General features: G+C 70.2%; 56 protein-coding genes (1 of these 56 running past the window's edge). 44 read left to right on the forward strand and 12 right to left on the reverse strand.

Annotated elements, in window-relative coordinates; all coding sequences use genetic code 11:
* On the reverse strand, positions 1 to 568 hold a 568-nt coding region (locus RR49_RS15965), incomplete at its 3' end, for a PhzF family phenazine biosynthesis protein (RefSeq protein ID WP_157013167.1).
* 71 nt (positions 569 to 639) lie between these two features.
* Positions 640 to 1320 (reverse strand): GntR family transcriptional regulator, encoded by a 681-nt coding sequence (locus tag RR49_RS06160; protein WP_045247199.1) that lies wholly within the window; start codon positions 1318 to 1320, stop codon positions 640 to 642.
* 69 nt (positions 1321 to 1389) lie between these two features.
* Between RR49_RS06160 and RR49_RS06165 the strand changes: the two genes are divergently transcribed.
* On the forward strand, positions 1390 to 2568 hold the full coding sequence (locus tag RR49_RS06165; RefSeq protein ID WP_045247200.1) for an MFS transporter: 1179 nt from the start codon (positions 1390 to 1392) through the stop codon (positions 2566 to 2568).
* A 24-nt stretch (positions 2569 to 2592) separates the two neighbouring features.
* Here RR49_RS06165 and RR49_RS06170 read toward each other — a convergent pair whose 3' ends face one another.
* On the reverse strand, positions 2593 to 2853 hold the full coding sequence (locus RR49_RS06170; RefSeq protein ID WP_045247201.1) for a DUF4287 domain-containing protein: 261 nt from the start codon (positions 2851 to 2853) through the stop codon (positions 2593 to 2595).
* A 17-nt stretch (positions 2854 to 2870) separates the two neighbouring features.
* A complete protein-coding gene (locus tag RR49_RS06175) occupies positions 2871 to 3686 on the reverse strand; it encodes a shikimate 5-dehydrogenase (protein WP_045247202.1) in 816 nt (271 codons plus the stop codon).
* Between the two features lie 39 nt (positions 3687 to 3725).
* Between RR49_RS06175 and RR49_RS06180 the strand changes: the two genes are divergently transcribed.
* The 6 genes from RR49_RS06180 (at position 3726) to RR49_RS06205 (ending at position 8486) form a co-directional block, all read left to right on the forward strand.
* On the forward strand, positions 3726 to 4451 hold the full coding sequence (locus tag RR49_RS06180) for a glycosyltransferase family A protein (RefSeq protein ID WP_045247203.1): 726 nt from the start codon (positions 3726 to 3728) through the stop codon (positions 4449 to 4451).
* An 84-nt stretch (positions 4452 to 4535) separates the two neighbouring features.
* Positions 4536 to 4832, forward strand: coding sequence for a DUF1905 domain-containing protein (locus RR49_RS06185; protein WP_045247204.1), 297 nt, complete (start codon positions 4536 to 4538; stop codon positions 4830 to 4832).
* A gap of 73 nt (positions 4833 to 4905) precedes the next feature.
* Positions 4906 to 6567 (forward strand): cellulase family glycosylhydrolase, encoded by a 1662-nt coding sequence (locus RR49_RS06190; protein ID WP_045247205.1) that lies wholly within the window; start codon positions 4906 to 4908, stop codon positions 6565 to 6567.
* Between the two features lie 33 nt (positions 6568 to 6600).
* The gene (locus RR49_RS06195; RefSeq protein ID WP_045247206.1) at positions 6601 to 7644 is read left to right on the forward strand and encodes a YihY/virulence factor BrkB family protein; all 1044 of its coding nucleotides are present in this window, start codon (positions 6601 to 6603) and stop codon (positions 7642 to 7644) included.
* 9 nt (positions 7645 to 7653) lie between these two features.
* Entirely contained in the window at positions 7654 to 7878 is a 225-nt protein-coding gene (locus RR49_RS06200) for a hypothetical protein (protein WP_045247207.1), read from the forward strand.
* Positions 7875 to 8486, forward strand: coding sequence for a CYTH domain-containing protein (locus RR49_RS06205; RefSeq protein ID WP_045247208.1), 612 nt, complete (start codon positions 7875 to 7877; stop codon positions 8484 to 8486). Before RR49_RS06200 ends, RR49_RS06205 begins: the two co-directional genes overlap by 4 nt.
* A 62-nt stretch (positions 8487 to 8548) precedes the next feature.
* On the opposite strand, the gene lpdA is transcribed toward RR49_RS06205, so the two are convergent.
* A complete protein-coding gene (gene lpdA / locus RR49_RS06210) occupies positions 8549 to 9949 on the reverse strand; it encodes a dihydrolipoyl dehydrogenase (RefSeq protein ID WP_045247209.1) in 1401 nt (466 codons plus the stop codon).
* A gap of 170 nt (positions 9950 to 10119) precedes the next feature.
* On the opposite strand from lpdA, the gene RR49_RS06215 reads away from it, so the two are divergent.
* The 3 genes from RR49_RS06215 to RR49_RS06225 all read left to right on the forward strand — a co-directional run bounded on the left by RR49_RS06215 (position 10120) and on the right by RR49_RS06225 (position 11940).
* Positions 10120 to 10611 (forward strand): FHA domain-containing protein, encoded by a 492-nt coding sequence (locus tag RR49_RS06215; RefSeq protein WP_045247210.1) that lies wholly within the window; start codon positions 10120 to 10122, stop codon positions 10609 to 10611.
* A complete protein-coding gene (gene ftsR, locus RR49_RS06220) occupies positions 10611 to 11300 on the forward strand; it encodes a transcriptional regulator FtsR (protein ID WP_045247211.1) in 690 nt (229 codons plus the stop codon). Before RR49_RS06215 ends, ftsR begins: the two co-directional genes overlap by 1 nt.
* Positions 11301 to 11397: 97 nt before the next feature.
* Entirely contained in the window at positions 11398 to 11940 is a 543-nt protein-coding gene (locus RR49_RS06225) for a MerR family transcriptional regulator (protein ID WP_045247212.1), read from the forward strand.
* Positions 11941 to 12047: 107 nt separating this feature from the next.
* Here the strand turns inward: RR49_RS06225 and RR49_RS06230 are convergent, their stop codons facing one another.
* Positions 12048 to 12857, reverse strand: coding sequence for a ParA family protein (locus RR49_RS06230; protein ID WP_045247213.1), 810 nt, complete (start codon positions 12855 to 12857; stop codon positions 12048 to 12050).
* A gap of 92 nt (positions 12858 to 12949) precedes the next feature.
* Between RR49_RS06230 and RR49_RS06235 the strand changes: the two genes are divergently transcribed.
* Genes RR49_RS06235 through RR49_RS06245 form a run of 3 tightly spaced genes read left to right on the forward strand, consistent with a single transcriptional unit; the run spans position 12950 to position 18363 of the window.
* On the forward strand, positions 12950 to 16357 hold the full coding sequence (locus RR49_RS06235) for a pyruvate carboxylase (protein ID WP_045247214.1): 3408 nt from the start codon (positions 12950 to 12952) through the stop codon (positions 16355 to 16357).
* A gap of 50 nt (positions 16358 to 16407) precedes the next feature.
* Positions 16408 to 17868, forward strand: a complete 1461-nt coding sequence (locus RR49_RS06240) for a MinD/ParA family ATP-binding protein (protein WP_045247215.1) — start codon at positions 16408 to 16410, stop codon at positions 17866 to 17868.
* Between the two features lie 3 nt (positions 17869 to 17871).
* Positions 17872 to 18363, forward strand: a complete 492-nt coding sequence (locus tag RR49_RS06245) for a peptide deformylase (RefSeq protein ID WP_045247216.1) — start codon at positions 17872 to 17874, stop codon at positions 18361 to 18363.
* A gap of 51 nt (positions 18364 to 18414) precedes the next feature.
* Here RR49_RS06245 and RR49_RS06250 read toward each other — a convergent pair whose 3' ends face one another.
* Entirely contained in the window at positions 18415 to 20262 is a 1848-nt protein-coding gene (locus tag RR49_RS06250; protein WP_045247217.1) for an AMP-dependent synthetase/ligase, read from the reverse strand.
* 147 nt (positions 20263 to 20409) lie between these two features.
* Here RR49_RS06250 and RR49_RS06255 point away from each other — a divergent pair, with 147 nt between their 5' ends.
* Entirely contained in the window at positions 20410 to 21132 is a 723-nt protein-coding gene (locus tag RR49_RS06255) for a lysophospholipid acyltransferase family protein (RefSeq protein ID WP_045247218.1), read from the forward strand.
* Between the two features lie 4 nt (positions 21133 to 21136).
* Positions 21137 to 22474, forward strand: coding sequence for a class II 3-deoxy-7-phosphoheptulonate synthase (locus RR49_RS06260; protein ID WP_045247219.1), 1338 nt, complete (start codon positions 21137 to 21139; stop codon positions 22472 to 22474).
* Between the two features lie 74 nt (positions 22475 to 22548).
* On the opposite strand, the gene pknB is transcribed toward RR49_RS06260, so the two are convergent.
* A complete protein-coding gene (pknB, locus tag RR49_RS06265) occupies positions 22549 to 24495 on the reverse strand; it encodes a Stk1 family PASTA domain-containing Ser/Thr kinase (RefSeq protein ID WP_045247220.1) in 1947 nt (648 codons plus the stop codon).
* A 70-nt stretch (positions 24496 to 24565) separates the two neighbouring features.
* Positions 24566 to 25546 carry a LysM peptidoglycan-binding domain-containing protein gene (locus RR49_RS06270; protein ID WP_045247221.1) on the reverse strand — a complete coding sequence of 327 codons (981 nt, stop codon included), beginning with the start codon at positions 25544 to 25546 and terminating at the stop codon, positions 24566 to 24568.
* Between the two features lie 175 nt (positions 25547 to 25721).
* Here RR49_RS06270 and RR49_RS06275 point away from each other — a divergent pair, with 175 nt between their 5' ends.
* On the forward strand, positions 25722 to 26072 hold the full coding sequence (locus RR49_RS06275) for an Rv2175c family DNA-binding protein (protein ID WP_048809147.1): 351 nt from the start codon (positions 25722 to 25724) through the stop codon (positions 26070 to 26072).
* A gap of 29 nt (positions 26073 to 26101) precedes the next feature.
* Here the strand turns inward: RR49_RS06275 and RR49_RS06280 are convergent, their stop codons facing one another.
* Positions 26102 to 27184 carry a polyprenyl synthetase family protein gene (locus RR49_RS06280; RefSeq protein ID WP_045247222.1) on the reverse strand — a complete coding sequence of 361 codons (1083 nt, stop codon included), beginning with the start codon at positions 27182 to 27184 and terminating at the stop codon, positions 26102 to 26104.
* 65 nt (positions 27185 to 27249) lie between these two features.
* On the opposite strand from RR49_RS06280, the gene RR49_RS06285 reads away from it, so the two are divergent.
* The 20 genes from RR49_RS06285 (at position 27250) to RR49_RS06380 (ending at position 46524) form a co-directional block, all read left to right on the forward strand.
* Positions 27250 to 27615 carry an SCO2097 family morphological protein gene (locus RR49_RS06285; RefSeq protein WP_045247223.1) on the forward strand — a complete coding sequence of 122 codons (366 nt, stop codon included), beginning with the start codon at positions 27250 to 27252 and terminating at the stop codon, positions 27613 to 27615.
* Between the two features lie 205 nt (positions 27616 to 27820).
* Complete coding sequence (gene mraZ, locus RR49_RS06290) at positions 27821 to 28252, forward strand: division/cell wall cluster transcriptional repressor MraZ (protein WP_045247224.1); 432 nt, start codon at positions 27821 to 27823, stop codon at positions 28250 to 28252.
* A gap of 99 nt (positions 28253 to 28351) precedes the next feature.
* Complete coding sequence (gene rsmH, locus RR49_RS06295) at positions 28352 to 29305, forward strand: 16S rRNA (cytosine(1402)-N(4))-methyltransferase RsmH (RefSeq protein ID WP_045247225.1); 954 nt, start codon at positions 28352 to 28354, stop codon at positions 29303 to 29305.
* The gene (ftsL, locus tag RR49_RS06300) at positions 29302 to 29904 is read left to right on the forward strand and encodes a cell division protein FtsL (protein ID WP_048809148.1); all 603 of its coding nucleotides are present in this window, start codon (positions 29302 to 29304) and stop codon (positions 29902 to 29904) included. The genes rsmH and ftsL overlap by 4 nt, the downstream gene beginning before the upstream one ends.
* A gap of 4 nt (positions 29905 to 29908) precedes the next feature.
* Complete coding sequence (locus RR49_RS06305) at positions 29909 to 31699, forward strand: peptidoglycan D,D-transpeptidase FtsI family protein (protein WP_045247226.1); 1791 nt, start codon at positions 29909 to 29911, stop codon at positions 31697 to 31699.
* Positions 31700 to 31703: 4 nt separating this feature from the next.
* The gene (locus RR49_RS06310) at positions 31704 to 33116 is read left to right on the forward strand and encodes a UDP-N-acetylmuramoyl-tripeptide--D-alanyl-D-alanine ligase (RefSeq protein ID WP_045247227.1); all 1413 of its coding nucleotides are present in this window, start codon (positions 31704 to 31706) and stop codon (positions 33114 to 33116) included.
* Positions 33113 to 34222: a phospho-N-acetylmuramoyl-pentapeptide-transferase gene (mraY, locus tag RR49_RS06315; protein WP_045247228.1), complete on the forward strand. Its 1110-nt coding sequence runs from the start codon at positions 33113 to 33115 to the stop codon at positions 34220 to 34222. Before RR49_RS06310 ends, mraY begins: the two co-directional genes overlap by 4 nt.
* On the forward strand, positions 34219 to 35769 hold the full coding sequence (murD, locus tag RR49_RS06320; RefSeq protein WP_045247229.1) for a UDP-N-acetylmuramoyl-L-alanine--D-glutamate ligase: 1551 nt from the start codon (positions 34219 to 34221) through the stop codon (positions 35767 to 35769). Before mraY ends, murD begins: the two co-directional genes overlap by 4 nt.
* A complete protein-coding gene (ftsW, locus tag RR49_RS06325) occupies positions 35723 to 37003 on the forward strand; it encodes a putative lipid II flippase FtsW (protein ID WP_045247230.1) in 1281 nt (426 codons plus the stop codon). Before murD ends, ftsW begins: the two co-directional genes overlap by 47 nt.
* Positions 37000 to 38073, forward strand: a complete 1074-nt coding sequence (locus tag RR49_RS06330; protein WP_045247231.1) for a UDP-N-acetylglucosamine--N-acetylmuramyl-(pentapeptide) pyrophosphoryl-undecaprenol N-acetylglucosamine transferase — start codon at positions 37000 to 37002, stop codon at positions 38071 to 38073. The genes ftsW and RR49_RS06330 overlap by 4 nt, the downstream gene beginning before the upstream one ends.
* 67 nt (positions 38074 to 38140) lie before the next feature.
* Complete coding sequence (gene murC, locus RR49_RS06335) at positions 38141 to 39544, forward strand: UDP-N-acetylmuramate--L-alanine ligase (protein WP_045247232.1); 1404 nt, start codon at positions 38141 to 38143, stop codon at positions 39542 to 39544.
* 182 nt (positions 39545 to 39726) lie between these two features.
* Complete coding sequence (locus RR49_RS06340) at positions 39727 to 40620, forward strand: FtsQ-type POTRA domain-containing protein (RefSeq protein ID WP_245610959.1); 894 nt, start codon at positions 39727 to 39729, stop codon at positions 40618 to 40620.
* A gap of 235 nt (positions 40621 to 40855) precedes the next feature.
* On the forward strand, positions 40856 to 42007 hold the full coding sequence (gene ftsZ, locus RR49_RS06345; RefSeq protein WP_045247234.1) for a cell division protein FtsZ: 1152 nt from the start codon (positions 40856 to 40858) through the stop codon (positions 42005 to 42007).
* Positions 42008 to 42078: 71 nt separating this feature from the next.
* On the forward strand, positions 42079 to 42768 hold the full coding sequence (locus RR49_RS06350) for a YggS family pyridoxal phosphate-dependent enzyme (protein WP_045247235.1): 690 nt from the start codon (positions 42079 to 42081) through the stop codon (positions 42766 to 42768).
* Positions 42769 to 42798: 30 nt separating this feature from the next.
* Entirely contained in the window at positions 42799 to 43260 is a 462-nt protein-coding gene (locus RR49_RS06355; protein ID WP_045247236.1) for a cell division protein SepF, read from the forward strand.
* Positions 43261 to 43265: 5 nt separating this feature from the next.
* Positions 43266 to 43568: a YggT family protein gene (locus RR49_RS06360; protein ID WP_045247237.1), complete on the forward strand. Its 303-nt coding sequence runs from the start codon at positions 43266 to 43268 to the stop codon at positions 43566 to 43568.
* Positions 43569 to 43673: 105 nt separating this feature from the next.
* On the forward strand, positions 43674 to 44267 hold the full coding sequence (locus RR49_RS06365; RefSeq protein WP_045247238.1) for a DivIVA domain-containing protein: 594 nt from the start codon (positions 43674 to 43676) through the stop codon (positions 44265 to 44267).
* A gap of 39 nt (positions 44268 to 44306) precedes the next feature.
* Positions 44307 to 44981 carry a signal peptidase II gene (locus tag RR49_RS06370; protein ID WP_045247239.1) on the forward strand — a complete coding sequence of 225 codons (675 nt, stop codon included), beginning with the start codon at positions 44307 to 44309 and terminating at the stop codon, positions 44979 to 44981.
* Between the two features lies 1 nt (position 44982).
* Positions 44983 to 45903, forward strand: coding sequence for an RluA family pseudouridine synthase (locus tag RR49_RS06375; protein ID WP_045247240.1), 921 nt, complete (start codon positions 44983 to 44985; stop codon positions 45901 to 45903).
* A gap of 48 nt (positions 45904 to 45951) precedes the next feature.
* Entirely contained in the window at positions 45952 to 46524 is a 573-nt protein-coding gene (locus RR49_RS06380; RefSeq protein ID WP_045247241.1) for a GNAT family N-acetyltransferase, read from the forward strand.
* Between the two features lie 9 nt (positions 46525 to 46533).
* Here RR49_RS06380 and RR49_RS06385 read toward each other — a convergent pair whose 3' ends face one another.
* The gene (locus RR49_RS06385) at positions 46534 to 47010 is read right to left on the reverse strand and encodes an NUDIX hydrolase (protein WP_045247242.1); all 477 of its coding nucleotides are present in this window, start codon (positions 47008 to 47010) and stop codon (positions 46534 to 46536) included.
* 69 nt (positions 47011 to 47079) lie between these two features.
* On the opposite strand from RR49_RS06385, the gene dnaE reads away from it, so the two are divergent.
* The 5 genes from dnaE to RR49_RS06410 all read left to right on the forward strand — a co-directional run bounded on the left by dnaE (position 47080) and on the right by RR49_RS06410 (position 54542).
* A complete protein-coding gene (gene dnaE, locus RR49_RS06390) occupies positions 47080 to 50598 on the forward strand; it encodes a DNA polymerase III subunit alpha (protein ID WP_084603823.1) in 3519 nt (1172 codons plus the stop codon).
* Between the two features lie 66 nt (positions 50599 to 50664).
* On the forward strand, positions 50665 to 51630 hold the full coding sequence (locus RR49_RS06395) for a hypothetical protein (protein WP_048809151.1): 966 nt from the start codon (positions 50665 to 50667) through the stop codon (positions 51628 to 51630).
* A 37-nt stretch (positions 51631 to 51667) separates the two neighbouring features.
* Entirely contained in the window at positions 51668 to 52969 is a 1302-nt protein-coding gene (gene hisD, locus RR49_RS06400) for a histidinol dehydrogenase (RefSeq protein ID WP_045247243.1), read from the forward strand.
* Between the two features lie 12 nt (positions 52970 to 52981).
* A complete protein-coding gene (gene nrdR / locus RR49_RS06405) occupies positions 52982 to 53455 on the forward strand; it encodes a transcriptional regulator NrdR (RefSeq protein ID WP_045247244.1) in 474 nt (157 codons plus the stop codon).
* Positions 53456 to 53507: 52 nt separating this feature from the next.
* On the forward strand, positions 53508 to 54542 hold the full coding sequence (locus tag RR49_RS06410; protein ID WP_045247245.1) for a quinone-dependent dihydroorotate dehydrogenase: 1035 nt from the start codon (positions 53508 to 53510) through the stop codon (positions 54540 to 54542).
* A 42-nt stretch (positions 54543 to 54584) separates the two neighbouring features.
* On the opposite strand, the gene RR49_RS06415 is transcribed toward RR49_RS06410, so the two are convergent.
* Complete coding sequence (locus tag RR49_RS06415; protein WP_045247246.1) at positions 54585 to 55160, reverse strand: DUF3043 domain-containing protein; 576 nt, start codon at positions 55158 to 55160, stop codon at positions 54585 to 54587.
* A gap of 45 nt (positions 55161 to 55205) precedes the next feature.
* On the opposite strand from RR49_RS06415, the gene RR49_RS06420 reads away from it, so the two are divergent.
* From RR49_RS06420 to ctaC, 3 genes are all read left to right on the forward strand, one after another.
* Positions 55206 to 56600 carry a dipeptidase gene (locus RR49_RS06420; protein WP_045247247.1) on the forward strand — a complete coding sequence of 465 codons (1395 nt, stop codon included), beginning with the start codon at positions 55206 to 55208 and terminating at the stop codon, positions 56598 to 56600.
* Positions 56601 to 56676: 76 nt separating this feature from the next.
* Entirely contained in the window at positions 56677 to 57042 is a 366-nt protein-coding gene (gene erpA / locus RR49_RS06425; RefSeq protein WP_045247248.1) for an iron-sulfur cluster insertion protein ErpA, read from the forward strand.
* A 144-nt stretch (positions 57043 to 57186) separates the two neighbouring features.
* A protein-coding gene (gene ctaC, locus RR49_RS06430; protein WP_045247249.1) for an aa3-type cytochrome oxidase subunit II crosses the window boundary here: on the forward strand, positions 57187 to 57671 show its 5' portion. The gene runs 409 nt beyond the window's last position; the window shows 485 of its 894 coding nt (coding positions 1-485); it begins with the start codon at positions 57187 to 57189; its stop codon lies off the right edge, out of view.

Genomic DNA, 57671 nt, shown 5'->3' on the forward strand with positions numbered 1-57671 from the left:
CAACGAAACCCGCCCCCACGAAGCACTCGCCTGGAACCGCCCCCTCGAGGTCCACCTCGGCCTCGCCGACCCGACAACCCCGACCTTTCAACGCGAAGAAATCCTGCCAACTACTTGACGCGGGACAGTGGTGGCCCTCGGTGAACGTGGCCGGGTCGAGGGCGTCGATCTCGGCCGGCGAGCCGAGCTGCCGGAACGCGAAGTCGGGGGTCCATCCGGGGCGGGCGCGCACGGCGACATCCTCGCCGTCGATGTCGATCACGACGCGACCCGCCGGCACCTCGAGGGCGGCGACCGGGGTTCCCCGGCGGGCGAGCCACCAGGCGGTGCCGACGCTCGGGTGCCCGGCGAAGGGCAGTTCGCGGGCGGGCGTGAAGATGCGCACCTGCGCGGCGTCGGGGGTGATCTCACCGATGAAGACGGTCTCGGAGTAGCCGAGCGCTTCGGCGATGGACTGCTCCCGTCCCTGCGAGGCAGCGCTGCTCATGACGATGCCGAGCGGGTTGCCCGAGCCTCCGCGCGCGTCCGTGAAGACCCGCACGACGTCGACCTGCACTCCGAAGCTCATCCCGCCACGCTACCCGGCGCCGGGGTAGGGGGTCGGCGTCGCTGTCGTCGTCGGTCATACACCGGGCGCTGTCACCCCGCCGCGCTGTCGACGATCGCGAGCGAGTGGATGCCGCGCCGCCCGCGTTCCTCGTCGAGCACCGCGAGCAGCCGATCGCGGGTGCCGCGACCGTGGGCGAGGGTGAGCGCGACGGCGCGGTCGGCGTCGCGGTGCGCGACGGCGTCGATGATCGCGGCGTGCTCGTCGCGGGCGTGGGCACGGGATGCCGCCGAGCGCACCTCGAGCCAGCGCACCCGGGTGAGGCGGGTGATGGTGTCGGCGACGGCGGCGGCGAGGAACGCATTTCCTGATGTCGCCGCCAGGGCGTGGTGGAAGTCGCCGCCGTCGCGCAGGCCCGTCTCGGGGTCGTCGTGGGAGCGGTGGGTGTCGACGAGCTCCTGCAGGGCGGCGAGGTCGGGGTCGGATGCGCGGTCGACGGCGAGGCGCACAGCGGCCACCTCGACGATCTCGCGGTACTCCATCGCGGCGCGCACCTCGGCGATATCGAGGGACGCGACTGCCCATCCGCGCTCGGTGCGCACGGTGAGGCCTTCGCCGCCGAGGCGAAGGAGTGCGGCGCGGATGGGCGTGCGCGAGAGGCCGAGGCGGCTCTCGAGCGCGCGTTCCGACAGCCGCTCGCCGGGGGAGAGGTCGAGGGTCAGGATCGCGATGCGCAGCTGGCGGTAGGCGCGGGCCTCGCCGGGTTCGTCCACCGGTGCTCCCTTCTGGTATACCAAAGCGGTATACCGATCGTCTCACGAGCCCCGAACCGAGGTCAACGCATGACGCGCATCCCTCCCCGCGCTTGGATCATGCTCGCGCTCGGCATCGCCGCGCAGGCCGCCGGCACCCTGCTCGTCTCCGCGCCCGTGTTCCTCATCCCGCTGCTGCACCTCGACCGGGGCCTCCCGCTCGCGCAGGCGGGACTCCTCTCCGCCGCCCCCACCGTCGGCATGGTGCTCACGCTCATCGCCTGGGGTCACCTGGCCGATCGACGAGGGGAGCGGGGCGTCATCGCGGGAGGACTCCTCCTCACCGCACTGCTCGCGCTCGCCGCCGCGTTGACCAGCGACCTCATCGGCCTCGGCGTCGCACTCCTCGCCGGCGGTGCGGCCGCCGCCAGCACGAACGCGGCGAGCGGCCGCGTCGTCGTCGGATGGTTCCCGCGCGACCGGCGCGGACTCGCGATGGGCATCCGGCAGATGGCCCAGCCCCTCGGCGTCGCGGCCGCCGCGGCCCTCGTGCCCGCGCTCGCGGGCTCCGCGGGCATCCCGGCGACATTCCTCGTGATCGCCGCGGCCCTCGCGATCATCGCGGCCGCCTGCGCGGCGGGCATCCGCAATCCGCCGCGGGCCGCGGCATCCGGCCCCGAGAGACCCGCCGTGAACCCCTATCGGGCGAGCGGGTTCCTCGCGCGCATCCACGCGGTGTCGCTGCTGCTCGTCGTGCCGCAGTTCGCCGTGTCGACCTTCGGCATGGTGTTCCTCATCTCGGCCCTGGGATGGGGCCAGGATGCCGCGGCCGCCCTCGTCGCGATCTCGCAGTTCGTCGGGGCGCTCGGCCGCATCGTCGTCGGCGTCCTGAGCGACCGGGTCGGCAGCCGCGTGCGCGTGCTGCGAGGCGTGGCCGTCTCGGCCGTCGTCGTCATGCTCGCCCTCGCCATGAGCGGTGCATTCGCGTGGGCGGCCGTCGGCGGCGTCATCATCGTGATCGCCGCGGTGGTGACCGTAGCCGACAACGGCCTCGCCTACACCTCGGTCGCGGAAGCGGCGGGCAGCTCATGGGTCGGCAAGGCGCTCGGCGTGCAGAACACCGGCCAGTTCATCGCGGCGTCCCTCGTCGGGCCGGGCATCGGCGCGCTCATCACGGCAACGGGCTTCGCGGGAGCGTTCGCGCTCGTCGCGCTGGTGCCCCTCATCGCCGTGCCGTTGGTGCCCCGGCGCGACGTGCACCGCGAGTGAGTCGACGCGTGAGCCGCGCTCGCGTCACTGTGATGCGGAGCCGGCGAGCTCGCGCTTCACGTAGCCGACGATCGCGTTCGCATGTCCGTGGCCGAGTCCGTGCTCGGTCTTGAGCCACTCCACCACCTCCATGTGACGGTGGTCGTCGAGGCGATCGGCGACGAGGTCGAGCCAGTGCTGCACGGGCTGCCCGTACGTCTTCTCGATGCTCGGGAAGTACGAGACCGGACTCTGCAGCTTGACCCCGACCGGCAGCTCCGGCGCGGGAACACGGTGTGCGCTCATCGCCCCATCATCGCGCGTCACTCGGCGCGCGAGAACTCCGACGCGCGCGCCACCTGGTCGGCGGTGAGGGCGACGCCGGTGTACCGCTCGAACTGGCGCGCGGCCTGCAGCGCGATGACCTCGGCTCCCGTGATCACCGGCACCCCCGCCTCCCGCGCGGCGCGCACGAGCGGTGTCTCCGACGGGAACGCGACGACATCGAAGACGACCGATGCCGCGGCCACCTGCTCGTGCGAGAACGCGAGGGCCGCGGCATCCGGCCCGTTCATGCCGAGCGGCGTGACGTTCACGAGCACACCGGCGAACGGCTCGGGCTCGGCGTCCGTGAAGCGGTAGTCGTAGGCATCGGCGATCGCGCGTCCCGCGTCGAGGTTGCGGGCGAGCACGGTGACGTCGTCGAACCCGGCACCGCGGAACGCCGCGATCACCGCCTTCCCCATGCCCCCGGAGCCGCGCACGACGACCGGCAGCGCCGGATCGACCGCGTGGCTCGCGAGCAACGACGCGACCGCCTCGTAGTCGGTGTTCGACGCCGTCAGCACGCCGTCGTCGTTGACGATCGTGTTCACCGACGCGATCGCCGCTGCGGACTCCTCGACCACGTCGACGAGGGGGATCACCGCCTCCTTATAGGGCATCGACACCGAGCACCCGCGAATGCCGAGCCCTCGCACGCCCTGGATGGCGGCCGTGATGTCGGTGGGGGCGAACGCCTTGTAGACGAAGTTCAGTCCGAGCTCGTCGTAGAGGAAGTTGTGGAACCGCGTGCCGATGTTCGACGGGCGGGCGGAGAGGGAGATGCACAGCGACATGTCTTTGTTGAGGATCGGCACCTGGCCATTCTGCTCTCCGCACGGGACTAGCCTGAACTCGTGCCCCCGCGCATCGTCGTCGTCATCCCGTGCCGCGACGATGCCGACTACCTGGATGCCTGCCTCTCGGCCCTCGACCGTCAGTCCCGGCGCGCCGACGAGGTGATCGTCGTCGACAATGCCTCCACCGATGCGACCGCGGACGTCGCTCGCGCGCACGGCGCGACGCTGTTGCGCGAGGAGCGTGTCGGCATCTGGCCTGCCGCCGCCCGCGGGTACGACGACGCGGCGGCATCCGCCGACATCATCGCCCGGGTCGATGCCGACTCCCGTCCTCATCCCGACTGGGTCGCCCGTCTCGAACGGGCGTTCGCGGAGGACGAGGCCCTCGGCGTGCTCACCGGGGGCGCCGAGTTCTACGACTGCTCGCGGCTGGTCGCCTACCTCGGATCGCACTGGTACATCGGGGGCGGACGCGTATGGATCGGGCTGTGGCTCGGCATCCCGCTCGTCTTCGGCTCGAACTTCGCCATGCGCGTCGCGGTGTGGGAGCGCGTGCGCGACCGGGTGCGCCGCGCCGACCCCCACGTGCACGATGATCTCGACCTCACGATCCACCTGCACGCCGACGACGGGGTGCGATGGGACCGCACCCTCACGATGCCCGTGTCGGCGAGGCCGCTCGTACACGTCGGCGGACTCCTCCGCCGGGTGTGGCGGGTCGTCGAGACGTTCGCGGCGAGCTGGCCCGACGGGCGCTTCCGGGCGGCACGGCGCCAGGTGTAGAGCCTCGTAGACCCGCTCTCGTCGCCGTACGCGGACCCGCCCGGCGAGCCCGCGGCCGGCTCCCACCCCGCCTAGGCTGGCCGCATGCAGGTCGAGTTCGCCGCCGACATCTGGCGTTGGGAGGCCCGCGCCGAGCTGTGGTGCTTCGTCGCCGTGCCCGATGAGATCAGCGAGGCCCTGCACGAGCTGCCCGGGCCTCGTGCGGGCTTCGGTTCGGTGCCGGTCGAGGTCCGGCTCGCGGCATCCGTCTGGCGCACCTCGATCTTCCCGGAGACCGCGCGGGGCCGCTTCGTCCTGCCGCTGAAGAAGGCCGTGCGGCAGCGCTACGGACTCGGAGTCGGAGACCGGGTGACGGTGAGCATCGAGACGGTCGGGATCTGAACCCGCGCACCGTACACTGATGCCATCGCGCCGTGGGCGCGATTCACCGCCGCCGTATCGTCGAGGGGTCACGATGGCCGTCGCCAGCTCAGAGCGCCGCTTCCGCGCGCGCGTGATCGGCATGCTGGCCGCCGCGGTGGTCGCGCTCACCGTGGGTCTTGTCGCCCCGCTGAGCGCCCAGGCGGCAGCGCCCTCCGGCTGGCTCCACACCTCGGGGTCCAAGATCCTGGCATCGGACAACTCGGTGTACACGATCAAGGCGGTCAACTGGTTCGGGATGGAGACCTCGAACTGCGCTCCGCACGGGTTGTGGTCGATCTCCCTCGACCAGGGCATGCGCGAGATCGCGAGCATGGGCTTCAACACGATCAGACTGCCGTTCTCCAACGAATGCCTCGCGGCATCCTCGACGACGTCCATCAACCAGAATCTCAACCCGACTCTGGTCTCGCTCACCCCGCTCCAACTGATGGATGTCGTGATCGCGCGCGCCAAGGCCTATGGGCTCCACGTGATCCTCGATCGCCATCGTCCCGACTCCGGTTCCCAGTCGGCGCTCTGGTACACGTCGCAGTACAGCGAGCAGAAGTGGATCGCGGACTGGACGATGCTCGCGACCCGATACCGGAACGACCCCACCGTGATCGGCGCCGACCTTCACAACGAGCCGCACGACCCGTCGTGCTGGGGCTGCGGGAACGCCGCCACTGACTGGCAGGCCGCGGCGACCCGCGCAGGCAACGCGGTGCTCGCCGCGAACCCCAACCTGCTGATCATCGTCGAAGGCGTCAGCACGCAGGCCGACGGGTCCACCACGTGGTGGGGCGGGGGTCTCAAGGATGTCGCGAAGAAGCCCGTCGTTCTGACGGTGGCGAACCGCGTCGTCTACTCGTCCCACGACTACCCCGCGTCGGTCTACAACCAGTCCTGGTTCAGTGCGGGGAACTATCCCGCCAACCTGCCCGGCGTCTGGGACGCGAACTGGGGCTACCTCCAGAAGCAGAACATCGCGCCGGTGTTCGTCGGCGAGTTCGGCACTCTGCTGCAGACGACGAGCGACAAGCAGTGGCTCGCGTCGATCGTGTCCTACATCCGTGCGAACGGACTCAGCTACGGGTATTGGTCGTTCAACCCGAACTCCGGTGACACCGGGGGTCTCGTTGCGGATGACTGGACGACCCCGCAGGCCGCCAAGCTCGCGGCGCTCGCGCCCATCCTGAGCCCCGTCACACCGCCGTCCCCGGCACCGCTCTCGCCGTCGGCCTCACCCTCGACGTCGACGTCGCCGGTCCCGACGCCCACCGCGACGCCAGCGCCCTCCCCGAGTGCGACGACGGCCCCGTCATCGCCGCCCGCGGCGAGCCCCGCTCCGTCGCCGACCGTGTCCGCCCCGCCCGTGGCGACGCCGTCGCCATCGGCACCGAAGCCGGTGACATCCGGAACCGTGACGACCGCCTGGCAGCTGCAGAGCGCCTGGCAGGCCGGCTATGTCGCGAACTTCGTCGTGACCGCCTCCAGCGCCGTGCACGGCTGGTCGATCTCGTGGTCCTCGCCGAGTGCCACCCAGATCGTGAGCGCCTGGGGGATGGGGTGCACCCTCGCCGGAACCACGATCACCTGCACCGGTAAGGACTGGGCCGGCCCCCTCAGCGCCGGCCAGAGCGTCTGGGTGGGGCTGCAGGTGGCCGCGACATCCGCGCCGGCCAACCCGGCGCTGACAGTGACCGCGAACTGACCTCGCCGCAGCGGTCATCGCTAGCCTGAGGGCATGCCCGAGACCCCGACCGATGCCTCGCTCATCGGGCGTGTGACGTCCTGGATGCTGCGCCGCACGCTGGTGCGGGCGTTCCTGCTCTACAGCCAGAAGCGCGGGCCGATGCTCGCCGACAGCATCACGTACCGCGCGCTGTTCAGTCTCTTCGCGGCCGTGCTTCTGGGGTTCTCCGTCGCCCTGCTGTGGTTGCGGGGAAACCCTGACGCGCTCGCCGCGCTCGTGCGTGCCGTCGACGCGGCCGTCCCCGGCCTCGTCGGCGACGGCGGCATCGTCTCACTCGATGCGATCCCAGCGCCGACCGGCCTGACGATCGCCAGCATCATCTCGATCGTCGGTCTGATCGGTGCGTCGACCGGCGCCATCGGATCGATGCGCGCCGCCTTCCGTGAGCTCGCCGATGCCGGGCATGACGACACGTTCTTCCTCTGGGTGCAGCTGCGCAACCTCGGCGTCGCCGTGGGGATCGGAGTGCTGCTGATCGTGTCGGCGGCCGCCACGTTCTTCGGCACCGCCGCCGTGGGCCTGGTTCTCGGACTCCTGTCCCTGCAGGACGACGGCGTGGAGGCGGGCGTGATGACTCGGGTCGTCTCGGTCGTGGTCGTCCTGGTCCTCGATGCCGCGATCGTCCTGCTGCTCTTCACCGCGCTGATCGGCGTGCCGACCTCGTGGCGCGCCCGCCTGGCGGGCGCAGCCGTCGGCGGTGTCGGTCTCACCGTGCTGCAAGAGCTCTCCGGTCTGTTCGTCGGCGGTGCGGCCGCCAACCCGCTGCTGGCCACCTTCGCGGCGCTCATCGCGCTGCTGCTCTGGATCAACCTGTCTGCGCAGGTCATCCTGATCGCCGCAGCGGTCTGTGTGACCATCGCCGGGCAGCAGCACGACCGGGTGCACGCCCGCCACGGCGCGCGCACGATGGGGCAGTGGCGTCTGCGCATGGCGGAGGCCGCGGCATCCCGTGCAGAGGTCGAGGTGCGTGCCGCCCAGGCGGCGGAGGCCGCGGAACGGGAGCCGAAACCACCCCGCCGCGCCCGCCGAGACTAGGCTGAGAGCATGTCCATCGCACGACTCACCGGCGGTCCCCTCGACGGCCAGCTGCTTCCCTTCGACGGCGACGACGACGAGATCATCGCCCCCTACGGCGAAGGCCAGATCGTCTACCGGCGCTCGGGTGATGCCGTCCAGACCGGCGCCGCCGACGGCCCCACCGAGGTGCCTTTCGCGTACGTCGAGGCCACCGAGCCGATCAACCCGGATCCCGACGGCCGCGACGAGTGAGCGCGGAACCCACGCGGTCCCTCGAGGTCGAGCGCAGCTACGACGTCGACGCCGACACCCCGCTTCCCGACCTCACCACGCTCGGCCTCACGGTCGGTGATGCCGAGCCGCGCGACCTCGACGCGCGCTACTTCGACAGCGCCGACGCCGCCCTCGGCCGCGCCGGCGTCGCCGTGCGCCGCCGGACCGGCGGGCCCGACGAAGGCTGGCATGTCAAGATCGCCACGCCCGAGGGAAAGCTCGAGTGGCACTGGCCGCTCGACATCGACAGCGACCCCGATCAGGTGCCCCCCGCGGTCGCCGAATCGGTCGAGCGCTGGTCGGCGGGCCCGTTCGCTCCGCTCGCACGCATCCGCAACGCCCGCACCGCGTATGCGGTCTCGGATGCCTCGGGCACCCCGGTCGCCGAGCTCGTCGACGACCGCGTGCAGACGGTCGACGAGCGCACCGGACGCGAGCTCGCCTGGCGTGAGTGGGAGGTGGAGCTCACCCCCGACAGCCCCGTCGCCCCGGCAGAGTTCTTCGCCCGCATCGACGCCGCAGTGGCGGCGGCCGGCGGGCGGGTGGCGGCATCCGATTCGAAACTGGCCCGCGCCCTCGGATTCTGACCCACCCGTACGACGAAGGGGCCGCCGCGGAACTCCGCGGCGGCCCCTTCGTCGTACGGCGATCAGAAGTTGATCATGTGTCCTGCGAGACCGTGGAAGCCCTCCTGCAGCGCCTCCGACAGCGTCGGGTGCGTGTGCACGTTGCGGGCCAGTTCGAGCGCGGTCAGGTCCCACTTCTGGGCGAGCGTCAGCTCGGGTAGCAGCTCCGAGACATCCGGCCCGATCATGTGGGCGCCGAGCAGCTCGAGGTGCTCGCTGTCGGCGATGAGCTTCACGAAGCCGACCGGCTCGCCGAGGCCGTGCGCCTTGCCGTTCGCCATGAACGGGAAGGTCGCGACCTTGATGTCGTGACCGGCGTCCTTGGCCTGCTGCTCGGTGAGGCCGAACGAGGCGACCTGCGGCGAGCAGAACGTCGCGCGCGGCATGAAGCGGTAGTCGCCCAGCGTCTGGGTCTCGGCGCCGCCGATGGTCTCGGCCGCCACGACCGCCTGCGCCTCGGCCACGTGGGCCAGCTGCAGCTTGGCGGTGACATCACCGATCGCGTAGATGTGCGGCACGTTGGTGCGCATGTAGTCGTCGATGCCGATCGCCCCGCGGTCGGTGAGCGCGACACCCGTGGTCTCGAGTCCGAAGCCGGTCACGTTCGGCGCGAAGCCGATCGACATGAGCACCTTGTCGGCCTCGACCGACCCCTGCGCGCCGCTCTTGTTGTCGGTGTAGGTGACGGTCACCTTGTCGCCCGAGTCGACGACCGACTCGACCTTGGTGGAGGTGAGCAGGGTGATGCCGTAGTTCTTGTACTGCTTCGCGATCTCCTTGGAGACGTCCGCGTCCTCGTTCGGGAGCGCACGGTCGAGGAACTCGATGATCGTGACCTCGACGCCGTAGTTGGAGAGCACGTACGCGAACTCCATGCCGATGGCGCCGGCGCCAACGATGACGATCGAGCGCGGCAGGTCGCGCGCGAGGATCTGCTCCTCGTACGTCACCACGTTCTGGCTCAGGGTGACCCCGGGGAGCAGACGCACGGTCGAGCCGGTCGCGATGATCGCGTTCGAGAACGTGACGCGCTCGGTCTGGCCGTCGGCCTTGGCGACATCGATCGTGTTCGCGTCGACGAAGGTTCCGCGGCCGTCGTACTCGGTGACCTTGTTCTTCTTCATCAGGTAGTGGATGCCCTTGACGCGGCCATCGGCCACCTCGCGGCTGCGGTCCCACGCGACCCCGTAGTCGAAGGTGACGGAGCCTTCGATGCCGAAGAGCTTCGCCTTGTGGGTGAAGGTGTGGGCGAGCTCCGCGTTCTTCAGGAGCGCCTTCGAGGGGATGCACCCCACATTCAGGCACACACCGCCCCAGTACTTCTCCTCGATGATCGCGGTGGACAGACCGAGCTGGGCGCTCCGAACGGCCGCGACGTAACCGCCGGGACCCGCGCCGAGAATGACGACGTCGTAATGAGGCATGGTTCCCAGCCTAGTCCGCCCGGGACCATCGGATGCCGCGTCGGCCGCCGTGCGAAACCGCTCCGTCATGGCGTCGGACAGCGCGACTATCGAGCGGGAATGAACCGGCGAAGCGGGCGCGGTCGACCGGATCGCATCGGATAGTCTGGACGGGAAGGAGGAGCAGAACCGTGGACGAGAACCAGCCCGGCGCCGGCGACATCCGGCGCGGCGCCAGCGACGCGCAGCGACCCGCGCACGACACGACGCAGACGTTCGGTCACGATTCCGACCTGTCCTTCGTTCCCTTCGGCAGCGAGCTGACCGAACCGGAGATGGCGGCGATCGAGGCCCTTCCGACCGGCTCGGCACTGCTCATCGTGCGCTCCGGTCCCACGGCGGGCGCCCGCTACCTCCTCGACGCCGATGTGATGACCGTGGGTCGTCACCCCGATGCCGACATCTTCTTCGACGACGTGACCGTCTCCCGCCGGCACGCCGAGATCACCCGGGTGGGCGCGGCGTTCGAGATCGTCGACCAGCGCTCTCTGAACGGCACCTACGTCGACGGCGAGCGGGTGGACCGCGCGACACTCGCGAACGGCGACGAGGTGCGCATCGGAAAGTTCCGACTCAACTTCTTCGGCTCGCCCGCCGATCTGGCCGCCGCGCCGGAGGCGTGATGCCGGTCGGCGCCTCCCGCTCGAGCAGTGCGCCGAGCGGGCTTCTGAGCATCGGCCAGGTGCTCGCGCGACTCGCTCCTGATTTCCCGTCGCTGTCGTCGAGCAAGCTCCGCTTCCTCGAGATGCAGGGAATCGTCGCGCCGCGCCGCACCGACAGCGGATACCGCAAGTTCGCGGCATCCGATGTCGAACGCGTGCGTCTCGCGTTGACGCTGCAGCGGGATCACTACCTGCCTCTGAGCGTCATCCGCGACTACCTCGACGATCTCGACGCCGGTCGCACCCCTGAGATCCCGGTGAGCGTCCCGTCCGCGATCGTGACCCCGGCCCGCCGCTACCGGCGCGACGAACTGCTGCGCGAAGCCGGGGCTCCGGCGCAGCTGCTCAACGACGCCGTGACCACGGGCCTGATCCCGCCTGCGGACCCCTTCGACGACCGCGCGCTGACCATGCTGCGATCGCTCGTCGGCCTCGACCGACACGGCATCGGCCCGCGTCACCTGCGCGCGCTCATGCAGGGAGCCAAGCGGGACATCGCGCTCATCGAATCGGCGCTCGCGCCGCTGCTGCACCGCACCGATGCGAGCGCACGCGGACGCGCAGGCGAGGCGGCGCCGGAGCTGGCCCGTCGACTCGACGAAGTGCGCTCGGCGCTCGTTCGACGCGGACTCGACGAACTCGGGATCTGAGTGCGACACGCCGGGGACTCAACTCCGGATGTCGTTGCTCGAGCCGGGTCGCTCCTCTAGCGTGGAATCACCCGAACAGCAGAAGGAGGACGCGAGCATGAACGCTGGCGAACCCATCGGTGGCACCTTCTCGGAGGGCCTGCTGTTCACCGACGGCCTCCCCGCGATGGATGACGAGGTCGGCTACCGCGGCGCCGTGGCTGCGCGCGCGGCCGGCATCACCTATCGTCAGCTCGACTACTGGGCCCGCACCGAGCTCGTCGAGCCCACTGTGCGCAGCGCCACCGGATCGGGGTCGCAGCGCCTCTACGGCTTCCGCGACATCCTGGTTCTCAAGCTCGTCAAGCGCCTGCTCGACACCGGCATCTCGCTGCAGCAGATCCGCACCGCCGTCGAGCAGCTGCGAGCTGCCGGCATCCGCGATCTCGCCGGTACCACGCTCATGAGCGACGGCGCCTCGGTCTACCTCTGCACGTCGAACGACGAGGTCATCGACCTCGTCAGCCGCGGCCAGGGTGTGTTCGGCATCGCCGTCGGCAAGGTGCTGCACGAGGTCGAGTCGACTCTGCTCGACTTCGACCCGCAGGCGCCGGACCCGGCGGACGAGCTCGCCGCACGTCGCGCGCAGCGCTCGGCCTGAGCGCGGGGTCGTCGCCGCATCCGTGAGAGCGGATGCCGCATCCGCGCGCCCGCGCAGAAATCGCCGGCCGTCCGTTCACGATGCGACGGGCGGTGTCGTCGGCGGACTCAGACGGTCGCGTCACCCGGCGTCGGGATGCGACCGGCACGCATGACGCGGTCGAGCAGGGAGTCGAAGTCGGCTGCGAGCTCCTGTGCGGAATCTCCGGGCCAGATGTGCAGCGGCTTCGCCGCGCCCTGCGCCTGCTGCAGAGAGGTGCGCTCGGGCAGCTGCGGGGTGAGCACGAGCGGACCGAACATGTCGCGCAGCTCCTTGATGCGGAACTGGTGCTCGATCGACTGCGGGCGCACCCGGTTGACCACGATGCCGAGCGGCTGGAGGCGGGGGGAGAGGCCCCGGCGGATCTCCTCGATGGCGCGTAGCGCGCGGTCGGCGGCAGCAACGGAGAACAGGCCCGGCTCGGTGACGACGATGACGCGGTCGCTCGCCGCCCACGCGGTGCGCGTGAGGGCGTTCAGCGACGGGGCGCAGTCGACGAGCACGAGGTCGTAGTCGGCCTCGACGGCGGCGAGGGCCTCTTCGAGCTTCCAGACGTCGCGCACGCTGGGGTGCGGGCCGTCGAAGTTGATGGCCGACGGGCTTCCGATGAGCACGTCGATCGTGCCGGGGTGCACCTTCGCCCACCCGCTCGAGGTGATCGCCTGACGGACGACCTTCTCTTTGGGGTTGGCCAGGACATCGGCGATGTTGAGACGACCCGCGACCTGGATGTCCATACCTGTGGACACGTCGGATTGTGGGTCGAGATCGACGACGAGGGTTCGCACACCCCGCGCGAAGGCGGCTGACGCGAGACCGAGCGTCACGGTGGTCTTACCCACGCCGCCCTTGAGGGAGCTGACGGAGAGCACGTGCACGGAGGTCTACGTTACCGTCCCCTAGGCTGTGAGCACACTCAGGCAGAGAGTCCCCGCGATGCGCTCGATGCCGCGACACACGAAGAGGTCTGATGTTCCAGAAGATCCTTGTCGCCAACCGGGGCGAGATCGCGATCCGAGCTTTCCGTGCCGCCTACGAGGTCGGCGCCCGCACCGTGGCGGTCTTCCCCTATGAGGATCGCAACTCCCTGCATCGCCTGAAGGCCGACGAGGCCTACCAGATCGGGGAGATCGGGCACCCCGTGCGCGCCTACCTCGACGTCGACGAGATCATCCGGGTCGCCCTGGAGTGCGGCGCCGACGCGATCTACCCCGGCTACGGATTCCTCTCCGAGAACCCCGAGCTCGCCGAGAAGGCGGCTGCCCACGGCATCGCCTTCATCGGCCCGCCCGCATCCGTCCTCGAGATGGCCGGCAACAAGGTCACCGCGAAGGAGCACGCGATCGCGGCCGGCGTGCCGGTGCTGCGCTCGACCGAGGCATCCGACGACGTCGACGCCCTCGTCGCTCAGGCCGCCGACATCGGATTCCCCATCTTCGCGAAGGCCGTGGCCGGAGGCGGTGGGCGTGGCATGCGTCGCGTCGAGAAGCCCGAAGAGCTCGCCCCCGCCCTCGCCGAGGCGATGCGCGAGGCGCAGAGCGCGTTCGGCGACCCGCGCATGTTCCTCGAGCAGGCGGTGCAGCGCCCCCGTCACGTCGAGGTGCAGGTGCTCGCCGACAAGACGGGCGAGACCGTTCACCTGTTCGAGCGCGACTGCTCGGTGCAGCGCCGCCACCAGAAGGTCATCGAGATCGCTCCTGCCCCGAACCTCGACGACGAGATTCGGCAGCAGCTGCACGCCCACGCGATCGCGTTCGCCCGGTCGATCGGGTACGAGAACGCGGGCACTGTCGAGTTCCTGCTCGAGACCGCCGGCCCCCGCACGGGCGAGGTCGTCTTCATCGAGATGAACCCGCGCATCCAGGTGGAGCACACGGTGACCGAGGAGGTCACCGACGTCGACCTCGTGCAGACGCAGATCCGCGTCGCGGCGGGCCAGTCGCTCGCCGAGCTCGGGCTCGAGCAGAGCGACATCCGCCTGCGCGGCGCGGCGCTGCAGTGCCGCATCACGACCGAGGACCCCACGCAGGGCTTCCGGCCCGACACGGGCACGATCACGACCTACCGCTCGCCGGGCGGTGCCGGCATCCGTCTCGACGGCGGCACGACCGCCGCCGGCTCGCAGGTGAGTCCTCACTTCGACTCGATGCTGGCGAAGCTCACGTGCCGCGGCCGGGATTTCGGTGCCGCCGTGAGCCGCGCCCGGCGCGCGCTGGCGGAGTTCCGTATCCGCGGCGTCGCCACCAACATCCCGTTCCTGCAGGCGGTGCTCGACGACGCGTCGTTCGTCGCCGGGGATGTCAGCACCTCCTTCATCGATGAGCGCCCGCAGCTGCTGCGCGGGCGCGAATCGAAGGACCGCGGCACGAAGATCCTCAACTGGCTCGTCGATGTCACGGTGAACAAGCCCAACGGCGAGAACCCCCTCACGATCGAGCCGCGGTTCAAGCTCCCGACGATCGATCTGACGACGGATGCCGCGCCCGGATCCCGTCAGCGCCTGCAGGAGCTCGGTCCCGCCGGGTTCGCCGCGGCGCTGCGTGCCCAGACCACCCTCGCCGTGACGGACACGACCTTCCGCGACGCCCACCAGTCGCTGCTCGCGACGCGGGTGCGCACGAAGGACTTAGTCGCGGTGGCGCCCTACGTCGCGCGTCTCACTCCGCAGCTGCTCTCGGTCGAGGCCTGGGGCGGTGCCACCTATGACGTCGCGCTGCGCTTCCTCGGCGAGGACCCGTGGGAGCGCCTCGACAAGCTGCGCACCGCACTGCCCAACGTGGCCATCCAGATGCTCCTGCGCGGCCGCAACACGGTCGGCTACACGCCGTACCCCACCGAGGTGACCTCCGCGTTCGTCGCCGAGGCGGCGCGCAGCGGGGTGGACATCTTCCGCATCTTCGACGCGCTCAACGACGTCGCGCAGATGCGCCCCGCGATCGAGGCCGTGCTCGAGACCGGCACTGCGGTCGCCGAAGTGGCCGTGTGCTACACCGGCGACCTGCTCGACCCCGCCGAGGACCTCTACACGCTCGACTACTACCTGTCCCTCGCCGACGAGATCGTCGCCGCGGGCGCTCACGTGCTCGCGATCAAGGACATGGCGGGGCTGCTGCGGCCCGCGGCCGCAGCGAAGCTCGTCTCCGCGCTGCGCGACCGGTTCGATCTGCCCGTGCACGTGCACACCCACGACACCGCCGGCGGGCAGCTCGCGACCCTCCTCGCCGCCAGCGCCGCCGGAGCCGACGCCGTCGACGCGGCCGCCGCGCCCATGTCCGGCACCACCAGCCAGCCGTCGTTGTCGTCGCTGGTCGCGGCGCTCGCCCACACCGAGCGCGACACGGGACTCGACCTCGACGCGGTGGGGAGCCTCGAGCCCTACTGGGAGGCCGTCCGGCACCTCTACAAGCCGTTCGAGTCGGGCCTTCCCTCGCCGACCGGCCGCGTCTACCACCACGAGATCCCGGGTGGCCAGCTCTCCAACCTCCGTCAGCAGGCGATCGCCCTGGGGCTCGCCGACGACTTCGAACTCATCGAGGACATGTACGCGGCCGCCAACCGCATCCTCGGGCGCGTGCCGAAGGTCACCCCCTCCTCGAAGGTCGTGGGCGATCTCGCGCTGCACCTCGCGGCCGTGAAGGCCGACCCGGCCGACTTCGAGGAGAACCCGCAGCGCTACGACATCCCCGATTCGGTCGTGGGCTTCATGGCGGGCGAGCTCGGCGATCTGCCGGGCGGCTGGCCCGAGCCCTTCCGCTCGAAGGTGCTCGCCGGACGCACCGTCGACATCTCTCTCACCCCGCTCAGCGTCGACGACGAGCGCGCGCTCAACGGCGACGCGGCCGAACGCCGCCAGACCCTCAACCGGCTGCTGTTCCCGGCACCCACACGCGCGTTCGCCCAGACCCGGGAGGTGTTCGGGGACCTCAGCGTGCTCGACACCACCGGCTACCTCTACGGCCTCGCGGCCGGCGAGGAGCATGCGGTCGACATCGATCGCGGCGTCAAGCTCTTCGTCGGACTCGAGGCCATCGGCGAGGCCGACGACAAGGGCATGCGCACGGTCATGACGACCCTGAACGGCCAGCTGCGCCCCGTGTTCGTGCGGGATCGCAGCATCACCGTCGAGACCCGTCAGGCGGAGAAGGCGGACACGACCAAGCCCGGTCAGATCGCCGCGCCGTTCTCCGGCGTCGTCACGATCAAGACCGCCGTCGGCGACCGCGTCGAGGCCGGGCAGCCCGTGGCATCCATCGAGGCGATGAAGATGGAGGCGGGCATCACGGCGCCGATCCAGGGCGTGGTGGAGCGGATCGTCATCGCCCCGACCGCGCAGGTCGACGCGGGAGACCTTTTGGTCGTGATCCGGCCCGCGCACTAGCCTGGGGGAGGCGTGGCACCGTCCCTGTGACGCCAGGAGCCCCAGAACTCATGACCGAACGCACGGATCCGGCATCCCGCGACGACGGCGACGATGACGTCGTCGCGGCCCCCGTCAGCATCGACGCATCCAATCTCGACCTGTTCAGCAGCCAGACCGCGCAGGTCACCATCGTGCTGCCCGCATCGACCGACGACGACGAGCTCGACGACGACGGATCGGGTGAACTCGTCGACGACGGCGACGAGATCGATGTGACGATCGCCGCGGAGGTCATCGATGACGGTGCGGCAGACGACGACGAGCGTGACGGCGACGAGATCGACGACCAGGAGAGCCCCGTCGACGACGAGGAGACCCCCGTGCCCGACGAGACGACCGACGACGCCGTGATCGACTCGACGCCCGAGGTGATCGACGTCCCCGTGCCGGCTCCCGTAGCCGCCACCGACTCGGCAGCTCCCGTCGCGGCGGCGGTCGCCGCCGTCGCCGTGAGCGAACCCCGTCGCACCACCGACCCGGTGCAGCTGGTCGCCCGCCGCGCGGGCGAGGTCGCCGGCGACCGCGGGACATCCGATCTGCTCAGCGCCGACCGCCTGCTCGAGAACGTCAAGGTGGCGCGCCCCGAGCCCGAGGGCCTGTGGCCTTCGCTCGTGTTCGCGCTGTCGGGCCGCCGCATCAATCTCGGCGACAACCGTCGCGCCCGCGCCCGCAAGGAGCTCGACCAGAAGATCGCCGCGCCGCTCTCAGGTCGTGCGCGATTCGTCGCCGTGCTGTCGCGCAAGGGCGGGGTCGGCAAGACGACCGTGACGACGCTGCTCGGCATGGCACTCGCATCGGCACGCGACGACCGAGTGATCGCCGTCGACGCGAACCCCGACCGCGGCACGCTCGCGGAGCGCATCGGACGCCCCAGCGGCAAGACCGTGCGTGATCTTGCGCGCGCCGGAGCCGTCGTGAGCGGCTTCAACGAGATCTCCTCGATCGTCGCGCGCGACGAGACGCGCCTCGATGTGCTCGCTTCCGACGCCGACCCGCGCGTCTCCGACGCCTTCAACGACGCCGACTATCGGGATGTCGCGACTCTCGCCGCGCACTACTACTCGGTCGTGCTCACCGACACCGGCACCGGAATCGTGCACGAGGTGATGGGGGCGACCCTCGACCTCGCGGACGGTCTCGTGATCGTCGCCGGTCTCAGCGTCGACGAGGCGCGCCTCGCGAGCGAGACGCTCACGTGGCTCGAGACCAACGGATACGCAGATCTCGTGCGCCGTGCCGTCGTCGTCATCAACGCGTCCCGTCCGGGCGCGTCCGCCGTGAGGGAAGCCGAGCTCGAGGCGCACTTCCGCTCCCGTGTGCGCGACGTCGTGCGGGTGCCCTACGACCCGGCCATCGCCGTCGGCGGACCGATCTCCTTCCGCGAGCTGCTGCCCGCCACCCGTCAGGCCGCGCGCCTGCTCGCCGCATCGGTCGTCGAGGGGCTGCGGTCGGTCTCGAAGGTCGCCTGAACCGTGGCGGTACGAGGCATCCGGGTCTTCGGCGACCCGGTTCTGAAGAGCGTCAGCGCGCCCGTCGGTGAGATCGACGAGGGCACCGAGGCGCTCGTGCGCGACCTGATCGACACCGTGCAGCTGCCGGGGCGGGCGGGGGTCGCCGCGCCGCAGATCGGTGTCGGCGTGCGGGCGTTCAGCTACAACGTGGACGGCGAGATCGGCTACGTGCTCAACCCGGTGCTCGTGGAGGTGGCGGGGGAGCCCGTGCTGACCGGCGAGGGGTGCCTGTCCGTGCCGGGCTTGTGGCACGACGTGCTGCGCTATCCGCACGCGAAGGTCGTCGGCATCGGGCTCGACGGCGCCGAGATCGTGCTCGAGGGCGACGGTCTCATGGCCCAGGCGCTGCAGCACGAGACCGATCATCTCGACGGCATGCTCTATCTCGACCGGCTCGAGCCGACCACCCGCCGGGTGGCGATGCGCGAGATCCGCGAGAGCGACTGGTTCTGACGCTTTCGGTCAGGGGTCGCTCCCGCGGATCGGATGCCGCGTCCCGCCGCGTCAGCGCAGTGAGACGTTGGTGGTGTTGACGGGCACCTCGTAGAGAGCGCGGATCTCGTCGGCGAAGTCCGAGAGGATCACGTTGCGCTTGATCGAGAGCTTCGGCGTGAGGTGTCCGCTCGCCTCGGTCCACTCGGTGGGCAGGATCGTGAACTTGCGGATCGACTCGGCCCGCGAGACGCCCTGGTTCGCCCGGTCGATCGCCTTCTGCACCTCGTCGCGCACCTTGGGGTTCTCGGCGGCCTGTGCGAGCGTGAGGTCGGTCGGAAGTCCGTTGTTCGCGGCCCACGTCGGCAGCATCTCGGGGTCGAGGGTGACGAGCGCGGCGATGAACGGCTTCTGGTCGCCGACGACGACGACCTGGCTGACGAGGATGTTCGCACGGATCGGGTCCTCGAGGGCGGCGGGCGCCACATTCTTGCCGCCCGCAGTGACGATGATCTCCTTCTTGCGGCCCGTGATCTTCAGGAAGCCGGCGGCGTCCAGTTCACCGATGTCGCCCGTGCGGAACCACTCGCCGTCGAACGCCTCGGCGGTCGCCTCGGGGTTGCGCCAGTACTCCTTGAACACGTCGATGCCGCGCACCTCGATCTCGCCGTCCTCGGCGATGCGCACTCCGACTCCCGGGAGCACGGGGCCGACCGTGCCGATCTTGATGCGGTCGGGGGTGTTCACCGTGGCGGGCGCGGTGGTCTCGGTGAGTCCATACCCCTCGAGGATCTTCACGCCGAGCGCGTCGAAGAAGTAGCCGAGCCGCTCGCCGAGGGGCGCCGACCCCGAGATGGCGTACTGGATGTTGCCGCCCATGCGCTCACGCAGCTTCGCGAAGACGAGGCGGTCGAAGAGACGGAACTTCACCCGCAGCGAGAACGGGATCTTCTCTCCTGCCTGACGAGCCTTGGCGTACTGGATGCCGACGGCCGCCGCGGCGCGGAAGATCTTGCCCTTGCCGCCCGACTCGGCGATCTGCTCGGCCGAGTTGTAGACCTTCTCGAACACGCGGGGGACCGCGAGCAGGAACGTGGGCTTGAACGAGCCGAGCGCGTCGATGAGCTTCGAGGTGTCGGGCTGGTGGCCCGTCTTCACGCCGGCGTGGATGTTGATCACCGAGATGAACCGGGCGAACACGTGTGCGGTCGTGATGAACAGCACGGTCGAGGCGCCCTCGGTGGTGACCACGTTCTCGAGCGACTGGGTGGCGTTGCGGGCGAGCTCGACGAAGTTGCTGTGCGTGAGCACGCAGCCCTTCGGGCGGCCGGTCGAGCCGGATGTGTAGATGAGGGTGGCGATGTCGGAGCCGACCGCGAGGCCGCGGCGGCGCTCGATCTCCTCGTCGGCGACGCCGGCGCCCTCGCGGCGGAGGTTGTCGAGCGCACCCTTCTCGATCTGCCAGGTGGCGCGCACGAGGGGGAGGTCGCCGGCGATCTCGTCGAGCTTTGCCTGATGATCGGCGGACTCGACGAGGCAGGCGATCGCCTCCGAGTTGGACAGGATCCATTGGATCTGGCTCGCCGAGCTCGTCTCGTAGATCGGCACCATGACGGCGCCCGCGTAGAAGAGGGCGAAGTCGACGAGTGTCCACTCGTAGGTCGTCTTCGCGAGGAAGCCCACCTTCTCGCCGGGCTGGATGCCCACGGCGACGAATCCCTTCGCGAGCTCGACCACCTGGCGGCGGAACTCCGCGGTGGCGATGTCGCGCCACCCGCCGGATCCGTCGGGTACGGCGAACAGGGCGCCCTTCGGGTCCTTGGCGACCCGCTGCTCCAGCAGGTCGGTGATGTTCGCGTCGGGGTCCGGGGTGACCAGCGGAGGGGTGTAGACCTCGGCCGTTGCGGCGACAGTGCTCATGGCGGCAGCTCCTTCGATACCGGTTGCTCGTGCTGAAACTCAGTCTACATTTGCGCGAGACCGAGTCTCACTGACACGGGCGGCACGATCGGGGGGATGCGCTCGCTTGTAGACTGCTTCCCCTGAGCGTACGCGAAGGGATCCCGCGTGTTCTATTGGTTCATGAAGTACGTGGTGATCGGTCCGGTCATCAAGGCGATCTTCCGACCCTGGGTCGTGGGCCGCAGCAACATCCCTGCACGCGGCGCGGCCATCCTGGCGAGCAACCACCTCTCGTTCGCCGATTCCATCTTCCTGCCGCTCATGATCGACCGCCCGATGAGCTTCCTCGCCAAGAGCGACTACTTCACGGGCAGAGGTCTGAAGGGGTGGGCGACGAAGATGTTCTTCAAGGCCACCGGGCAGATCCCGATCGACCGATCGGGCGGCAAGGCATCCGAGGCATCCCTCAACACCGGTCTCCAGGTGCTCGGGCGTGGAGACCTGCTCGGCATCTACCCCGAGGGCACCCGCAGTCCGAACGGCATCCTTTACCGGGGTCGCACCGGAATCGCCCGCATGGCGCTCGAAGCCGGGGTGCCCGTCATCCCCGTCGTCATGGTCGACACCGACGCGATCCAGCCGATCGGGCGGCGAATTCCGCGCATCGGGCGTGTGGGGGTCGTCATCGGCGAGCCCCTCGACTTCACCCGGTTCGCCGGGCTGTCGGACGACCGCTACGTGCTTCGATCGGTCACGGACGAGATCATGGTGGCGCTGCAGCGCATCGGCGGCCAGCGCTACGACGACGTCTACGCGTCGGCGGTGAAGGAGCGCCTCGAACAGGCCCGCAACACGGAGCCGGTCACCTCGGGCGCGCCACTAGACTGAGCGGATGCTCCAGCAGCTCGACGCCCTCGATCAGTGGCGTTCGCTTCCCATCAAACAGCAGCCGTCCTGGCCCGACGCCGATGCCGTCGCCGCGGTCTCGGACGAGATCGCGTCGCTGCCTCCACTCGTGTTCGCCGGTGAGGTCGACCTCCTGCGCGAGCGTCTCGCGCGGGCGGCATCGGGCAACGCCTTCCTCCTGCAGGGCGGCGACTGCGCCGAGACGTTCGCGGGGGCGACGGCCGACCAGATCCGCAACCGCATCAAGACGGTGCTGCAGATGGCGGTCGTGCTGACGTACGGCGCCTCGATGCCGGTCGTGAAGATGGGCCGCATGGCGGGTCAGTTCGCGAAACCGCGATCGAGCGACGACGAGACCCGCGGCGGCGTGACACTGCCCGCCTACCGCGGCGACATCGTGAACGGCTACGACTTCACCGAGGCCTCCCGCATCGCCGACCCGCAGCGTCTGCTGAAGGGCTACCACACGGCCGCCTCGACCCTGAACCTCATCCGCGCGTTCACGCAGGGCGGCTTCGCCGACCTGCGCGAGGTGCACTCGTGGAACAAGGGCTTCGCGCAGAACCCGGCGAACCAGCGCTACGAGGGTCTCGCCGCCGAGATCGACCGCGCGATCAAGTTCATGGAGGCGGCCGGTGCCGACTTCGACGAGCTGCGCCGCGTCGAGTTCTACACGGGCCACGAGGGTCTGCTCATGGACTACGAGCGCCCCATGACCCGCATCGACTCCCGCACGGGCACGCCGTACAACACGTCGGCGCACTTCCTGTGGATCGGGGAGCGCACCCGTGATCTCGACGGCGCACACGTCGACTACTTCTCGAAGATCCGCAACCCCATCGGGGTCAAGCTCGGACCGTCGACCTCGACCGACACCGCTCTCGCGCTCATCGACAAGCTCGACCCCGAGCGGGAGCCCGGACGCCTCACCTTCATCACGCGCATGGGCGCGGGCAAGATCCGCGACGCGCTGCCGCCGCTGCTCGAAGCCGTGCGCGACTCGGGAGCGACCCCGCTCTGGGTCACCGACCCCATGCACGGCAACGGCATCACATCGCAGAACGGCTACAAGACCCGTCGCTTCGACGACGTGGTCGACGAGGTGCGCGGCTTCTTCGAGGCGCACCGCGCGGTCGGCACGTTCCCCGGCGGCATCCATGTCGAGCTCACCGGCGACGACGTCACCGAATGCCTCGGCGGATCCGAGCAGATCGATGAGGCCACCCTCGCGACCCGCTACGAGTCGCTGTGCGACCCGCGCCTGAACCACATGCAGTCGCTCGAGCTCGCGTTCCTCGTGGCCGAGGAGCTCGAGAAGCGCTGACTCTCGCGGAGAGACAGTGAGGGGGTGGATGCCGCGGCATCCACCCCCTCGTTCTGCGTCCTGGCGTTCCGCCGCTAGCCGGTCAGGCTGAGGACGAGGTTGATCTTGGTGCCCTTCGGCTGGGTGGTCGTACTGTCGGGGCCCTGCGACGTGACCTTCGCGATCGTCGGAACCGCATCCCAGTACAGGGCATAGGCGGGCACGAAACCGGCGGCCGTGAGGATGCGCTTCGCGTCCGCGAGCGTCTTTCCCGTCACATCGGGAACGGGGAAGAGCTGCGGACCCTTCGACACGACGAGGGTGACCGTGTCTCCCGGCGCCCAGTTCCCCCCGCCGGCGCGTTTGCCGATGCCGATCACGGTTCCCGACGCGATGGAGTCGCTGAACTCCTGAGCCGGGGTCGACGAGACCTGGAGGCCCACGCCGGTCAGGGCAGTCGTGGCATCCGTGATGCTCATGCCCGCGACATCCGGCACCGGCCCCTTCGACGCCGTGATCACCGCGGAATCTCCCTCGTGCACCGTGCAGCCGTTGCTGCAGTCGGTCGCCGATGAGGCACCACGCGGTGTGACGGCGACGGACAGCACCGTATCGGGATCGTTCTGCGTGAACTGGTAGGCCGTCGCGCCGAGCGTGACGGTCGCCGCGGCGAAGGCCGACTGCGCGGTCGCAAGCGGCTGGCCCGCGAGAGCGGGGATGTCGTGGGGTTGGGGGCCTTTGGAGACGAGCACGGTGACGGTGCTCTTCTTGTCGACGCGGGATCCCGCTCCGGGCTCCGTCGCGACGACGAGGCCGGAGGCGACGTCGATGCTGAACACATCGGATTCGACGGCCTGGAGCCCGTCCGCCCCGAGGGCGGTCGAGGCATCCGCGAACGTGAAATTCGTCAAATCGCGGATTGCGATCTTCGATCCCGGCCCGGCACCGAACCACCAGCCGGTTCCGCCCGCCGCGAGAGCGAGCACGAGAACGAGTGCGACGAGCCATCCGCCGCGGGAGGCGCGGCGGCGCGACCGGGCGCGCAGCAGCGCCGCGTTGTCGATCGGCACGCCGCGGGCCGGCGTGAGCACGGCGGTCGCGGCGGGAAGCGCCTTCGTGACCTCGCCCGAGTCCAGCCCGTCGTACGCGACGGTCGGTCCGCCCGCGGCGATCGCCCGCGCGACCTGGGGTGCTATGCCCAGTTGGGCCTCGATCTCGCGCAGCCGCGCGAGCATCTCACCGGCGTCGCGCGGACGCGCCTCCGGGTCGCGTTCGGTCGACCACAGCACGAGCTCATCGAGGGGCTCTGGCACGTCGGGGTTCTTCGCGCTCGGGCGAGGCACCGAATCGGTCGCGTGCTGGTAGGCGATCTGCATGGGCTGTTCGCCCTTGTACGGCTGCTCGCCGGTGAGCATCTCGTACAGCACGATGCCGAGCGCGTAGATGTCGCTGCGCGCATCCGCCGTTCCGCGGGTGACCAGCTCGGGTGCCAAGTAGGCGATGGTGCCGAGCAGCATCTGCCCCGACGCCGTGTTCGCGGTCGCCGCTCGGGCCAGCCCGAAGTCGCCGATCTTGATGCGGCCGTCCTCCGCGAGCAGCACGTTCTCGGGCTTCACGTCGCGATGGATGATGCCCGACCGGTGGGCCGCCGCGAGTCCCGACAGGATGGCGTCCATGATCGTCACGACCTGCGCGACACCGATGCGGCGCTGATCCCGGATGAGCTCGCGCAGCGTCACCCCGGGCAGGTACTCCATGACGAGGTACGCCATGTCCTCGTCCTGCCCCTGGTCGAACACGTTCACCACGTGCGGGTCGGAGAGTCGGGCGGCCGAGCGCGCCTCTTGGATGAACCGACTCTGGAAGACCGCATCGTCGCTGAGGTGCCCGTGCATGACCTTCAGCGCAACACGTCGCTCCAAGCGCAGATCGGTGGCGACGTAGACCGTCGCCATCCCCCCGCGCGCGATGCGCGCGCGCACGCGGTAGCGGCCGTCGACCAGACGGCCGATCAGCGGATCCGCGCGCTGGCCCGTATTCACGGATCGAGTCTACGGACGACGGCCTGGGAGCCCCGGGAACGGCTCGCCCCTGCGGGCGACCTGGTGTCGGTCAGCCGAGGGCCCGAAGCCACTGCGTCGCGGCGGACTCCCAGCGTCCGTAGCGGTCCGGGTAGGCCGAGATCTGCACGGCCTGCGCGGCATCCGCGTATGTCATGCTCTGCCACCCCGGGATGTCGAGCAGGCCTCGAGTGAGCGGGCCGGAGGGCCCGTCGACGCCGAGGAAGAAGGCGCGGATCGCGTACACCGGCTCCGCAACCTGTGCCGCGGTGCCCCACCCGGTGCTCGGTCGTTGCTGGAAGAGCCCGCGTGAATCGCGATCGCCGCCGTCGAGGTTTCGCAGCCAGGACTCCTGCATCGCCGTGCCGAGGGCGATCGTGATGCCACGGTCCGGAACGCCCAGCTCTCGGCCGATGCGGATGATGAGTCTCGCGTTGGCGATCTGCTCCTCGTCGAGGCCGGTGGCTCCGGCATCCGTCGCGGGAATCGTCAGGCGCTGGCCGGGGTAGATGATGCTCGACCAGGTGAGTCCGTTCGCGCCGAGCAGGGCGACGACGGTCGTGTGCTGTCGGGCCGCGATCGCTGTGAGGGTGTCGCCGCGCTGCACGAGGTAGGTATGTGCGGTCGGGGCGGGGGTCGCCGCCGCCGTCGTCGTCGTCGGGGCGACGGTTGCGGCGGGGGTGGGGAGCACGAGCACATCGCCGGGCCGGATGATCGACTGCCACCCCAGTCCGTTGGCCCCCAGGACGGCTCCGATGTCGAGACCGTGGCATCGGGCGATCGCCCATACCGTGTCGCCGGCCCGCACCGTCACGGTGGCTTGGCCTGCCGCCTCGGTGGCCGCCGCGCGAGCCGCCGCCGCGACCGTGCCAGCGGCACGCGTGGCGTCGGGCAGCACGGGACCGGAGGTCTCGCGCGGCTCCGCGGCCTGTGCAGGCTGAGGAGCGAGCGCGAGGGCGATGCCGCCGACGACGGCGGGGACCGCCCACCAGCGCAGGGGAGAGGTCGTGGTCGTCGCGCGCTGAGGCGTCATGTCCTCCTCCTGCCTCCGCCGCCGTGAGGGGGCGAGATCGATCCACGGTCCCACGGGCTGGGACGAGAGTCAATCATCGGGACGGATGTGGCGTATGTGACAGCTGTCCGGGTCGCGGCCGCCGGTGCGCGGGCGGACGGCGCGGCGGCCGCGAGCGGAATGCGATAGTGGACGAGTGACCGATGCAGCATCAGGACCCGCCACGACGGAATGGCTCACCCTTCCCGACCTCGCCGAGATGCTGGGTGAACCGCTCAGCCGCGTGCGTCGACTCCTCGACGAGAACGTCCTCCTCGGATCGCGGCGGAACGGGCCTCTCGCCGTGCCGGCTCTGTTCCTCGTCGACGGCGCGCCGCTCGCATCGCTGCGCGGCACGATCTTCGTGCTGCTCGACGCCGGTTTCAGCGCCGACGAGGCCATCGACTGGCTTCTCGCCCCCGAGGAATCGATCGGCATCGCCCCGATCGAGGCGCTGCGGGCGGGCCGGAAGAGCGAGGTGCGTCGGGTCGCCCAGACCCTCGCCTGACCCCCGGGCGACCCCGCTCGCAGAGGGCGTCAGGTTACGCGGTCGGCGGATGCCGCGGCCAGCGCGCGCAGCTCGTCGAGCGCGTCCACGCGCAACGGGGCCGCAGCGAGTGCCCGGTCGGCATCCGCGATGTAGCCGGCGATGAGCTCTTCCACCCGGTCGAGGGCGCCGGTGTCCACCAGCACCCGGCGCATGCGCTCCACGGTCGCGTCGTCGAGCGCCGGGTCGCCCAGCGTGGCGTCCAGTGCCGCGCGACCGTCGTCGTCGAGCGCCTCACGTGCGAAGGCGACGAGCACGGTGCGCTTGCCTTCGCGCAGGTCATCGCCCGCCGGCTTGCCGGTTACGGAGGCGTCGCCGAACACGCCGAGCACGTCGTCACGCAGTTGGAACGCCATGCCGACCGGGTGTCCGAAGGCGGCCAGGGCGGCGCGCTGCGCGGTGTCGGCGTCTGCGAGGGCGGCGCCGATGAGGAGCGGCTGCTCGACGCTGTAGCGCGCGGACTTCAGCGAGGCCACCCGCAGGGCTCGTTCGGCGTGCGTGTCGGCGGGGGCGGTGATCCAGGCTGCCTCTTCGGCGATGTCGAGGAACTGGCCCACGGTGACCTCGCGGCGCATCTGCGCGTATTGCGCGCGGGCGCGCTGGGCCGTCGCTGCGGGCAGGCCCTCGAGTCCGGCTTCGACGAGGTCGTCACTGCCGGCGACGAGCAGATCTCCGAGCAGGATGGCGCCGTTCCGACCGAAGGCCTCGGCGTCGCCGGTCCAGCCGGATGCCGCGTGGGCGCCCGCCAGGGCGCGGTGCGCCGCGGGCTGTCCACGGCGCGTGTCGGAGTTGTCGATCACGTCGTCGTGCACGAGGGCGGCGGCATGGAACACCTCGAGCGCGGCCGCGACGAAGGTGGCGGCATCCGCGCGCTCAGCGGTGCCGCCGCAGGCCCGGAACCCGGCGAGGAGGAAACGGGCGCGAAGCCGCTTCCCGCCGCGGAGGGCGCCGGCCGCGACGTCGTGGAGCGTCTGCGCCTCGTCGCCCCACCCGCTCAGCTCCTCTGCCTGCGTGAGGAGGAACTTCTCCAGTCGCTGAGAAACCGCCGCGATCGCCTCCGTGCTGCTCGACACGGGCCTAGCCTAGTGATCGCCACGCCGCGTAGAATCGCGGTGACTTTCACCTACAGGGGGTTCCGATGCCTCTTTCCGAGCAGGAGCAGCGTCTTCTCGACGAGATGGAACGCCATCTCATGAGCAACGACGCCGATGTCGTCACGGCCGGCGGCGGTGCGCGTTCGCTGAGCTATCGCAACATCGTGATCGGTGTGCTCCTGTTCGTGGTCGGCCTCGGCGGCGTCGTCGCGGGTGTCTCGACCCAGCTCATCGTGATCGGCGTCATCGGCTTCGCTGTCATGCTCGCGGGGGTCATCCTCGCCGTGACTCCGACGCGAGCCGGGCGCGTGCGCGCGAGCCGTCCCTCGGCCGCCACCCCGCGTCAGAGCGGGCGCTCCTTCATGGACCGCATGAACGATCGATGGGATCGCCGCCAGCAGGGCACCTGATCCCGATCCACTGAAACACCGACCCGCGAGGGTCGGTGTTTTTTTGTGCCCGCAGATCGGATGCCACACACGTCCGGCGATGCCGCTGTCGACGCCGGGGGAGCGCTCGCCCATGTCGAGGCCGAATTGGGTAGTGAAGTGGAGGACAGTGGAGTAAAGTGGGGCAAAATTCTTCGCTGGCCGGACGAAGGGGGGTGCCGCTCCGATGCTTCTCGGCACCCACACGCCCAAACTCGACGAGAAGGGCCGCGTGATCCTCCCCGCAAAGTTCCGCGACGACCTCGGGGCGGGAGTCGTGATCACCCGCGGACAGGAGCGCTGCCTGTACGTCTTCGCCGAGGTCGAGTTCGAGCGCATCCACGAGCGCATCCGGGAGACGCCGCTCACGAACAAGCAGGCGCGCGACTTCCTTCGCATGTTCCTGTCGGGCGCGAGCGCGGAGAAGCCCGACGGACAGAACCGCATCACCGTGCCGCCGCACCTGCGCACGTACGCCGGACTCGAGCGTGAGCTCATCGTCACCGGCGTCGGCGCTCACGCCGAGATCTGGGACGCCGCCGCGTGGAACGCCTACGCGGAGGCCAACGAGTCGAGCTATGCCGAGTTGGAGCAGGAGGTGATCCCGGGCCTCTTCTGAGCCCCAGGCCGCGATCCCCACCCGCCTCTCCCTGGCGCACTTCCCCGGTGCCAGGTCGACGCGGTTGGGAATCGGGGTCGGGGGACCGGCCCCGCAGACATGGACCTCCGCGACATCCACACCCCCGTCATGCTCGAGCGCTACCTCGAGCTGCTCGCGCCTGCGCTCCGGGCCGACGCGCCGGTCGTCGTCGACGCGACGCTCGGCATGGGCGGTCACGCCGAGGCGCTCCTCGAGCGCCACCCGCGCGTGCGCCTGGTCGGTCTCGACCGGGACACCGACGCACTCGCGATCGCCGCTGAACGCCTGGCACCCTTCGCCGACCGCGTCATCTTCGTCCACACGGTCTACGACGGCCTCCCCGCGGCCCTCGCCGCGAACGGCATCGCACGCATCGATGGTGCTCTGTTCGACCTCGGCGTCTCCTCGCTGCAGCTCGACGAGGTCGACCGCGGCTTCGCCTACGCGCGGGACGCGCCCCTCGACATGCGCATGGATCAGTCCGCCGGCGTCACCGCGGCCGATGTGCTGGCCGGCTACGGCGAAGGCGACCTCCGCCGCATCTTCGAGCGCTACGGCGAGGAGAAACTCGCCGGACGCTACGCGCGCGCGATCGTCGCCGCGCGTGCCGACGCGCCCATCGATCGCTCCGGACGGCTCGTGGACATCCTGCAGGCCGCGACGCCGGCTGCGCTCCTGAATGCGGGGCACCCCGCGAAACGGGTGTTCCAGGCCCTGCGGGTCGAGGTCAACAGCGAGCTCAGCGTGCTCGAGCGCGCGATTCCATCCGCTCTCGACGCGCTGCGTGTCGGAGGACGCCTCGTGGTGATGTCGTACCAGTCGCTCGAGGATCGGCTCGTCAAGCGTGTGTTCGCCGAGGCATCGACATCGACCGCGCCGCGGGGGCTCCCGGTCGAGCTCGAGGAGTTCGCCCCTCGATTCCGTCTGCTCGTGAAGGGGGCCGAGCAGGCGTCCGACGCCGAGCGCGCCCGCAACCCCCGTTCCGCACCCGTGCGCCTGCGCGCCGTCGAGAGGATCCGTGACGCCGCATGAGCACCGCCACCGTCGCGCCGGTCGCGCATCCCCACCTGCTCGACGAGGACCTCCTCGTCTCCACCCCCCGCCCGCTCCGCGTCGTCGCGCCGGCGCGACGACGCCGGCCGCGAGTGGCCTATGCCGTGGTCGCCGTCATCGGGGCGCTGCTGATCGCCGGCGCTCAGATGGGACTGTCCATCCTGACCACACAGTCGACCTTCGACATCTCGTCAGTGGCGCAGCAGCAGCGCACGCTCAACCTGCAGAAGCAGGTGCTCAACGACAAGATCATGGGTCTCACCTCGCCCCAGTACCTTGCGGCGAACGCCGCGGCACTCGGCATGGTCACCGGCCAGAGCCCCAGCTACCTGCGGTTGAGCGACGGCGCGGTTCTCGGACCGCAGCGCGCGTCGAACGCGACATCCTCCCTCGACGCTCTCGGCAACGGCTCGGTGCCGAACGCCCTCATCGCCACGACGCCGCTCGTCAGCAACGCGCAGGCGACGATCAACGGAGCCATCGCGCCCACGCCGGCCCCGGCCGCCTCCGCGGCGGCTGCGAATCCGGCGACACCCCCCGCGCTGACCGACGGGCTGCCGACCCCGGCCACACACTGAATCCATGACGTCCCGCAACAGCCGCAGCACGCGGCGTCGCACCGTCGTCGGCTTCGCGATCGTGCTCGCCGTGCTCGCCGTCTTCACGGTCCGGCTCGTCGACATCCAGGTCGTCAACGCGGATGCGAACGTGCAGCAGGCCATGACGCTCGGCTACGGCGTCGAGCGCACCGTCAACGGCACCCGCGGCTCGATCGTCGACATGTACGGAAACGTGCTCGCCGGCACCGTGACCCGCTACGACGTGCAGATCGACCCGAGCACGACCAGCTCGACCGTGTCGCAGAAGCAGTCGGACGGAACGACGGCGAGCATCGGCTGGTCGGCCGCCGCCGCCCAGATCGCGTCGATCCTGGGCAAGACCCCGGCCGACGTCGAGAAGGTGGTCAGCGACGCGCTCGCTGTCAACCCGAAATCGCAGTACGCGATCCTCGCGAAAGCCGTCGACACCGATGCGTACACCAAGCTCTCCGCTCTCGGGCTGCCCTACCTCTCCTTCCCGACCCACCCCGTGCGCACCTACCCCGACGGTGCGGTCGCCGGCAACCTCGTGGGATTCGTCGGCTCGGACGAGCAGGCCCTCGCCGGTCTCGAGCTCTCGCAGCAGTCGTGCCTGCAGCAGACGAACGGCGTCGTGCGCTATCAGCGCGGCAAAGACGGTGTCATGATCCCGGGTACGGAGGAGACGACACCCGCCGTGGACGGCGGCACCGTCACTCTCACGATCGATCGCGATCTGCAGTGGTACATGCAGCAGCTCATCGCCGAACAGGTGCAGAAACGCGCCGCCGTCAGCGGAACGATCACCGTGGTCGACATCAAGACCGGCGACATCCGTGCGGCCGCGGAGTACCCGACGGTCGACCCGAACAACATCAACGCGACCGCGCCCGAGTACTGGCGCAGCCACATCTTCACCGACACGTTCGAACCCGGCTCGACCTTCAAGGCCCTCACCGCCTCGATGCTCATCGATTCCGGCACCTCGACCGCCACCTCGACGGCATCGGTTCCCGGACGCATCACCTTCCCGAACGGGGCGACGGTGGTGGATGACTCGAACCACCGCACGGAGCTGTACACGCTCGCCGGAGTGCTGATGGACTCCTCGAACGTCGGTGCGTCGATCCTCGGATCCCAGCTCGCCCCCGATGTGCGCTACGGCTACCTGCAGAAGTTCGGCATCGGACAGGGCAGCGCCGTCGGCTTCATCGGCGAGGCGAAGGGCGATCTGCCGCCGGTGAGCGCCTGGGACCGGCAGAAGATCTACGACACGACCTACGGCCAGGGCCTCACCACGACCGTCCCGGAGCTGCTCACCGCCTACATGGCGATCGCCAACGGCGGCGAGAAGATCCCGCTGAAGCTCGTGCAGTCCTGCACGGCGTCCGATGGCACCGTCACCACCCCGGCCGAGCCGGCCGCGACCCGGGTCATGAGCACGGATGCCGCTCAGCAGGTCACCGACATCCTCGAGAACGTCGCGACCCAGGGCCCGCTCGCCAAGGCCGTCTCCATCCCGGGCTACGTCCTCGCGTTCAAGACCGGAACCGGTCAGCAGTACGACGCCGCGACCGGCGGCTACAAGGTCGGCGCGTACTTCACGACCCTGATCGGGTTCGCCCCCGCCGACAACCCCCAGTACCTTGTCGCGATTACCCTGAACGAGCCCCAGACGATAACCTCGTCGGCGGCCAACGCAGAAGGGTTCCAGAAGGCGATGACCCAGGTTCTGAAGACCTACCGGGTGCTCCCCGACGACGCGCAGCCGGTCACGCTGCCCAAGTTCGGCTGAGCGGATGATCGCGCTCACCCTCGGCGAGATCGCCGACGTCCTGCATGGCCGTCTCGTGACGGCCGCCTCCGACGCCGTTGACACGGTGGTGTCCGGACTCGTCGACACCGACTCCCGCCAGATCGCACCCGGCGACATCTTCGTCGCCAAGCCCGGCGAGACCACCGACGGTCATCTGTTCGTCGACGCCGCGGTCGCCGCGGGCGCGGCGCTCGCCATCGTCGAGCGGGAGGTGGCGGCATCCGTCTCCCAGATCGTCGTCGCCGACGTCGTCGTCGCCCTCGCCGAACTCGCCCGCGAGGTCGTCGGGCGCGTGCGGGCGGCGGGGGATCTGCGGATCGTCGGCATCACCGGATCCAACGGCAAGACCACGACCAAGAACATGCTCGCCCGCATCCTCGAGGCCGAAGGGGAGACCGTCGCGCCGCGCGCGTCGTTCAACAACGAGGTCGGTGCACCGCTGACGATGCTGAGGGTGACGGCGGGCACGCGGTTCCTCGTGAGCGAGTTCGGTGCCAGCGGACCGGGCGAGATCGCCCGACTCGCGGGGCTGGTCACCCCCGACGTGGTCGTCGAGCTCATGGTCGGCATGGCCCACGCGGGCGGTTTCGGTGGTATCGAGGCGACCTTCCTCGCGAAATCCGAGCTCGTCCACGCGATGCGCGGCGGCGGCGTCGCCGTGCTGAACCGCGACGACGAGCGGGTGCGCCGCATGGCGCCGATCGCCCTCGAGAAGGACGGCGAGGTGCGCTGGTTCGGCCACTCCGCAGAGGCCGACGTGCAGGCGACGGATGTCTCGGTCTCCGCGTCCGGCACCGCCTTCACCGTGCACGCCGGAGGACAGGCGCTGCCGGTCCGGCTGCGGGTGCTCGGCGCCCACCACGTCAACAACGCCCTCGCCGCGATCGCGGCGGCCGGCGCGCTCGGTGTCGAGCTCGCGGCATCCATCGCCCGCCTCGAGACCCTCGAGCTCGCAGAGCGCTGGCGCATGCAGCCGCTCGGCTCGGACCGTGTGCGCATCATCAACGACGCCTACAACGCGAGCCCCGACTCGATGGTCGCGGCTCTGCGCACCCTCGCCCAGATCACCGGCGAGGGCGAGCGCACAGTCGCGGTTCTCGGCGCGATGAGCGAGCTCGGCGAGTACGCCGGCGAGGAGCACGACCGTATCGGCGAACTCGCGGTGCGACTGCGTATCCAGCGGATCGTGATCGTGGGTGCCGCCGCCCGACGGATGTTCCTCGCCGCCGTGGCCGAGGGGTCGTGGAGCGACGAGGCCGTGTTCTTCGCGACCGCCGACGAGGCCTACGACTACCTGCTCACCGAGCTCCGCGACGGCGACCGCGTGCTCGTGAAGTCGTCGAACTCGGCGGGTCTGCGATTCTTGGGCGACCGTCTGGGAGAATCGTTCTCGTGAGATCCCTGCTGACCGCCGCCGCGATCTCCCTCGCGTTCACACTGTTCCTCACGCCGGTCTTCCTGCGCCTCTTCCGCCGATGGGGCTGGGGTCAGGTCATCCGCACCCCGGAGAACATCCACAACCCGAGCCACGGCGCCAAGCGCGGCACGCCGACCATGGGCGGCACGATCTTCATCGTCGGCACGCTCGTCGGCTACTTCATCGGCACGTTCGTCGGCCGGAATCCGCCGACGATCTCCGGGCTCCTGGTGATCTGGATGATGGTCGGCTTCGGTGTGGTCGGGTTCATCGACGACTTCATGAAGGTGCGGCGGCAGAACAGCCTGGGTCTCAGCGGCTGGCGCAAAGTGGCCGGCCAGGGCGTCGTCGTCGTGGTCTTCGGCATCGCCGCACTCAACTTCCCGAACGGCGACGGACAGACCCCCGCAAGCCCGTTCGTCTCGCTCTTCCGCGATGTTCCGTGGCTGTCGTTCATGGCGCTCGGCGCGGTGATCGGATGGATCCTGTACCTCGCCTGGATCGCCCTGCTCGGCGTGGCGAGCTCCAACTCCGTGAACGTGTCGGACGGGCTCGACGGCCTCGCGGCGGGCTCGGCCATCTTCGTCACGAGCGCCCTCGCCCTCGTCGCCTTCTGGCAGTTCAAGCAGCCCTGTGACGCCGTGACGGCGCACGCCGGACTCAGCGAGGCCTGCTATCAGACCCGGGACCCGTTCGACCTCGCGATCATCGCCGCCTCGTTCATCGGCGCACTGGTCGGGTTCCTGTGGTGGAACGCGCCGAAGGCGAAGGTGTTCATGGGCGACGTCGGGTCGATGTCGATCGGCGGCGTGATCGCCGCCCTCGCGATCCTCACCCGCACCGAGATCCTGCTCGTCGTCATCGCCGGCGTCTACGTCATCGCCTCCGGGTCCGTCATCCTCCAGCGGGTCTACTTCAAACTGACCCGAGGCAAGCGGCTGTTCCTCATGAGCCCCCTGCACCATCACCTCGAGATGCGTGGCTGGGCGGAGATCACGATCGTCGTGCGCATGTGGATCATCGCGGGCCTGCTGGCACTCTCCGGCGTCGGCCTGTTCTACGTGGAGTGGCTGGTGCGCCTGTGACGGCCGCCTCGCGGCTCGACACCCTCACCAGCTGGCACGCCGACTGGTCCGGCGTGCGCGTCGCGGTGCTCGGCCTCTCGGTCACCGGATTCTCCGTCGCCGACACGGTCGCCGAGCTCGGTGCCGAGGTGCTCGTGCTGACGGAGAACGCCGACGAGGAGTACGCGACACTCCTGCCCGTCATCGGCGCCGCCCTCCACCTCGGTCCGCTCGACGCCCTTCCTGCGGCGCTCACCGACTTCGCGCCCGATGTGGTCATCGCATCCCCGGGGTTCTCGCCGCGGCATCCGGTCATCGAGGCCGTGCGCGACGCGGGCATCGCCCTGTGGGGAGACGTCGAGCTCGCCTGGCGGGTGCGCGACAAGGTGCTGCGCGCCGACGGCACGCCGGCCGAGTGGGTGCTCGTCACCGGCACCAACGGCAAGACCACCACGACCCGGCTCGCCGCGACGATGCTCGTCGAGGGCGGGCTGCGTGCGGCGCCCTGCGGCAACATCGGCGTGCCCGTGCTCGACGCCGTGCGCGACCCGCTCGGGTTCGACGTGCTCGTCGTCGAACTCTCCAGTCACCAGCTCTGGTATCTCGGGCTGCAGAGCGGCCCCGAGCCGCTGTCGCCCCACGCCGCGGTCTGCCTGAACCTCGCCGACGACCACCTCGAATGGCACGGCTCCTTCGAGGCCTACCGCGACGCCAAGGCCGTCGTGTACCGCCACACGAAGGTCGCGTGCGTGTACAACAAGGCAGACGCTGCGACCCTCCGCATGGTCGAGGAGGCCGAGGTCGTCGAGGGCGCCCGAGCCATCGGCTTCGACCTGGGCGTGCCCGGCCCGAGCGACCTCGGCGTCGTCGACGGCATCCTCGTCGACCGGGCGTTCCTCGAGGAGCGCCGCACCAGTGCCCTCGAGCTGACGACCGTCGCCGACCTCGCCGCCCGCGACCTCGCCGCCCCGCACGTCGTCGCGAACATCCTGGCCGCCAGCGCCCTCGCCCGCTCGCTCGATGTCGCCCCCGCCGCGATCCGCACCGCCCTCGAGAACTTCACGCTCGACCCGCACCGCATCCAGGTCGTCGGCCGTGCCGGCGGCATCGTGTGGGTCGACGACTCGAAGGCGACCAACCCTCATGCCGCGGCCTCGTCGCTCGCCGCATACCCGGGCGCGATCTGGGTCGTCGGCGGACTGCTGAAGGGCGTCGACATCGGGGAGCTCGTCGCCGCGCGAGGCGGTCGCGCGAAAGCCGTCGTCGTGATCGGCGTCGACCGGACGGCGATCGTCGCGGCGTTCCAGCGACACGCGCCCGAGGTGCCCCTCATCGAGGTCGACCACGCTCAGACTGAGAGCGTCATGGCGCGCGCGGTGCAGGCTGCCGGCGAGGTCGCCCGTGACGGGGACGTCGTGCTGCTCGCCCCCGCCGCGGCATCCTTCGACCAGTTCGCGTCGTACGCCGACCGCGGCAACAAGTTCGCCGCAGCGGTGAAGGACTGGATCGAGAGGAACGCCGGTGGAGGATCGCACCCAGACGCCCCCGGCGACACCTCCGGACACTGACCCCGGGCGGCGCGGGATCGCCGCCCGCATCCATCTGGGGCGCGTGTTCACGCCGCTTCCGGGCGAATACCTCGTGATCGTCTCGACCGTGCTGGTGCTCACCGGGTTCGGGCTGGTCATGATCCTCTCCGCCACCTCCGCGACAGCGACGGAGTCGGGGGGGAACCCGTATTCGGCCGTGCTGAAGCAGGCCCTGTTCGCGGCGGTCGGCATCCCCTTGATGTTCATCGCCTCGCGGATGCCGGTCGGGTTCTGGAAGCGCATGGCCTGGCCGTTCCTGATCTTCGCCCTCCTCGTGCAGCTCCTCGTCTACGTCCCCGGCCTCGGCGTCCACGCCGGAGGCAACCAGGCCTGGATCCAGGTGGGTCCGTTCCAGGCGCAGCCCAGCGAGTTCGTGAAGATGGGCATGGCGCTGTGGATCGCGGCCGTGCTCGCCCGCAAGGGCCCGCTGCTGTCGAACTGGCGCCACGTGTACGTGCCGGTCGTTCCGGGAGCACTGCTCGCGATGGGCACCGTGCTCGCCGGCGGCGACCTCGGCACCACGATGGTGCTTGTGGCGCTGCTCATCGGCGCCCTCTTCTTCTCGGGCGTCAAGCTGCGCATCTTCGTGCTCCCGCTCGTCGTCTTCGTGGCCGGATGCTTCGTCTTCGCCGTGACCAATTCGAACCGTCTCGCGCGCATCCTGAGCTTCCTGAATCCGGATACCGCGTCGTGCTACTACAACGAGTGCTACCAGCCTCTGCACGGCATCTGGGGTCTCGCCGGAGGTGGCATCTTCGGCCTCGGCCTCGGCAACTCCAAGGAGAAGTACGACTGGCTGCCGGCCGCGCCCAACGACTACATCTTCGCGATCGTCGGGGAGGAGCTCGGGCTCGTCGGATGCCTCCTTCTGCTCTCGCTGTTCGTGGTGCTCGCGGTCGGCATCTTCCGCATCATCCGTCGCACCGACGACCTATTCGTGCGGGTCGCGTCGGGCGCGATCGTGACGTGGATCACCGCGCAGGCGTTCATGAACATCGCCGTCGTGCTGCGCATCTTCCCGGTGCTGGGCGTGCCGCTGCCGTTCGTCTCGCAGGGAGGCACGTCCCTCGTGTCCGTGCTGTTCGCGTCGGGCGTGCTGTTGTCGTTCACGCGATCGCTGCCGCAGCCGGTCGCGCTCACCTCCCCGGTCGTCACGACCGCCGCGGCCCCGGCCCCGCGCGGTCGCCGACCCGTGGAGGATGTCGCGCGGTGACCACCTACCTGCTCGCCGGCGGGGGAACCGCCGGTCATGTGAACCCGCTGCTCGCCGTCGCCGACGCGCTGCGTGCGCGCGAACCCGAGGCATCCGTCCTGGTTCTCGGCACCCGTGAGGGCCTCGAGGCGCGCCTCGTGCCGCTGCGCGGCTACGAGCTGCTCTTCATCGACAAAGTGCCGTTCCCGCGCCGCCCCGACCGCGCGGCCCTCGCCTTCCCGCGTCGCTTCGCGCGAGCGGTGCGGGCGGTGCGTCGCGACATCCGGGAGCGCGGCGTCGATGTCGTCGTCGGGTTCGGTGGGTACGCGGCGGCTCCCGCCTATGTCGCCGCGCGCCGCGAGCACGTGCCGTTCGTCGTGCACGAGGCCAACGCGAAGCCCGGGCTCGCGAACGTGCTGGGCGCGCGCCGCGCGGCCGCCGTCGGGGTCGCGTTCGAGGGCACGCCGCTGCGGCGAGCCGAGGTCGTCGGGATGCCGCTGCGTCGCGAGATCGTCGATCTCGACCGGTCGGCGCGCCGGGCCGAGGGTGCGGCGGCGTTCGGGCTCGATCCGGCGCGCCCGACGCTGCTCGTGTTCGGCGGCTCGCTCGGCGCGCAGCGGCTCAACGAGGCGTTCGGCGGCGCCTGGCGGGACGTGCTCGATGCCGGCTGGCAGCTGGTGCACGTGACGGGGGAGCGCTCCGATCTCGCCGACCCGGGTGCGACGGGCTACGCGCTGCGGCGCTACGTCGACCGAATGGACCTCGCGTTCGCCGCGGCCGACGCGATCGTGTCGCGGTCGGGTGCGGCGACGGTGAGCGAGATCAGCGCGCTCGGCATCCCCGCGGTCTACGTGCCCTACGCGGTCGGCAACGGCGAGCAGGCGCTCAACGCCGCCTCCGCTGTGCGCGCCGGTGCCGCGAGGCTGATCGCCGACGGGGAGTTCACCCCTGACCGGGTGCGGTCCGAGGTCGTACCGCTGCTCGCCGATGCCGCGGCGCTCCAGGCGATGACGGATGCCGCTTCCCTCGTCGGCACCCGGCACGGCGCCGAGAACGTGGTCGCCCTCATCGACCGGGCACTGGGTCGCTGAGAGTCTCGCGGCGGCGCCCGCGCGCCCGCGGCTCGTGCAGGATCGGCGAGCCTAGGATTGACGGGTCATGATCAGACCCGACCTCACCCTGCCGATTCCCGAGCACATCACCGCCGCGCACTTCATCGGCATCGGCGGCTCGGGGATGTCCGGCCTCGCCCGCATGTTCCTGGCCCGCGGCATCCGGGTGTCGGGCTCCGACCGCTCCGACAGTGCCGCCCTGCGCGCGCTGGCTGAGGCGGGCGCGACCGTGTACGTCGGTCACGACGCCGCGCACCTCGGCGACGCCGACACCGTCGTGCACACCGGGGCGATCTGGCCCGAGAACCCGGAGTTCGTCACGGCGAAGCAGCGCGGTCTCGCGGTCATCCACCGTTCGCAGGCGCTGCACTGGCTGATCGGCTCGCGCCCGCTCGTGTCGGTGGCCGGTGCCCACGGCAAGACGACCTCGACCGGCATGATCGTGACCGCGCTCGGCGCGCTCGGCGCCGACCCGAACTTCGTGAGCGGTGGCGTGATCGCCGACCGCGGCGTCTCCAGCGGGTCCGGTGCCGACGACCTGTTCGTCATCGAAGCCGACGAGTCCGACGGCACCTTCCTGCTGTACGACACCGCGATCGCGCTGATCACGAATGTCGACCCCGATCATCTCGACCACTGGGGCACCCGCGATGCCTTCTTCGATGGTTTCGTGCGCTTCGCCGACGCGGCCACGCGGGCGGTCGTCATCTCGTCGGACGACCCGGGCGCGCTGCGCGTGCGGGCGGCCACGACGCATCCTCACGTGATCTCGTTCGGCTTCGCCGACGACGCTGACGTGCGCGTCGCCGAGGTGCGCACGGACGGTCCGGTGGCCTTCACGCTGCACCACGCGGGGGAGTCGGCCTCGGTGCGTCTGGCCGTTCCCGGCGTGCACAACGCCATCAACGCCGCCGGTGCGGTCGCCGTACTGCTGACGCTCGGCTACCCGCTCGCCGCCGCGGCCGACGCCGTGACCGGGTTCGCCGGCACCGTGCGGCGCCTCGAGCTCCACGGCGAACGCCGGGGCGTGCGCGTCTTCGACGACTACGCGCATCACCCGACCGAGGTCGCCGCGGCCCTGGCCGCGACCCGCACCTTCGCCGACGGCGGACGCATCATCGCCGTGCACCAGCCCCACACCTACTCGCGCACGCAGGAGATGCACCGCGAGTTCGCCGAGGTGCTCGAGAGTCTGGCCGACCACACCGTTGTGCTCGACGTGTACGGGGCCCGCGAGGATCCGGTGCCGGGAGTGACGGGCCGACTCGTCAGCGACGACTTCACGGATGCCGCGCATGTCGCGTTCGTCCCGGACTGGCAGGCCGCCGCCGACTACACGGCCGGCGTCGCCCGCGACGGCGACGTCGTGATCACCCTCGGCTGCGGGGACGTGTACCGGATCATCCCGCAGGTGCTGGCCGCTCTCGAGACCGAGCCCGCGGGGGTCTGACGGTGCGACGGCCCACCCCGCTGCCCACGCCGGAGGAGCCGCCGCGCCGCGCCGCGGCCGATCGCGGCGGATCCGCGCGTGGCGCGGCATCCGATGCGGTGCCGGCGTCGGCGCCGGAAGCGCAGCGGCGGGAGATCCCGGCCCGTGCGTCCGCGTCTCGACGACGCCCGTCGGAGCCGGCGGTGGAGGAGACCGCGCCGATGCCGGAGTGGATCGACGACGCACCGCTGTTCGCGCCCGAACCGCTGCGGCCCGTCGACCGGGAAGCGGTCCCCGTCGACGCTCCCGCGGGGCCGCCGGCGGCGGCGGAGTCGACGGTTCGTCTCGGCGACGTGTGGCGGTCCGCGCGTGCGCGGCGGCGCGCGATCCGCTCGGAGGTGCGTCGGTTCACCGTTCGCCAGCGTCGCAGGCGCATCGTGTGGCTGTCGGTCGTCGCCGCCGTCGTGCTGCTCATCGCGGCGAGCATCGGCTCGGCGTACAGTCCGCTGTTCGCCGTGCAGCGGGTCGATGTGGTCGGCACGTCCCAGCTCGACGCGCAGACCGTCGCACACGCCCTCTCCGGACAGATCGGCACCCCGTTGGCGGCCGTCGACGAGTCGGCCGTGAAAGCGGCTCTGGTGCAGTTCCCCCTCATCGAGACGTACACGGTGGAGGCGCAGCCTCCGCACGACCTGGTGGTGCGCATCGTCGAGCGCACCCCGGTCGGGTTCATCCAGTACCCGTCGGGGTACTCGCTGGTGGATGCGGCCGGCGTGCAGCTGTCGATGTCGTCGACGCCGCCGTCGGGCTATCCCGCGCTGACGGTGAGCGACACCTCGTCGGCGGCGTTCCGTGCGCTCGGTGCGGTGATCCGGGCGTTGCCCGCGCAGCTGCGCTCGATCGTCACGGCGGGCAGCGCGCAGACCGCCGACGACGTGACGCTCACGATCGGCGGCACCGGGACCCGGATCGTATGGGGGAGTGCCGACGAGAGCGCCGAGAAGGCGAAGGTGCTCGAGACGATGATGGTGTCGAGGCCGCCGCAGGGGGTGCACGTGTATGACGTGTCGTCTCCGAGCGCGATCGTCGTGCAGTGACCCGCTGACTCGACGGCGACACGGCCGGAACGGCCGGGCCGGGTGAGCGAGCGTCGCCGCATCGATTTCCGAGAAGGATGTCGCGACACGCGCGCGCGCTGCGACCGCGCCGCGTTCCGGCCGCTTACCTTCGAGTGAGAAATTGCATACCGGGCAATTCTTTAACGTTCATGTTGAACGTGAAGGTTGACGGCCCGGGTGCCGGAACAGGGTTCGGGACGAGACGGAGGCCGGCATGAGCCAGAACCAGAACTACCTCGCAGTCATCAAGGTGGTCGGCGTGGGCGGCGGCGGCGTGAACGCCGTCAACCGCATGATCGAGCTCGGTCTGCGCGGCGTCGAGTTCATCGCCGTGAACACCGACGCACAGGCTCTGCTCATGAGCGACGCCGACGTCAAGCTCGACGTCGGCCGCGAGCTGACCCGCGGTCTCGGTGCCGGCGCCGACCCCGAGGTGGGCCGCCGCGCCGCCGAGGACCACGCCGACGAGATCGAGCAGGCCCTCGCCGGCGCCGACATGGTGTTCGTGACGGCCGGCGAAGGCGGCGGCACGGGCACCGGCGGCGCCCCCGTCGTCGCGAAGATCGCGAAATCGATCGGTGCGCTGACCATCGGCGTCGTGACCAAGCCCTTCTCGTTCGAGGGCCGTCGTCGCCAGAGCCAGGCCGAGGCGGGCGTCGGACGCCTCAAGGAAGAGGTCGACACCCTCATCGTGGTGCCCAACGACCGACTCCTCGAGATCAGCGACCGCGGCATCTCGATGATCGAGGCTTTCGCCACCGCCGACCAGGTGCTGCTCGCCGGCGTGCAGGGCATCACCGACCTCATCACCACCCCGGGCCTGATCAACCTCGACTTCGCCGACGTCAAGTCGGTCATGCAGGGCGCGGGATCCGCGCTCATGGGCATCGGCTCCGCACGCGGCGCCGACCGGGCGATCAAGGCGGCGGAGCTCGCCGTCGAGTCGCCCCTGCTCGAGGCATCGATCGAAGGCGCGCACGGCGTGCTGCTCTCGATCCAGGGCGGTTCGAACCTCGGCATCTTCGAGATCCACGACGCGGCGCAGCTCGTCAAGGAGGCCGCGCACCCCGAAGCCAACATCATCTTCGGAACCGTCATCGACGACACCCTCGGAGACGAAGTTCGCGTCACCGTCATCGCCGCCGGATTCGACGGCGGCGAGCCGTCGCCGCGCCTGGAGCCCGTGCTCGGCTCCGCGCGCGCCGCCGCTGCGCCCGCGCCGACGGCGGCCGTCGCCGCGGTCGACGACCCGCGCGACGACGACACCTCGTTCGCCGTGCCGGTGCACGCCGGTGTCTCCGACCCGGCGCCGTACGACTCGGCCTTCGGCGAGGACGACCTCGACATCCCGGACTTCCTCAAGTAGGTCCGTTCGCCGTTCTCCGGCGGGCGTGAGCCCGAGCCGCCCGCCGGAGAATCTCCACCCGGGAGCACACCGTGCCCGACACCCTCGCCCAGCGCCTCACTGTCGTCGACGAGCGCATCGCCGCCGCGGCGGTAGCCTCCGGCCGAGCGCCGCAGGAGATCACCCGCATCGTCGTCACGAAGTTCCACCCCGCCGACCTCGTGCGCGACCTGTTGGCGCTCGGCGTCACCGAGTTCGGCGAGAACCGTCAGCAGGAGCTCACCCTCAAAGCGGACGAGATCGGGGCCGCACGGGGCATCCGCTGGCATTTCATCGGCCAGGCGCAGACCAACAAGGCGCGCGCCGTGCGCGCGGCCGCGCAGGTCGTTCACTCCGTCGACCGGGACAGGCTCGCCGACGCGCTCGACGCGGCGGCGGCGGAGGGCGATCCCGCCCTCGACGTGCTGCTGCAGGTCAACCTCACGGACGACCCGGGGCGCGGCGGCGTCGTCCCCGCCGACCTCGAGCGTCTCGCCGAGCACGTGGGCGGATGCCCCACCCTCCGCCTGCGCGGACTCATGGCGGTCGCGCCTCTGGATGAGGCGCCGGCCGACGCGTTCGCGCGTGTCGCCCGGCTCTCCGAGCGCCTGCGGGCGATCGACCCCGACGCCCGGTGGATCTCCGCCGGAATGACGGGGGATTTCGAGGAGGCGATCGCCGCCGGCGCGACACACCTGCGGATCGGCTCGGCAATCACGGGTCCGCGGCCCGAGCGCGGTTAGCCTCGATCCAGACAGCAAACGGAGGATGCGATGTCGAACCCGCTGAAGAAGACCATGGTGTACCTGGGCCTCGCCGACGAGGAAGAGGTCTACGAGGAGGAGCCCACTCCTCGCGCGTCCCGCAAGGAGGAGCGTCATGTCGAGAAGGCGGCAGCACCGGTGACCCCGATCCACCGTCCGGCCGTCGTGCGACAGCCCGCTGCGGCATCCTTGAACGAGATCCTGACCGTGCACCCGAAGCAGTACCGCGACGCGCAGAACATCGCCGAGAGCTTCCGTGACGGTGTGCCGGTCATCATCAACCTGTCCCAGATGAGCGACGCCGACGCGCGCCGTCTGATCGACTTCGCCAGCGGGCTCGCGATGGGCCTGTTCGGACGCATCGAGCGCGTGACGAGCAAGGTGTTCCTGCTGTCCCCCGAGAACATCGCCGTCTCCGGCGACGGCGCGATCGCCCAGGCCGACCCCGAGTCGGTCCCGTTCGCGCCCTAATCGCCGTGGAGGTTGTCCGCCTCGTCGCATCCGTGGCGAACATCCTGCTGCTGGTGTTCGTCTTCGTCCTGTTCGCCCGGTTGATCCTCGACTACATCCCGATGTTCAACCGAGGTTGGCGGCCGCGGGGGGCGGGGCTCGTCGTCGCGGAGATCGTCTACACAGTCACCGATCCGCCCATCCGGATGTTCCGGCGCGTCATCCCTCCGTTGCGCATCGGACCCGTCGCGATCGACTTCGCGTTCACGATCACCCTGCTGCTCTGCTTCGTGCTGATGTCGGTGACGAGCTATCTCGCGTCGTCCTGAACCCTTCCGCTCCCCCCGAAGCCCGGGGCTATGCTTTTCTGAAGCGGCCCGAGAAGCGGGCACATCCCTCCTACCGACCGCCGCCACCTGAAAGAGGAAGATCTCATGGCATTGACTCCGGATGACGTCGTCACCAAGCAGTTCCAGCACGTGCGTTTCAAGGAGGGCTTCGACCCTGACGAGGTGGATGACTTCCTCGACGAGATCGTCGTCGAGTGGCGTAAGGCGCTCACCGAGAACGACGAGCTGAAGGCCAAGATCGCCGAGCTCGAGGCCGGCGCTGCCGCCGCCCCCGACGCTCCGGCCCCCGCGCCCGCCGTCGAGGAGGCGCCCGTTCCCGCTCCGGCCCCCGCGGCCGTCCCCGTCGAGGGCGCGGCGGCGACCGCCGGCATCCTGGAGCTCGCGCAGCGCCTGCACGACGAGCACGTCGCCGAGGGCAAGGCTCAGCGAGAGCAGCTCGTGGCCGAGGCGAAGGCCCAGGCCGCCGTCATCATCGGCGACGCCGAGGCGCGCGGTCGTGACGAGATCGCCCGCCTCGAGAAGGAGCGCGGCTCGCTCGAGTCCCGCATCAACGAGCTGCGCCAGTTCGAGCGCGACTACCGCTCGCAGCTGCGGAGCTACTTCGAGGGCAAGCTTCGCGACCTCGACTCGACCAGCAGCGGCTCCGACCAGACGCCCGTCTCGGCCATCGGTCAGTAAGCGCGTTCCTTGACGGTTCGACCCCCGCTTCGTGCGGCGGTGGCCGGTACCACCATCGCGATTCTCGCGATTCTGGTGCTGGCCGCCGACCAGTTTGCGAAGCACTTCGCGATTCTCACGCTCCCCCCGGAGCGCAACGTGCCCATCATCGGCGACCTGCTCGGGTTCTATCTGATCCGCAACTCGGGTGCGGCCTTCTCGCTCGGCGAGGGCGTGACCTGGGTGTTCACGATCGCCCTCATGCTGGTCGCCCTCGGCATCATCTGGCTCGCGCTGACCCGCGTGCGTTCGCGCGCATGGGCGGTCGTGCTGGGGCTCCTCCTCGGCGGTGTGCTCGGCAATCTGACCGATCGGGTGCTCCGCGCCCCCGGTTTCCCGGTGGGGCACGTCGTCGACTTCATCTCGACGCCGTGGCTCATGCCGGCGATCTACAACGTGGCGGACATCTTCATCACGACCATGATGATCGGCGTCGCCCTGCTCGTCCTCACGGGTCGTCGGTTCGACGGAACACGTGAGCCCCGTGCGGGTGCGGCGTTCGAGGACGATGACGCCCCGAACGGGATTGATGACTCGCCGGCCGGCGATGATGTGTCGGGCGCGGAGTCGACGGGCGCAGACGCATCCGACGAGGTCGAGACGGAGGGGGAGGACGACGCCTCGCGGCCTGCACCGCCCGCCGACGAGCCCGGCCCGACGCCGACGCGCGCCTGACGTGGACAGCCGTAGCCTCCCGGTTCCGGACGGCCTCGACGGCGCGCGGGCGGACGCCGGGCTCGCGAAGCTGCTCGGCTTCTCCCGCACCTTCGCGGCGGAGGTCATCGATGGCGGCACCGTGCTGGTCGACGGTGCGGTGATCGACAAGTCCGACCGGCTGCGCGCCGGCGCATGGCTGGATGTCGCGTGGGAGCCGAAGCGCGACCCCGAAGTGATCCCCGTGGCCGTGCCCGATCTCGGCATCGTTCACGACGACGATGACATCGTCGTGGTCGACAAGCCCGCGGGCGTGGCCGCCCATCCCTCGCTCGGCTGGGAAGGCCCGACCGTGCTGGGCGCCCTGGCCGCCGCGGGCTTCCGCATCGCGACGACCGGCGCACCCGAGCGCCAGGGCATCGTGCACCGTCTCGACGTCGGAACGAGCGGTCTCATGGTCGTCGCCAAGAGCGAACGCGCGTACACCGAGCTGAAGCACGCCTTCAAGGAGCGCGAGGTCGAGAAGATCTACCACGCCGTCGTGCAGGGGCATCCCGATCCGCTCGCGGGCACCATCGACGCGCCCATCGGGCGGCACGCTTCGCACTCCTGGAAGTTCGCCATCACGCCCGCCGGCAAGGACTCCGTGACGCATTACGAGACGATCGAGGCGTTTCCCGCGGCATCCCTGCTGGAGATCCACCTCGAGACGGGCCGGACCCACCAGATCCGCGTGCACATGGCCGCTCACCGGCATCCGTGCGTGGGTGACCCGTTGTACGGCGGCGACCCGACCCTCTCGGTGAGGCTGGGGCTCACGCGGCAGTGGCTGCACGCGCATCGGCTCGCGTTCACGCACCCGGTCTCGCGGGAATGGGTCTCGTTCGAGAGCCCCTACGCGCCCGACCTCGCGCACGCCCTGGCCGTCCTGCGCGGCGACTGACGAGCGCGCGCTGACGTCGGTGTCGGATGCCGCGGCCACACTGAGCGCATGGTGATCGAGGTACGCGCGGCGACGGATGCCGCAGCGGTGCTCACGCTCGTCGGCGCGAAGAGTCCGAAGGCCCGGGTGTGCACCTGCCTCGGCTACCGGTTGCCGTCGCGCGAGACACGCGAGCTCGATGCTGCCGGCGCGGCCGCTGTCATCCGCTCGTGGTGCGCGGTCGAGCCGGCGCCGGGGGTCGTCGCGTGGGACGGCGACGAGCCGGTCGGCTGGGCCGCAGCGCACCCGCGGCGCGAGACCACGTTCGCGCGTTCGCGCGTCATCCCGCACCTCGACGATCTGGATGTGTGGTCGGTCTGGTGCTTCCGAGTGCGACCCGGCCACAAGCGGCGCGGGATCATGCACCACCTGCTCGACGGAGCGGTGCGTTTCGCTGCCGACAGCGGGGCTCCGGCGATCGAGGGGTACCCACTCGACAACGGCGGCGCGCGCATCGAGCAGACCATGGCCTATGTCGGCACGTTGGCCCTCTTCGAGCAGCACGGCTTCATCCGCGCGGCAGAGACCGCGTCGGTGCTCGACGGGCATCCCCGGGTGATCGCACGGCGCGTGCTCGCGTGAGCGCGACGGTCAGCGACCGCCCTCGAAGCGCGCCTCGGCGTCAGGGGCGAGGGCGGCGGTGATCCGTCGCCGCATCTCGGGACCGATCTCGGCGGGCAGCGGATCGGCCGGGTACCACGCGACATCCGTCATCTCGCCGTCGGCGGGGAACGGGTCGCCCGAGATCCAGCGGCACCGGAACGTGAGGTCGAGGTAGTCGCTCTGGTCGCCGTTCTCGTAGGTCACACGCGGGATCTGGTGCACGGACGCGAGTCGCTCGGCGACGATCACGACGCCGGCCTCCTCCGCGGCCTCGCGCACCGCTGCATCGGCGGGTTCCTCGCCCGGGTCGACGATGCCCGTGACGGGAGTCAGTGCGCCGTTGTCGCTGCGCCTGCCGAGCAGGAGCATCCCCTCGTGCTCGACGACGGCGGTCACGCCGACGAGCGGCAGGGGGCGGGTGCCGACGAAGCGGCGCAGCTCGAGCACGAAGTCGGGGGTGGGCACAGGCCCACGATAGGGGAGCGGCACGAGGGTCGCCGACGCCGTGTCCGAGGGTCGACCTAGACTCGACGCGTGGCAGCCGATTCCTTCGTTCACCTGCACGTGCACAGCGAGTACTCGATGCTCGACGGTGCGGCCCGCATCGGGCCGATGGTGCAGGAGGCGGTCCGCCTCGGCATGCCCGCGCTCGCGGTCACCGACCACGGCAACACCTTCGCCGCGTACGAGTTCTACAAGACCGCGAAAGATGCCGGCATCACCCCGATCATCGGTATCGAGGCCTACGTCACCCCGGGCACCCACCGCACCGACAAGTCCCGGGTGCGCTGGGGCACGCCCGAACAGAACGACGACGACGTGTCGGGTTCGGGCGCATACACCCACATGACGCTGCTCTCCGAGACGACCGAGGGCATGCACAACCTCTTCCGGCTCTCGTCCCGGTCGAGCATGGAGGGCTACTACTTCAAGCCGCGCATGGATCGCGAGCTGCTGCAGACCTACAGCAAGGGGCTCATCGCGACCACGGGCTGCCCGTCCGGCGAGGTGCAGACGCGTCTGCGTCTCGGACAGTACGAGGCGGCGCGCGCCGCGGCTGCCGAGTTCCAGGACATCTTCGGCAAGGAGAACTACTTCGCCGAGATCATGGATCACGGACTCTCCATCGAGCGGCGGGTGATGACCGATCTGCTCAAGATCGCGAAAGACCTCGACATCCCTCTCGTCGCGACGAACGACCTGCACTACACGCACCAGCACGACGCGTCGAGCCACGCGGCGCTCCTGTGCGTGCAGTCCGGCTCGACCCTCGACGACCCGAAACGCTTCAAGTTCGACGGCGACGGCTATTACGTGAAGTCGCCCGCCGAGATGCGGCAGATCTTCCGCGACCACGAGGTCGCGTGCGACAACACGCTGCTGATCGCCGAGCGATGCGACGTGGAGTTCAACACCGCGGCGAACTACATGCCGCGCTTCCCGGTGCCCGAGGGTGAGACCGAGGAGAGCTGGTTCGTCAAGGAGGTCGAGAAGGGTCTCGACTTCCGCTACCCCGACGGCATCCCCGCCGAGGTGCGCGCCCAGGCCGAGTACGAGACCGGCGTGATCGTGCAGATGGGCTTCCCCGGCTACTTCCTCGTCGTCGCCGACTTCATCAACTGGGCGAAGGACAACGGCATCCGGGTGGGTCCGGGCCGCGGGTCCGGCGCGGGGTCCATGGCCGCCTATGCGATGCGCATCACCGACCTCGACCCGCTGCAGCACGGTCTGATCTTCGAGCGGTTCCTCAACCCCGACCGTGTCTCCATGCCCGACTTCGACGTCGACTTCGACGACCGTCGTCGCGCCGAGGTCATCCAGTACGTCACCGAGAAGTACGGCAGCGAGCGCGTCGCCCAGATCGTGACGTACGGCACGATCAAGGCGAAGCAGGCGCTCAAAGACGCCGGCCGGGTGCTGGGCTTCCCGTTCAGCATGGGGGAGAAGCTCACGAAGGCGATGCCGCCCGCGGTCATGGGCAAAGACATGCCGCTCGACGGCATGTTCAACAAGGAGCATCCGCGCTTCAAAGAGGCGAGCGAGTTCCGTGCGCTGATCGACACCGACACGGAAGCCAAGACGGTCTTCGACACGGCCGTCGGGCTCGAGAACCTGAAGCGTCAGTGGGGCGTGCACGCGGCGGGCGTCATCATGTCGTCCGAGCCCCTGATCGACATCATCCCGATCATGCGGCGCGAGCAGGACGGCCAGATCGTCACGCAGTTCGACTACCCCGCGTGCGAGTCCCTCGGGCTCATCAAGATGGACTTCCTGGGGCTGCGCAACCTCACGATCATCAACGACGCCCTCGACAACATCGCCGCCAACCGCGGCGTGCCGCTGGTTCTCGAAGAGCTCGGCCTCGACGACCCGGAGTCGTACGAGCTGCTCGCGCGCGGCGACACGCTCGGCGTGTTCCAGCTCGACGGCGGGCCGATGCGGTCGCTGCTGCGCCTCATGAAGCCCGACAACTTCGAAGACATCTCGGCCGTCATCGCGCTGTACCGGCCCGGACCGATGGGCGCGAACTCGCACACGAACTACGCGCTTCGCAAGAACGGTCTGCAGGAGATCACGCCGATCCATCGCGAGTTCGAGGAGTCGCTCGCCGAGATCCTGAGCACGTCCTACGGCCTGATCATCTATCAGGAGCAGGTCATGGCCATCGCGCAGAAGGTGGCCGGCTTCAGCCTCGGACAGGCCGACATCCTGCGCCGCGCGATGGGCAAGAAGAAGAAATCCGAGCTCGACAAGCAGTTCGAGGGCTTCCAGGCGGGCATGCACGCCAACGGCTATTCGGATGACGCGGTGCAGAAGCTCTGGGAGATCCTGCTCCCGTTCTCGGACTACGCGTTCAACAAGGCGCACTCGGCCGCCTACGGGCTCGTGTCCTACTGGACCGCGTACCTCAAGGCGCACTATCCGGCCGAGTACATGGCCGCCCTGCTCACGAGCGTCGGCGACTCGAAGGACAAGATGGCGCTCTATCTCAACGAGTGCCGTCGCATGGGAATCCGCGTGCTCCCGCCCGACGTCGGACAGTCGATCAACTACTTCGCGGCCGTCGGGGAGGACATCCGCTTCGGCCTCGGCGCGGTGCGCAACGTCGGCTCCAACGTCGTCGACGCGATCGTCCACGCCCGCCGCGACGTCGGCTTCACCTCGTTCCACGACTTCCTCGACAAGGTGCCTGTCCACGCGGCGAACAAGCGCACCGTCGAGTCGCTCATCAAGGCCGGCGCCTTCGACTCGATGGGCAACACCCGTCGCGCGCTGCTGGAGATCCACGAGGACGCCGTCGAGGCGGCCGTCGACATCAAGCGCAAGGAGGCCACGGGCGCCGTGGGCTTCGACTTCGACAGCCTCTACGACGAGGCCGAGGAGGCACTGCCCGCCAAGGTGCCCGAGCGCCCGGAGTGGACGAAGAAGGACAAGCTGGCCTTCGAGCGCGAGATGCTCGGACTGTACGTGTCCGACCACCCGCTCGCGGGCCTGGAGATCCCGCTCGCCAAGCACGCATCGATCGGCATCCACGATCTGCTCGCGTCCGAGGACATCGACGACGGCGCGCAGGTCACCGTGGCGGGTCTGGTGACGAGCGTGCAGCACCGCGTCGCGAAAGCCAGCGGCAACCCGTACGGCATGATCACCGTCGAGGACTTCAACGGCGAGGTCACGGTCATGTTCATGGGCAAGACCTACACCGAGTTCCAGAGCATGCTCCAAGCCGACGCGATCCTCGTGGTGCGGGGGCGCGTGTCACGGCGCGACGACGGGCTCAACCTTCACGCGCAGAGCGCGTTCCAGCCTGACCTCGGCGCCGTCGAGGCATCCGGCCCGCTCGTGCTCGTGCTGAACGAGCAGCGCGCGGGGGAGCGAGTGATCGGCGAGCTCGCCCAGACCCTGCGCCGTCACCCCGGAGACACCGAGGTGGTACTGAAACTGCACCGCGCCGGCACTGCGAAGGTGTTCGAGGTGCCGCATCCGGTCACTGTCACCGCCGACCTGTACGGCGAGCTCAAGGGCCTGCTCGGACCGGGTTGCCTCGGGTGACCCTCGCCCGGTCCACGAGAAGACCGCGCGGATAGGATCGATCCGCCCGCACACCGAGGAGGTCCCGTGACCGACGCCGCCCCCACCGCGCCCGCAGACCGGCCCGACCCCAGCTCGCCCACGCGAGAGCCCGCGCCTACCGCGGTCGCAACGACCTCACCCGCACCGGTCGAGACGGGGGCAGCCGCACCGGATCGCTCGGAGTCGCTCGTCCCGGTCGCGTCGCCGATCGGTGTCGGGCCGTTCTCGGTGCGCGAGGTCGTGCTCGGGGGTGTCTGGTTCCTCGCGTTCGTGATCTCCTTCCTGCCCTATCTTCCGCCGCTGCCCTACCCGATCTGGGCGGTGGGCCTGGACTGGGTGCTGACCGTCGCCGTTCCCACCGTGGCGGTCGGCCTCCTCGCGCTGCGGCGGCTCTCGCCGGGTGCGATCCGACGCGTCGGCTCGCTCGGCCTCGACCAGTTCGCCTCCGTGGCGTTCTCGATCTCGCTCGTCGCCTGGCTCGCCCAGCTCTGGAACGCCGCCGCTGTGGTGCGCACCTACGGCGGCGCACCGTTTGCCCCCGTGATCTGGATCGAGATCGTGCTCGCCCTCGCGGGTGTCGCGCTGACAGTCGCGGCACCGCTGATCCCGTTCGCCAGGGACGATTTCCGGGGACGCGAGCGTGCCGACGCCCATCCGGCGGCCGCCCCCGTCCGGCCCGTCGCACCGCGCCCCGCACGGGTGGCGGTCGTCGCCCGGTCGGTCGCGACAGCCGAGACCGCCGCGCCGGTCGTCGCCTCACCCACCGTCGCGCCGGCCGTGGGTGTGGCCGCCCCCGAGCCGACGCCGAATACCGTGCGCACGGGCCAGCCCTTCTGGGCGCTGCTCCCCGACGAGCGCACGGTGGTCGATGCCGAGGGTGCGCCCGTGTTCACCATCGGTCCGGCCGCATGGGCGCTCGTGATCGAGGACCGCGACGGTGTCTTCGTCGTCCGACATGACGACGGCCGAGTCGGCTTCCTCCACGAATCGGCGGGGGCTGTCCGCGGCTGATCCGCTCGTGCGACGGCGCGCCGGATAAGCTGGAGGGATGCTCCGCACCATCGACCTGCGCGGCCGGCACCTCGGCACCGCCGACCTGCTCGCCGCCGTGCCCCGCGCCACGGCCGCCCGCGCCGAGGCCCTCGCCGCGGCATCCGCTCTCGTCGAGGACGTCGCACACCGCGGTGAAGACGCGCTGCGGGAACAGGCCGACCGGTTCGACGGGGTCACCGACCACGCGATCAGGGTTCCCGCCCACCACCTCACCGAGGCGCTCGATGGTCTCGAGACGCCCGTGCGATCGGCGCTGGAGATCGCGATCGCCCGTGTCCGCCGGGCATCGGCGGCTCAGATTCCGGCATCCTCGGCGGTCGAGCTGGGTGACGGTGCCGTGGTCGCCCAGCGCTGGCAGCCGGTCCGTCGCGTGGGTGTGTACGTTCCGGGCGGCAAAGCGGTCTACCCGTCGAGCGTCGTGATGAACGTCGTTCCCGCTCAGGTCGCCGGCGTCGGCGTCGTCGCGCTCGCCTCGCCCCCGCAGCGGGAGCACGGCGGGCGGGTGCACCCGGTCGTCCTGGCGGCAGCAGCTCTCCTCGGCGTCGACGAGGTCTATGCCATGGGCGGTGCCGGCGCGATCGGCGCCTTCGCGCACGGTGTCGCGACGCTCGACCTCGACCCGGTCGATGTGGTCACCGGTCCGGGCAACAACTTCGTCGCGGCCGCCAAGCGCGCGGTCGCCGGTCTCGTCGGTACCGATGCCGAGGCCGGCGCGACCGAGATCCTCATCGTCGCCGATGGCGACGCCGACGCCGACCTGGTGGCGGCCGACCTCGTCAGTCAGGCCGAGCACGATGAGCAGGCGTCCGCGGTGCTCGTCACCGACAGCGAGCCGCTCGCCGATGCCGTGCGCGACGCCGTTGAGCGTCGCGTCTCGGTCACGAAGCACGGCGATCGCGCCCGGGCAGCGCTGAACGGCGATCAGTCGGCGATCGTGCTGACCGACGGTCTCGAGCAGTCCACCGCGTTCAGCAACGCCTACGCGCCCGAACACCTCGAGCTGCACCTGGTCGCGCCGGATCCCACCGACTTCGTCAACGCGGGAGCGATCTTCGTCGGCCCGTACTCACCGGTGAGCCTGGGTGACTACCTCGCCGGCTCGAACCATGTGCTTCCGACCGGGGGGCAGGCCCGCTACGCCGCCGGCCTGTCGGCGGCGACGTTCCTGCGCCCGCAGCAGGTCATCACCTACGATCGCGACGCGCTCGAGCAGGTGCGCTGGGGGATCGTCACCCTCGCCGATGCGGAGGATCTCCCCGCTCACGGCGAGGCCGTCGAGGCCCGCTTCGAGGCGTAGTCTGTCGCTGCCATGCACTGCCCGTTCTGCCGCCATCCCGACTCCCGGGTGATCGACTCGCGCACCAGCGACGACGGTCTCAGCATCCGTCGTCGCCGCCAGTGCCCGCAGTGCGGCGGTCGGTTCTCCACGATCGAGACGGCGAGCCTCAACGTCATCAAGCGATCCGGTGTCGTCGAGCCGTTCAGTCGCGAGAAAGTCATGTCGGGCGTGCGCAAGGCGTGCCAGGGGCGACCGGTCACCGAGGGCGACCTCGCGTTGCTGGCCCAGGCCGTCGAAGAGGCGGTGCGTCAGACGGGCGCCTCTCAGGTCGACACGAACGAGATCGGCCTCGCGATCCTCGGCCCGCTGCGCGAGCTCGACGAGGTCGCGTACCTGCGGTTCGCGAGCGTCTACCAGGCCTTCGAATCGCTCGAGGACTTCGAGTCATCTATCGCCGCGCTGCGCGCGGACCACGCGTCGCGCCCCGCGCCCCGCGCCGACTGACGGGGTCGCCGGCGGAGCGGCGCGCCCACCGCCGCCCGGTAGCCTGGAGGCGATGTACGCCTTCCTCTTCCGGCATCTGCTCACCCGCATGGACCCGGAGTCCGCCCACCACGCGGCGATGTTCGTGATCCGGGCCCTCGCGGTGCCGCCGCTGTCGTGGATCGCCCGCGCAGTCACCGCTCCGGTGCCCGAGCACGCGCGCGAGGTGCTGGGCCTCCGGTTCGATTCCCCGTTCGGCGTCGCGGCGGGCTTCGACAAGAACGGCACCGCCGCGCTCGGCCTGTTCGCCCTCGGGTTCGGGCATGTCGAGGTCGGCACCGCGACGGCCGTGCCGCAGCCCGGCAATCCGCGACCGCGCCTGTTCCGGCTCGTCGCCGACCGCGCGGTGATCAACCGCATGGGCTTCAACAATGACGGCGCTGCCGCCCTGGCGCGACGGCTGGAGAAGACCCGTCGCCGTCGCCGTCGCCCCGTGATCGGCGTCAACATCGGCAAGAGTCGCGTGGTCGCCGTCGAGGACGCCATCGACGACTACGTCCGCAGCGCGACGCTGCTCGCCCCGCTCGCCGACTATCTCGTCGTCAACGTCTCGTCGCCGAACACGCCCGGGCTTCGCGGGCTGCAGGCGATCGACACGCTGCGCCCGCTGCTCGAGGCGGTGCGGGATGCCGCGGGCGCGGCGCCCGTGCTCGTCAAGATCGCGCCCGATCTCAGCGACGAGGACGCCCTCGGTGTCGCCCGGCTCGCCGTCGACCTCGGACTGGCCGGCATCATCGCCACGAACACGACGATCTCCCGCGAGGGCCTGCGCACCGACCCGGCGATCGTCGCCGCGGCGGGAGACGGCGGGTTGTCCGGTGCCCCGCTCGCCGAGCGCTCGCTCGCGCTCCTGCGCGTGATCCGCGGCGCCGTGCCGGCGTCGTTCGCCGTGATCTCCGTGGGCGGGGTGGAAACGGCGGACGACGTGCAGGCGCGCCTCGACGCAGGGGCAGACCTCGTCCAGGGGTACACGGCGTTCCTCTACCGCGGCCCGCTCTGGGCGCGGCAGATCAACCGCGCGCTGCCGCGGGCCGCGGCATCCGTCTGACGGGTCGTTCCGTCGCAGGAGGGATGCCGCGGGTGCGTGCGCTCAGGAGGGGTACTGACCGCGCTTGACCTGGGCCTTGGGCAGGCGCATGAAGCGCATCTGGATCGAGCGCATCGCTCCATACCAGCCGAGGCCCTTCTCGATGCGGTCGGCGCCGAACTTCCGGCGGGCCGCTCGCTTGATGCGCGCGGAGAGCACGACCATGTCGATGACGGCGAGGGCGACGAACGCCCACAGCGCGATGTAGGAGAAGAACTGGACGGTGGAGTTGTTGACGACCATCGCCAGCAGCACGAGCACCATCGCCGGAAGGATGAGCTCGCCGAGGTGCCATCCGGCGTCGACGTAGTCACGCACGAACCGACGCTGCGGGCCCTTGTCGCGCACCGGCAGGTAGCGCTCCTCGCCGGCCGCCATGCCGACCCGCGCCTTCTCGCGCTGCACGGAGAGCTCCGCGCGGGCGCGGGCCTTCGCCTCCTTGGTGTCCGGCACGAGAGGGCGCTTGCGCGCGGCCTCCTGCTCGGCTCGGGAGGGGGTCGGACGGCCCTTTCCGCTGACGGTGTCGTCGGAGTCCGCACGGGCGTCCTTGGGTGCGGGGGCGGCGGGAGTCTTGGCCACGGTGATTCCTCGGGGTCGAACTGGGGTGTGCTTAAGATTACCCGCATGACCTCCGAGACCGCCCGACGTGATGCCCTCCGCGAATCGGTGGAAGGAGGCATCCCGGCAGCCCTCGCCGATCTCGGCGATCTGGTGCGCATCCCCTCGATCGCCTGGCCCGCGTTCGACCAGTCGCAGGTGCAGCGATCAGCGGACGCCGTGGCAGCCCTCGCGACCGGGACGGGGGTCTTCGACGACGTGCGCGTGGTGCGCGCAGCGATCCCCGGATCCGACGAGCTGGGCCAGCCGGCGGTGCTGGCCACGCGTGCCGCTCGCAACGGCCGACCGACGGTCCTGATGTACGCCCACCACGATGTGCAGCCGACCGGCGATGAGGCGCTCTGGGAGACGCCGCCGTTCGAACCCACGCTTCGAGACGGCCGCCTCTACGGACGGGGAGCCGCCGACGACAAGGCCGGTGTTCTCGTGCACATCGCCGCCGTCCGGGCACTGGCCGAGACGTTCGGCGACGACCTCGACCTCGGCCTCGCGCTGTTCGTCGAGGGCGAGGAGGAGTACGGCTCCCGCTCGTTCGCGCAGTTCCTGTCCGACAACAGGGAGGCGCTGGCGGCCGATGTGATCATCGTGGCCGATTCCGGGAACTGGGATCTCGCGACACCGGGGCTCACGGTCTCGTTGCGGGGCAACGCCCGCTTCACCCTCACCGTGCGCACACTCGACCACGCCTCGCACTCGGGGATGTTCGGGGGAGCGGTGCCGGACGCGACGATGGCCGCCGTCAAGCTCCTCGCGACGCTCTGGGACGATACCGGCGCGGTCGCGGTGCACGGCCTGTTCGAGCGCCACTCCGACACGCCCGAATACACCGAGGCGACGCTTCGCGATGAAGCCGGTCTCCCGGCGGGGGTGCAGCCGGTCGGTACGGGCACGATCCTCAGTCGGATCTGGAACAAGCCGTCGATCACGATCACGGGTATCGATGCGACATCCGTCGCGGCCGCCTCGAACACGCTCGCGCCGGAGATATCGGTCGTCATCAGCGCACGGGTGGCTCCCGGCCAGGGCGCCCGCGAGGCCTACGAGGCGATCGAGGCCCATCTGCGCGCGCACGCGCCCTTCGGAGCAGAGCTCACCTTCGCCGACGTCGACTGCGGAAACGCGTTCCTGGTGGACACCTCCGGCTGGGCGGTCGGGGACGCGCGCGAGGCCTTGGCCGAAGGATACGGCGTCGAGCCGGTCGACATCGGCGTCGGCGGATCGATCCCCTTCATCGCGGACCTGGTCGAGACCTTCCCCGGCGCGCAGATCCTCGTGACAGGTGTCGAGGATCCCCACACCCGCGCCCACAGTCCCAACGAATCCCTGCACGTCGACACGTTCCGGAGCGCGGCGATCTCCGAGGCGCTGCTGCTGGCGAAGGTCGCGACGCGTACGAAGTGACGATTCCGCCCCGGATGCGGGCGGCCCGTCGTAGACTCGGACCAACAGCCCCCCGGGACCCTGTCGAGGAGAAGCCATGACCGATCTCGCAACGCCGACCGAAACGTCCGCCCAGGCGCACGGTGTCGTGCTCACCGACGCCGCCGCCGGCAAGGTGAGGAGCCTTCTCGACCAGGAGGGTCGCGATGACCTCCGCCTGAGGGTCGCCGTGCAGCCCGGTGGCTGCTCGGGCCTGATCTACCAGCTCTACTTCGATGAGCGCTATCTCGACGGCGACCAGACGGTCGACTTCGACGGCGTCGAGGTCATCGTCGACGACATGTCGGTGCCCTACCTCGACGGCGCGACCATCGACTTCAAGGACACCATCTCGGAGCAGGGTTTCACGATCGACAACCCCAACGCATCCGGCTCGTGCGCATGCGGAGACAGTTTCCACTGAGCCCCCTCATAGAAACGGCGCGGCCCCTCGTCACAGACGAGCGAGGCCGCGCCGTTTCGTGTTGAGCGCTGGGCGCGTGGCCTGAATCCGGTGAGAGGTTGCCTTAGACTGAGGAAGCTTCATCCGTCTTCCGAAAGGTGCACCGTGCCTTCACACCGCCGCCTTCGCTGGGTGGCGATTCCCGTCGGGATCGCCGTGGCCGTCTCCCTCGCGGGATGCTCGCCCACCGAGCTTCACGGTTTCCTTCCCGGCTTCACGGAAGACGGCACACCGGCCACCAACCACACCGACATGGTGGCGGCGCTCTGGGTGAACTCCTGGATCGTGCTGCTCGCGGTCGGCATCATCACGTGGGGCCTGATGCTGTGGGCGATCATCGCCTACCGCCGGCGCAAGGGGCAGACCGGCCTCCCGGTGCAGCTGCGGTACAATATGCCGATCGAGATCTTCTACACGATCGTGCCGCTCATCCTCGTGCTGGGCTTCTTCGCCTTCACGGCGCGTGACCAGAACATCCTCGAGACGCAGTACGACAACCCGCAGGTGTCGATCACGGCGATCGGCAAGCAGTGGGCGTGGGACTTCCAGTACGACGGCTCCGACCCGAAGGGTGCCGACGACGTCTGGAC

It is taken from the genome of Microbacterium ginsengisoli (genome assembly GCF_000956535.1).
Classification (GTDB): Bacteria; Actinomycetota; Actinomycetes; order Actinomycetales; family Microbacteriaceae; genus Microbacterium; species Microbacterium ginsengisoli.

Coding starts and splice junctions, on each gene's coding strand:
- rsmH (WP_045247225.1), top strand. CDS start 28,352: ATGGACCTCCGCGACATCCACACCCCCGTCATGCTCGAGCGCTACCTC.
- ftsZ (WP_045247234.1), top strand. CDS start 40,856: ATGAGCCAGAACCAGAACTACCTCGCAGTCATCAAGGTGGTCGGCGTG.
- lpdA (WP_045247209.1), bottom strand. CDS start 9,949: ATGCCTCATTACGACGTCGTCATTCTCGGCGCGGGTCCCGGCGGTTAC.
- hisD (WP_045247243.1), top strand. CDS start 51,668: ATGCTCCGCACCATCGACCTGCGCGGCCGGCACCTCGGCACCGCCGAC.
- RR49_RS06190 (WP_045247205.1), top strand. CDS start 4,906: ATGGCCGTCGCCAGCTCAGAGCGCCGCTTCCGCGCGCGCGTGATCGGC.
- ftsR (WP_045247211.1), top strand. CDS start 10,611: ATGCCGGTCGGCGCCTCCCGCTCGAGCAGTGCGCCGAGCGGGCTTCTG.
- nrdR (WP_045247244.1), top strand. CDS start 52,982: ATGCACTGCCCGTTCTGCCGCCATCCCGACTCCCGGGTGATCGACTCG.
- RR49_RS06365 (WP_045247238.1), top strand. CDS start 43,674: ATGGCATTGACTCCGGATGACGTCGTCACCAAGCAGTTCCAGCACGTG.
- RR49_RS06285 (WP_045247223.1), top strand. CDS start 27,250: ATGCCTCTTTCCGAGCAGGAGCAGCGTCTTCTCGACGAGATGGAACGC.
- RR49_RS06420 (WP_045247247.1), top strand. CDS start 55,206: ATGACCTCCGAGACCGCCCGACGTGATGCCCTCCGCGAATCGGTGGAA.
- mraZ (WP_045247224.1), top strand. CDS start 27,821: ATGCTTCTCGGCACCCACACGCCCAAACTCGACGAGAAGGGCCGCGTG.
- murC (WP_045247232.1), top strand. CDS start 38,141: ATGATCAGACCCGACCTCACCCTGCCGATTCCCGAGCACATCACCGCC.
- RR49_RS06310 (WP_045247227.1), top strand. CDS start 31,704: ATGATCGCGCTCACCCTCGGCGAGATCGCCGACGTCCTGCATGGCCGT.
- RR49_RS06355 (WP_045247236.1), top strand. CDS start 42,799: ATGTCGAACCCGCTGAAGAAGACCATGGTGTACCTGGGCCTCGCCGAC.
- RR49_RS06305 (WP_045247226.1), top strand. CDS start 29,909: ATGACGTCCCGCAACAGCCGCAGCACGCGGCGTCGCACCGTCGTCGGC.
- RR49_RS06170 (WP_045247201.1), bottom strand. CDS start 2,853: ATGAGCGCACACCGTGTTCCCGCGCCGGAGCTGCCGGTCGGGGTCAAG.
- RR49_RS06200 (WP_045247207.1), top strand. CDS start 7,654: ATGTCCATCGCACGACTCACCGGCGGTCCCCTCGACGGCCAGCTGCTT.
- RR49_RS06165 (WP_045247200.1), top strand. CDS start 1,390: ATGACGCGCATCCCTCCCCGCGCTTGGATCATGCTCGCGCTCGGCATC.
- RR49_RS06260 (WP_045247219.1), top strand. CDS start 21,137: ATGCTCCAGCAGCTCGACGCCCTCGATCAGTGGCGTTCGCTTCCCATC.
- RR49_RS06225 (WP_045247212.1), top strand. CDS start 11,398: ATGAACGCTGGCGAACCCATCGGTGGCACCTTCTCGGAGGGCCTGCTG.
- RR49_RS06185 (WP_045247204.1), top strand. CDS start 4,536: ATGCAGGTCGAGTTCGCCGCCGACATCTGGCGTTGGGAGGCCCGCGCC.
- RR49_RS06235 (WP_045247214.1), top strand. CDS start 12,950: ATGTTCCAGAAGATCCTTGTCGCCAACCGGGGCGAGATCGCGATCCGA.
- RR49_RS06380 (WP_045247241.1), top strand. CDS start 45,952: ATGGTGATCGAGGTACGCGCGGCGACGGATGCCGCAGCGGTGCTCACG.
- erpA (WP_045247248.1), top strand. CDS start 56,677: ATGACCGATCTCGCAACGCCGACCGAAACGTCCGCCCAGGCGCACGGT.
- RR49_RS06195 (WP_045247206.1), top strand. CDS start 6,601: ATGCCCGAGACCCCGACCGATGCCTCGCTCATCGGGCGTGTGACGTCC.
- RR49_RS06250 (WP_045247217.1), bottom strand. CDS start 20,262: ATGAGCACTGTCGCCGCAACGGCCGAGGTCTACACCCCTCCGCTGGTC.
- ftsL (WP_048809148.1), top strand. CDS start 29,302: ATGAGCACCGCCACCGTCGCGCCGGTCGCGCATCCCCACCTGCTCGAC.
- RR49_RS06270 (WP_045247221.1), bottom strand. CDS start 25,546: ATGACGCCTCAGCGCGCGACGACCACGACCTCTCCCCTGCGCTGGTGG.
- RR49_RS06410 (WP_045247245.1), top strand. CDS start 53,508: ATGTACGCCTTCCTCTTCCGGCATCTGCTCACCCGCATGGACCCGGAG.
- RR49_RS06240 (WP_045247215.1), top strand. CDS start 16,408: ATGACCGAACGCACGGATCCGGCATCCCGCGACGACGGCGACGATGAC.